60 protein-coding genes, 1 tRNA gene and 2 riboswitches (2 of these 63 running past the window's edge) are annotated in these 55,250 nt (G+C 59.6%); of the genes, 28 read left to right on the forward strand and 33 right to left on the reverse strand.

The features are described 5' to 3' along the window. From PMI03_RS18355 to PMI03_RS18370, 4 genes are all read right to left on the reverse strand, one after another. Positions 1–367, reverse strand: the 5' portion of a protein-coding gene (locus PMI03_RS18355) for a CHASE2 domain-containing protein (RefSeq protein WP_007696112.1). 1,508 nt of this gene lie to the left of the window's left edge; 367 of the gene's 1,875 nt are visible here — the first part of the coding sequence; the start codon lies at positions 365–367; its stop codon lies off the left edge, out of view. A 13-nt stretch (positions 368–380) separates the two neighbouring features. Further along, on the reverse strand, positions 381–914 hold the full coding sequence (locus PMI03_RS18360; protein WP_007696113.1) for a FecR domain-containing protein: 534 nt from the start codon (positions 912–914) through the stop codon (positions 381–383). Positions 915–1,000: 86 nt separating this feature from the next. Continuing rightward, positions 1,001–2,050, reverse strand: coding sequence for a HoxN/HupN/NixA family nickel/cobalt transporter (locus PMI03_RS18365; RefSeq protein ID WP_007696114.1), 1,050 nt, complete (start codon positions 2,048–2,050; stop codon positions 1,001–1,003). A gap of 138 nt (positions 2,051–2,188) precedes the next feature. Beyond that, positions 2,189–2,584, reverse strand: a complete 396-nt coding sequence (locus tag PMI03_RS18370; protein WP_007696115.1) for a rhodanese-like domain-containing protein — start codon at positions 2,582–2,584, stop codon at positions 2,189–2,191. 90 nt (positions 2,585–2,674) lie between these two features. Between PMI03_RS18370 and ftrA the strand changes: the two genes are divergently transcribed. Next, positions 2,675–3,691 (forward strand): transcriptional regulator FtrA, encoded by a 1,017-nt coding sequence (gene ftrA / locus PMI03_RS18375; RefSeq protein ID WP_007696116.1) that lies wholly within the window; start codon positions 2,675–2,677, stop codon positions 3,689–3,691. Here ftrA and PMI03_RS18380 read toward each other — a convergent pair. The 4 genes from PMI03_RS18380 to PMI03_RS18395 all read right to left on the reverse strand — a co-directional run bounded on the left by PMI03_RS18380 (position 3,654) and on the right by PMI03_RS18395 (position 7,860). Next, on the reverse strand, positions 3,654–5,282 hold the full coding sequence (locus PMI03_RS18380; protein ID WP_007696117.1) for a CTP synthase: 1,629 nt from the start codon (positions 5,280–5,282) through the stop codon (positions 3,654–3,656). The genes ftrA and PMI03_RS18380 overlap by 38 nt on opposite strands. A gap of 141 nt (positions 5,283–5,423) precedes the next feature. Beyond that, the gene (gene secG, locus PMI03_RS18385) at positions 5,424–5,933 is read right to left on the reverse strand and encodes a preprotein translocase subunit SecG (RefSeq protein WP_007696119.1); all 510 of its coding nucleotides are present in this window, start codon (positions 5,931–5,933) and stop codon (positions 5,424–5,426) included. A gap of 119 nt (positions 5,934–6,052) precedes the next feature. Continuing rightward, positions 6,053–6,823 (reverse strand): triose-phosphate isomerase, encoded by a 771-nt coding sequence (gene tpiA / locus PMI03_RS18390; protein WP_007696121.1) that lies wholly within the window; start codon positions 6,821–6,823, stop codon positions 6,053–6,055. A gap of 140 nt (positions 6,824–6,963) precedes the next feature. Further along, complete coding sequence (locus PMI03_RS18395; protein ID WP_007696123.1) at positions 6,964–7,860, reverse strand: dienelactone hydrolase family protein; 897 nt, start codon at positions 7,858–7,860, stop codon at positions 6,964–6,966. A 199-nt stretch (positions 7,861–8,059) separates the two neighbouring features. Between PMI03_RS18395 and parE the strand changes: the two genes are divergently transcribed. From parE to PMI03_RS18410, 3 genes are all read left to right on the forward strand, one after another. Continuing rightward, a complete protein-coding gene (gene parE, locus PMI03_RS18400) occupies positions 8,060–10,129 on the forward strand; it encodes a DNA topoisomerase IV subunit B (RefSeq protein WP_007696126.1) in 2,070 nt (689 codons plus the stop codon). A gap of 143 nt (positions 10,130–10,272) precedes the next feature. Beyond that, a complete protein-coding gene (locus tag PMI03_RS18405) occupies positions 10,273–11,406 on the forward strand; it encodes an esterase-like activity of phytase family protein (RefSeq protein ID WP_007696128.1) in 1,134 nt (377 codons plus the stop codon). Positions 11,407–11,547: 141 nt separating this feature from the next. Next, entirely contained in the window at positions 11,548–12,726 is a 1,179-nt protein-coding gene (locus tag PMI03_RS18410; RefSeq protein WP_012651503.1) for an AI-2E family transporter, read from the forward strand. Between the two features lie 11 nt (positions 12,727–12,737). Here the strand turns inward: PMI03_RS18410 and PMI03_RS18415 are convergent, their stop codons facing one another. The 4 genes from PMI03_RS18415 to PMI03_RS18430 all read right to left on the reverse strand — a co-directional run bounded on the left by PMI03_RS18415 (position 12,738) and on the right by PMI03_RS18430 (position 15,694). Continuing rightward, complete coding sequence (locus PMI03_RS18415) at positions 12,738–13,139, reverse strand: GNAT family N-acetyltransferase (RefSeq protein ID WP_042470038.1); 402 nt, start codon at positions 13,137–13,139, stop codon at positions 12,738–12,740. Between the two features lie 93 nt (positions 13,140–13,232). Continuing rightward, entirely contained in the window at positions 13,233–14,387 is a 1,155-nt protein-coding gene (locus PMI03_RS18420) for a DUF2336 domain-containing protein (RefSeq protein WP_039974317.1), read from the reverse strand. Positions 14,388–14,501: 114 nt separating this feature from the next. Next, positions 14,502–15,107, reverse strand: coding sequence for a flavin reductase family protein (locus tag PMI03_RS18425; protein WP_007696136.1), 606 nt, complete (start codon positions 15,105–15,107; stop codon positions 14,502–14,504). Beyond that, positions 15,107–15,694, reverse strand: coding sequence for a nitroreductase (locus tag PMI03_RS18430; RefSeq protein WP_007696138.1), 588 nt, complete (start codon positions 15,692–15,694; stop codon positions 15,107–15,109). The genes PMI03_RS18425 and PMI03_RS18430 overlap by 1 nt, the downstream gene beginning before the upstream one ends. Before the next feature lie 110 nt (positions 15,695–15,804). On the opposite strand from PMI03_RS18430, the gene PMI03_RS18435 reads away from it, so the two are divergent. Then, on the forward strand, positions 15,805–16,935 hold the full coding sequence (locus PMI03_RS18435) for a hypothetical protein (RefSeq protein ID WP_039974319.1): 1,131 nt from the start codon (positions 15,805–15,807) through the stop codon (positions 16,933–16,935). Between the two features lie 19 nt (positions 16,936–16,954). Here PMI03_RS18435 and PMI03_RS18440 read toward each other — a convergent pair whose 3' ends face one another. The 5 genes from PMI03_RS18440 to PMI03_RS18460 all read right to left on the reverse strand — a co-directional run bounded on the left by PMI03_RS18440 (position 16,955) and on the right by PMI03_RS18460 (position 21,451). Next, complete coding sequence (locus tag PMI03_RS18440; RefSeq protein WP_012651508.1) at positions 16,955–17,794, reverse strand: lysophospholipid acyltransferase family protein; 840 nt, start codon at positions 17,792–17,794, stop codon at positions 16,955–16,957. Between the two features lie 109 nt (positions 17,795–17,903). Next, positions 17,904–19,892 carry a threonine--tRNA ligase gene (gene thrS, locus PMI03_RS18445; protein WP_007696141.1) on the reverse strand — a complete coding sequence of 663 codons (1,989 nt, stop codon included), beginning with the start codon at positions 19,890–19,892 and terminating at the stop codon, positions 17,904–17,906. A 123-nt stretch (positions 19,893–20,015) separates the two neighbouring features. Further along, positions 20,016–20,546, reverse strand: coding sequence for a DUF1697 domain-containing protein (locus tag PMI03_RS18450; RefSeq protein WP_007696142.1), 531 nt, complete (start codon positions 20,544–20,546; stop codon positions 20,016–20,018). Between the two features lie 5 nt (positions 20,547–20,551). Then, on the reverse strand, positions 20,552–20,980 hold the full coding sequence (yidD, locus tag PMI03_RS18455) for a membrane protein insertion efficiency factor YidD (RefSeq protein ID WP_007696143.1): 429 nt from the start codon (positions 20,978–20,980) through the stop codon (positions 20,552–20,554). Positions 20,981–20,992: 12 nt separating this feature from the next. After that, positions 20,993–21,451, reverse strand: a complete 459-nt coding sequence (locus PMI03_RS18460) for an iron-sulfur cluster assembly scaffold protein (RefSeq protein ID WP_034519355.1) — start codon at positions 21,449–21,451, stop codon at positions 20,993–20,995. 293 nt (positions 21,452–21,744) lie between these two features. Between PMI03_RS18460 and folE the strand changes: the two genes are divergently transcribed. The 3 genes from folE (at position 21,745) to PMI03_RS18475 (ending at position 23,899) form a co-directional block, all read left to right on the forward strand. Further along, a complete protein-coding gene (gene folE, locus PMI03_RS18465; protein WP_007696145.1) occupies positions 21,745–22,368 on the forward strand; it encodes a GTP cyclohydrolase I FolE in 624 nt (207 codons plus the stop codon). A 25-nt stretch (positions 22,369–22,393) separates the two neighbouring features. Then, the gene (gene hisI / locus PMI03_RS18470) at positions 22,394–22,843 is read left to right on the forward strand and encodes a phosphoribosyl-AMP cyclohydrolase (RefSeq protein WP_007696146.1); all 450 of its coding nucleotides are present in this window, start codon (positions 22,394–22,396) and stop codon (positions 22,841–22,843) included. Between the two features lie 90 nt (positions 22,844–22,933). After that, positions 22,934–23,899, forward strand: coding sequence for a patatin-like phospholipase family protein (locus PMI03_RS18475; protein ID WP_007696147.1), 966 nt, complete (start codon positions 22,934–22,936; stop codon positions 23,897–23,899). 176 nt (positions 23,900–24,075) lie between these two features. Here the strand turns inward: PMI03_RS18475 and PMI03_RS18480 are convergent, their stop codons facing one another. Together PMI03_RS18480 and PMI03_RS18485 are read right to left on the reverse strand one after the other, a co-directional pair. Further along, on the reverse strand, positions 24,076–24,510 hold the full coding sequence (locus PMI03_RS18480) for a CBS domain-containing protein (RefSeq protein ID WP_012651513.1): 435 nt from the start codon (positions 24,508–24,510) through the stop codon (positions 24,076–24,078). 167 nt (positions 24,511–24,677) lie between these two features. Continuing rightward, positions 24,678–25,448, reverse strand: a complete 771-nt coding sequence (locus PMI03_RS18485) for a rhomboid family intramembrane serine protease (protein WP_007696151.1) — start codon at positions 25,446–25,448, stop codon at positions 24,678–24,680. A gap of 309 nt (positions 25,449–25,757) precedes the next feature. On the opposite strand from PMI03_RS18485, the gene PMI03_RS18490 reads away from it, so the two are divergent. The 7 genes from PMI03_RS18490 to PMI03_RS18520 all read left to right on the forward strand — a co-directional run bounded on the left by PMI03_RS18490 (position 25,758) and on the right by PMI03_RS18520 (position 32,329). Beyond that, positions 25,758–26,387: a PAS domain-containing protein gene (locus tag PMI03_RS18490; protein ID WP_007696153.1), complete on the forward strand. Its 630-nt coding sequence runs from the start codon at positions 25,758–25,760 to the stop codon at positions 26,385–26,387. A 118-nt stretch (positions 26,388–26,505) separates the two neighbouring features. Further along, positions 26,506–27,135, forward strand: a complete 630-nt coding sequence (locus PMI03_RS18495) for a PilZ domain-containing protein (protein ID WP_007696155.1) — start codon at positions 26,506–26,508, stop codon at positions 27,133–27,135. A 71-nt stretch (positions 27,136–27,206) separates the two neighbouring features. Continuing rightward, a complete protein-coding gene (gene pip / locus PMI03_RS18500; RefSeq protein WP_007696157.1) occupies positions 27,207–28,169 on the forward strand; it encodes a prolyl aminopeptidase in 963 nt (320 codons plus the stop codon). 401 nt (positions 28,170–28,570) lie between these two features. Beyond that, entirely contained in the window at positions 28,571–29,176 is a 606-nt protein-coding gene (locus tag PMI03_RS18505) for a transglutaminase-like cysteine peptidase (protein WP_007696159.1), read from the forward strand. A gap of 336 nt (positions 29,177–29,512) precedes the next feature. Continuing rightward, positions 29,513–30,283: a hypothetical protein gene (locus tag PMI03_RS18510; RefSeq protein ID WP_007696161.1), complete on the forward strand. Its 771-nt coding sequence runs from the start codon at positions 29,513–29,515 to the stop codon at positions 30,281–30,283. Positions 30,284–30,400: 117 nt separating this feature from the next. Continuing rightward, complete coding sequence (locus PMI03_RS18515) at positions 30,401–31,924, forward strand: SPOR domain-containing protein (protein WP_007696162.1); 1,524 nt, start codon at positions 30,401–30,403, stop codon at positions 31,922–31,924. A 129-nt stretch (positions 31,925–32,053) separates the two neighbouring features. Continuing rightward, positions 32,054–32,329 (forward strand): hypothetical protein, encoded by a 276-nt coding sequence (locus PMI03_RS18520; protein WP_007696163.1) that lies wholly within the window; start codon positions 32,054–32,056, stop codon positions 32,327–32,329. Positions 32,330–32,338: 9 nt separating this feature from the next. Here the strand turns inward: PMI03_RS18520 and PMI03_RS18525 are convergent, their stop codons facing one another. Then, positions 32,339–32,773 (reverse strand): DUF1489 family protein, encoded by a 435-nt coding sequence (locus tag PMI03_RS18525; RefSeq protein WP_007696164.1) that lies wholly within the window; start codon positions 32,771–32,773, stop codon positions 32,339–32,341. Between the two features lie 149 nt (positions 32,774–32,922). Between PMI03_RS18525 and PMI03_RS18530 the strand changes: the two genes are divergently transcribed. After that, positions 32,923–33,396: a hypothetical protein gene (locus PMI03_RS18530; RefSeq protein WP_007696167.1), complete on the forward strand. Its 474-nt coding sequence runs from the start codon at positions 32,923–32,925 to the stop codon at positions 33,394–33,396. Positions 33,397–33,509: 113 nt separating this feature from the next. Here the strand turns inward: PMI03_RS18530 and PMI03_RS18535 are convergent, their stop codons facing one another. Continuing rightward, positions 33,510–34,916 carry an L-serine ammonia-lyase gene (locus tag PMI03_RS18535; RefSeq protein WP_007696170.1) on the reverse strand — a complete coding sequence of 469 codons (1,407 nt, stop codon included), beginning with the start codon at positions 34,914–34,916 and terminating at the stop codon, positions 33,510–33,512. A gap of 199 nt (positions 34,917–35,115) precedes the next feature. Here PMI03_RS18535 and PMI03_RS18540 point away from each other — a divergent pair, with 199 nt between their 5' ends. The 3 genes from PMI03_RS18540 to PMI03_RS18550 all read left to right on the forward strand — a co-directional run bounded on the left by PMI03_RS18540 (position 35,116) and on the right by PMI03_RS18550 (position 37,352). Next, complete coding sequence (locus PMI03_RS18540; RefSeq protein ID WP_007696172.1) at positions 35,116–35,808, forward strand: DUF599 domain-containing protein; 693 nt, start codon at positions 35,116–35,118, stop codon at positions 35,806–35,808. Between the two features lie 68 nt (positions 35,809–35,876). Next, positions 35,877–36,866 carry a DUF1624 domain-containing protein gene (locus PMI03_RS18545; protein ID WP_007696174.1) on the forward strand — a complete coding sequence of 330 codons (990 nt, stop codon included), beginning with the start codon at positions 35,877–35,879 and terminating at the stop codon, positions 36,864–36,866. A gap of 12 nt (positions 36,867–36,878) precedes the next feature. Next, positions 36,879–37,352, forward strand: a complete 474-nt coding sequence (locus tag PMI03_RS18550; RefSeq protein ID WP_007696175.1) for an isoprenylcysteine carboxylmethyltransferase family protein — start codon at positions 36,879–36,881, stop codon at positions 37,350–37,352. A 4-nt stretch (positions 37,353–37,356) separates the two neighbouring features. Here PMI03_RS18550 and PMI03_RS18555 read toward each other — a convergent pair whose 3' ends face one another. Both PMI03_RS18555 and mgtE read right to left on the reverse strand, forming a co-directional pair. Then, positions 37,357–37,743, reverse strand: coding sequence for a MerR family DNA-binding transcriptional regulator (locus tag PMI03_RS18555; protein WP_007696178.1), 387 nt, complete (start codon positions 37,741–37,743; stop codon positions 37,357–37,359). A gap of 92 nt (positions 37,744–37,835) precedes the next feature. Beyond that, positions 37,836–39,254 (reverse strand): magnesium transporter, encoded by a 1,419-nt coding sequence (gene mgtE, locus PMI03_RS18560; RefSeq protein WP_007696180.1) that lies wholly within the window; start codon positions 39,252–39,254, stop codon positions 37,836–37,838. A gap of 196 nt (positions 39,255–39,450) precedes the next feature. Here mgtE and PMI03_RS18565 point away from each other — a divergent pair, with 196 nt between their 5' ends. After that, entirely contained in the window at positions 39,451–39,945 is a 495-nt protein-coding gene (locus PMI03_RS18565; protein WP_007696183.1) for a peptide deformylase, read from the forward strand. 63 nt (positions 39,946–40,008) lie between these two features. Here the strand turns inward: PMI03_RS18565 and PMI03_RS18570 are convergent, their stop codons facing one another. Together PMI03_RS18570 and PMI03_RS18575 are read right to left on the reverse strand one after the other, a co-directional pair. Continuing rightward, positions 40,009–40,521, reverse strand: a complete 513-nt coding sequence (locus tag PMI03_RS18570) for a hypothetical protein (protein ID WP_007696185.1) — start codon at positions 40,519–40,521, stop codon at positions 40,009–40,011. 239 nt (positions 40,522–40,760) lie between these two features. Then, a tRNA-Leu gene (locus PMI03_RS18575) sits at positions 40,761–40,845 on the reverse strand. A 202-nt stretch (positions 40,846–41,047) separates the two neighbouring features. On the opposite strand from PMI03_RS18575, the gene lipB reads away from it, so the two are divergent. Then, on the forward strand, positions 41,048–41,764 hold the full coding sequence (gene lipB, locus PMI03_RS18580) for a lipoyl(octanoyl) transferase LipB (protein WP_007696187.1): 717 nt from the start codon (positions 41,048–41,050) through the stop codon (positions 41,762–41,764). Here the strand turns inward: lipB and PMI03_RS18585 are convergent. Continuing rightward, positions 41,761–42,183 carry a helix-turn-helix domain-containing protein gene (locus PMI03_RS18585; protein WP_007696189.1) on the reverse strand — a complete coding sequence of 141 codons (423 nt, stop codon included), beginning with the start codon at positions 42,181–42,183 and terminating at the stop codon, positions 41,761–41,763. The genes lipB and PMI03_RS18585 overlap by 4 nt on opposite strands. A 226-nt stretch (positions 42,184–42,409) precedes the next feature. On the opposite strand from PMI03_RS18585, the gene PMI03_RS18590 reads away from it, so the two are divergent. The 6 genes from PMI03_RS18590 to sugE all read left to right on the forward strand — a co-directional run bounded on the left by PMI03_RS18590 (position 42,410) and on the right by sugE (position 48,497). Beyond that, positions 42,410–43,345, forward strand: coding sequence for a DMT family transporter (locus PMI03_RS18590; RefSeq protein WP_007696190.1), 936 nt, complete (start codon positions 42,410–42,412; stop codon positions 43,343–43,345). A gap of 81 nt (positions 43,346–43,426) precedes the next feature. Further along, positions 43,427–45,436, forward strand: a complete 2,010-nt coding sequence (locus PMI03_RS18595) for an acetyl/propionyl/methylcrotonyl-CoA carboxylase subunit alpha (RefSeq protein ID WP_007696193.1) — start codon at positions 43,427–43,429, stop codon at positions 45,434–45,436. Between the two features lie 100 nt (positions 45,437–45,536). Beyond that, complete coding sequence (locus tag PMI03_RS18600; RefSeq protein WP_007696195.1) at positions 45,537–46,664, forward strand: S-(hydroxymethyl)glutathione dehydrogenase/class III alcohol dehydrogenase; 1,128 nt, start codon at positions 45,537–45,539, stop codon at positions 46,662–46,664. A gap of 70 nt (positions 46,665–46,734) precedes the next feature. Beyond that, entirely contained in the window at positions 46,735–47,199 is a 465-nt protein-coding gene (locus PMI03_RS18605) for a YaiI/YqxD family protein (RefSeq protein ID WP_007696205.1), read from the forward strand. Beyond that, the gene (fghA, locus tag PMI03_RS18610) at positions 47,196–48,029 is read left to right on the forward strand and encodes an S-formylglutathione hydrolase (RefSeq protein ID WP_007696209.1); all 834 of its coding nucleotides are present in this window, start codon (positions 47,196–47,198) and stop codon (positions 48,027–48,029) included. The genes PMI03_RS18605 and fghA overlap by 4 nt, the downstream gene beginning before the upstream one ends. A gap of 153 nt (positions 48,030–48,182) precedes the next feature. Further along, positions 48,183–48,497 carry a quaternary ammonium compound efflux SMR transporter SugE gene (gene sugE / locus PMI03_RS18615; RefSeq protein WP_007696212.1) on the forward strand — a complete coding sequence of 105 codons (315 nt, stop codon included), beginning with the start codon at positions 48,183–48,185 and terminating at the stop codon, positions 48,495–48,497. A gap of 160 nt (positions 48,498–48,657) precedes the next feature. On the opposite strand, the gene PMI03_RS18620 is transcribed toward sugE, so the two are convergent. The 7 genes from PMI03_RS18620 to PMI03_RS18650 form a co-directional block, all read right to left on the reverse strand. After that, positions 48,658–49,050 (reverse strand): DoxX family protein, encoded by a 393-nt coding sequence (locus PMI03_RS18620; RefSeq protein ID WP_007696214.1) that lies wholly within the window; start codon positions 49,048–49,050, stop codon positions 48,658–48,660. Positions 49,051–49,173: 123 nt separating this feature from the next. Beyond that, positions 49,174–50,706 (reverse strand): acyl-CoA carboxylase subunit beta, encoded by a 1,533-nt coding sequence (locus PMI03_RS18625; RefSeq protein WP_007696215.1) that lies wholly within the window; start codon positions 50,704–50,706, stop codon positions 49,174–49,176. Between the two features lie 62 nt (positions 50,707–50,768). Beyond that, positions 50,769–51,245 (reverse strand): hypothetical protein, encoded by a 477-nt coding sequence (locus PMI03_RS18630; RefSeq protein ID WP_007696216.1) that lies wholly within the window; start codon positions 51,243–51,245, stop codon positions 50,769–50,771. A 70-nt stretch (positions 51,246–51,315) separates the two neighbouring features. Beyond that, complete coding sequence (locus PMI03_RS18635) at positions 51,316–52,101, reverse strand: ATP12 family chaperone protein (protein WP_007696218.1); 786 nt, start codon at positions 52,099–52,101, stop codon at positions 51,316–51,318. Between the two features lie 9 nt (positions 52,102–52,110). Then, a complete protein-coding gene (locus tag PMI03_RS18640; RefSeq protein WP_007696220.1) occupies positions 52,111–52,764 on the reverse strand; it encodes an HAD-IA family hydrolase in 654 nt (217 codons plus the stop codon). Beyond that, the gene (locus tag PMI03_RS18645; RefSeq protein ID WP_039974327.1) at positions 52,761–53,759 is read right to left on the reverse strand and encodes an RluA family pseudouridine synthase; all 999 of its coding nucleotides are present in this window, start codon (positions 53,757–53,759) and stop codon (positions 52,761–52,763) included. The genes PMI03_RS18640 and PMI03_RS18645 overlap by 4 nt, the downstream gene beginning before the upstream one ends. A gap of 218 nt (positions 53,760–53,977) precedes the next feature. Continuing rightward, positions 53,978–54,499 (reverse strand): copper chaperone PCu(A)C, encoded by a 522-nt coding sequence (locus PMI03_RS18650; protein WP_007696224.1) that lies wholly within the window; start codon positions 54,497–54,499, stop codon positions 53,978–53,980. 183 nt (positions 54,500–54,682) lie between these two features. Next, positions 54,683–54,766: riboswitch (glycine riboswitch) on the forward strand. A gap of 3 nt (positions 54,767–54,769) precedes the next feature. Further along, positions 54,770–54,847, forward strand: a riboswitch (glycine riboswitch). 71 nt (positions 54,848–54,918) lie between these two features. Here PMI03_RS18650 and gcvT point away from each other — a divergent pair. Next, on the forward strand, positions 54,919–55,250 hold the 5' portion of the coding sequence (gene gcvT, locus PMI03_RS18655) for a glycine cleavage system aminomethyltransferase GcvT (protein ID WP_007696226.1). Its footprint extends 805 nt past the window's final position; 332 of the gene's 1,137 nt are visible here — the first part of the coding sequence; the start codon lies at positions 54,919–54,921; the stop codon falls past the right edge of the window.

Raw genomic sequence — 55,250 nt, forward strand, 5'->3', positions numbered from 1 at the left:
TATTGGCCCGCCTGAGCGATTGCTCCAGCGCCGCATCGCCGGCTTCATCGCCGGGATCAAGCAGCAGCATATCGAGCGCGATTGCTTTTGGTCCCAACGCGGCGATCGCATCTATGATCGTGGCGAGAGTAGCGCGGGGCAGCGGGTAGCGTCCTGCCGCCCGCGAGGCGTCGTCATCGATGGCAAGAATGGTGACGATATCGGGCGGGTGGCGGCTGCCGCCGACCGCATTCCTGAGGTTCGCCAGCGTCGCCTCGGCGCCGTCGATGAAGGGAATATCACCGCGCAAATGCGTGATGCCGAGGCCGAGACCCCAGACGGCGGTCAAGACAAGCGCGATCATCGTCTGGAGCGGCGGTCTGCGCATGGGCGTCAGGATCTCACTGGCCGAGGCGGGCCATCAACGCGTTCATGCGTGGTTGTCCCCAGGCTGTGACATGTAGTGGGGAGCGGCCGCGATCGGCATCGACGCCCTGCCCTTGCCCGAGCGTAACGCCTTGGCCCGTCGAAACCTTGTTGACGGCGACGCGGCCGCGCAGCACCAACACGGATGTCTTGCCACGCTGCGCATCGACTGCCCATCGCGTGCCCCGGACGGCAGCAATCGCCTGCGGCGTCACCACTTCGAACCCGCCTTGAACGCGGCTGCTATCGACATCGACCAGCGCCGCCTTGCTGTTGAGCACGATAGCATCCACCTGACCGTCGCGATTCCGGTCTGCAAGCCGGTAGCGTGCCCCGCGTTCGACGGTGATGCTAAGCCCTGGTTCGCAATTCAGGGTTTGGCGCTCGGCGCTGATCGCCGGCCGCAGCGAGCAGTTTGCGGCGGCCTGCGCAGAGGCCGAGCCAGCGCTGATGGCACAGAGAAAGCCCGCTGCCAGCGCAGCGCCGAGAATATCGCTTGTCTGGATCATGATTGTGCCCCCTCATCGCATGTAACTGGTGCCACGGATGACCATTTCCAGTTACGGCATTCTCGATCCTTGGAGCCGATGATGCGTCAGGAGCGGTTGATCTGCAAGTTGTCGTAACCTCCGGCCTTGTAGAGGACAGTCGAAACCAGCCAGCTCAACAGGAAGATACCGACGATTGCGAAGCCGAAATTGGCAAGATTGTCGTTGAGATCGCCGATAAAGCTCCAGATACCGCCTTCAAGACCGAGTTTGTCGGAGATCAGCCCTATCGCCTCGATGCCGCCGATGAAGATGGCAACGACAACCGACGCGGCGGTGATCGTCAGATTGTACCAGAGTTTGCGCACCGGCTTGACGAAGGCCCAGCCATAGGCGCCGGTCATCAGCGTGCTGTCGATGGTATCCATCAGCGACATGCCGGCGGTAAAGAGCGCGGGAAAGACGAGAATCGTCCAGAAGGACATGCCTTGTGCTGCCTGCGCCGCCGAAATGCCGAGCAGGCCGATCTCCGTCGCCGTGTCGAAACCGAGGCCGAAGAGGAAGCCGATCGGATACATATGCCAGGAGCGCGTCACCACCTTGAACATTGGCCGGAAGATGCGCGCAAGAAAGCCGCCGCCGGCCAGCAGCGCGTCCAGATCCTCGTCAGCGATCTTCTCGCCCCGCCTTGCTCGGCTGAAAGCCGACCAGACGCCCTTGAGCACGAACAGGTTGGCTACACCGATGAGAAGCAGGAAGACGGCCGATACCGTCGTGCCGATGACCCCGCCGACATCGTGAAAGGATTCGAACTGTCCCTGCATCGCAGCCGCCGTCGCGGCAATGAAGATCGAGGCGAGCACGACGATGCTGGAATGGCCGAGCGAAAAGAAGAAGCCGACGGCATAGGGCTGCTTCTTCTCCTGCATCAGCTTGCGCACCACATTGTCGATCGCAGCGATGTGGTCGGCGTCAAACGCATGCCTGAGGCCGAACATGTAGGCGAGAAACGCGGTACCCAGCAGCGATGGCCTGTCGGCGAAGGCGATCCATGCCCAAACCCAGGCGGCTACGTTGAACGCAATCAGCAAAATATAGGTGACGGCAATCTTGGTCTTCGACCGCTCGATCCGGTCATCAAATGGATTGAGTATCATACTTTTGTTCCCAATGTGCTTACCGGCAAATTGCCATGGAAACGGGAACAGCGCGACAGTCAAATGACGTAGGGGCAGATTTTTTTGCGGTGCAAAAACAGAAGCCCGGTGAGAGCCGGGCTCCTTTTCGCTGACGCTCTAACGTCTCTCGAAAACAAATCCCTCGTCTGCCCAGCCTGTCACGCCGCCAATCATGACCTTGACGCGCTTACCAAGTGTGCCGAGACGCCAGGCCGCCTTATCGGTTCCGTTGCAATGTGGGCCGGCGCAGTAGACGACGAAGAGCGTATCATCCGGCCATTCCGCCATTCTTCTCGCCGTCATCTTGCCGTGTGGCAGGTTGATCGCGCCGGGTATGTGTTGCTGTTCGAACAGCGATGGTCCGCGAACGTCGAGCAGGACAAAATCGGCATTTCCCGAGGTCATGGATAGCTGGACATCGGAGCAATCCGTTTCGAAGGCAAGCTTCTGGCTGTAATATTCGGCGATCGCACTGGGAGAAGCAGTTGGTATTTCACTGACGCGGCTGGACATGAGAGGCTCCTGCATTGGTGTTGCGGGAGCATTTATGCCGCGAGCATCTCCCTGTTGAAATTGGCTGAAAGGCCATATATCGTTGAGATCATGCCAAACACCTCCACTCCCGTTCTTCACGGTCCGCATGTCGTCGCTCTTGTCTATGACGAGCTCTGCACCTTCGAATTCGGCGTCGCCTGCGAGATATTCGGTCTGCCGCGACCTGAGATGGGAGAGGATTGGTATCGCTTCTCCGTTTGCGGCATAGAGGACGGTCCTCTGCGCGCCGCCGGCGGCCTGCTGGTCCAGGTCGATCGCGGTCTCGATATTCTGCAGGAGGCCGATCTGATCATCGCCCCCGGTTGGCGCGGAATAGCCTCTCCCGTCCCCGCGCCATTGATTGCCGCGTTGCAGGCTGCCAGCGATCGCGGCGCTCGCGTCATGTCGCTGTGCTCGGGCGTTGCCGTTCTTGCCGCTGCTGGATTGCTGGCGGGACGAAAGGCGACGACGCATTGGCGCTATGTCGATGCCATTGTAGCCCGCTATCCCGATGTCACCGTCGATGCGGATGTACTGTATGTCGATGAGGGTGCTGTTTTGACAGCAGCCGGAAGTGCTGCGGCGATCGATCTTTGTCTTCACGTTGTGCGTAGGGACTTTGGGCCAGAAGCGGCAAACAGCGTAGCGCGCCGGCTCGTGGTGCCTCCCCATCGCGAGGGCGGTCAGGCGCAATATATCGAAACGCCAGTGTTGCGTCAGCGCGAAGGGGCCAGACTAGGTCCGCTGCTCGATTGGATGCGCCAGAGGCTGCATGAAGAGCAGCCGATCGCCACGCTGGCAGAGCGGGCCGGCATGAGCGTGCGGACTTTTCAGCGCCGATTCGAAGCGACGACCGGCATGGCGCCGGGTGAATGGCTTCTGGCTGAGAGATTGAGATATGCGCGCGATCTTCTTGAAAAAGAGACGGCGAGATCGCTGGACGATGTTGCCGTCGCGAGCGGTTTTGGATCGCTCGCCACGATGCGCCATCATTTCCGGGAGAAGCTTGCGGTCAGTCCCAGTGACTACCGCAAGCGATTTTCAGTTCTTAAACCAGCCGGCTCTGTTCCGTCGCGGCTTCGATGAAGCTCGAGAACAGCGGATGCGGTTCGAGCGGGCGGGACTTCAGTTCCGGATGGTACTGAACGCCGATGAACCAGGGATGGTCGGGATATTCGACCGTTTCCGGCAGGATGCCGTCCGGCGACATACCGGAGAAGACAATGCCGCAATCTTCCAGCCGATCCTTGTAGTCGATGTTGACTTCGTAGCGGTGGCGATGGCGCTCGGAAATATCGGTCGAGCCGTAGATTTCGGAAATCTTGGTGCCCTTTTTCAGGGTAGCTTTATAGGCGCCGAGGCGCATCGTGCCGCCGAGATCGCCGGATTTCGTGCGCTTCTGCAGCTCATTGCCCTTCAGCCATTCCGTCATCAGGCCAACCACCGGCTCATCGGTCGGGCCGAATTCGGTGGATGACGCATGCTCGACGCCGGCAAGGTTGCGCGCCGCTTCGATGACGGCCATCTGCATGCCGAAGCAGATGCCGAAATACGGTACCTTGCGTTCGCGGGCAAAGCGCGCAGCAAGGATCTTGCCTTCAGAGCCGCGTTCGCCAAAGCCGCCGGGCACGAGAATGCCGTGGACCTTTTCGAGATACGGTGCCGGATCTTCCTTTTCGAAGACCTCGGATTCGATCCATTCGAGGTTGACCTTGACGCGGTTGGCGATCCCGCCGTGATGCAGCGCTTCGATCAGCGACTTATAGGCATCCTTCAGGCCGGTATATTTACCGACGATGGCGATGGTCACCTCGCCTTCCGGCGTGCGGATGCGATTGCAAACCTCTTCCCACTGATCGAGGCGAGGCTTCGGCGCCGGCTCAATGCCGAACGCGGCCAGCACTTCGTTGTCGAGGCCTTCCCTGTGATAGGCCATCGGCACGTCGTAGATATTCGCGACGTCGAGCGCCTGGATGACGGCGGACTGGCGGACATTGCAGAACAGCGAGAGCTTGCGACGCTCTGCCTCGGGGATTTCCCGATCGGCACGCACCAGCAGGATGTCGGGATGAATGCCGAGTGCCTGCAGCTCCTTGACGGAATGCTGCGTCGGCTTGGTCTTCAGCTCTCCAGCCGCCGGGATATAAGGCATCAGCGTCAGGTGAACGTAGATCGCGGTGCCGCGTGGCAAATCGTTGCCGAGCTGGCGGATCGCTTCCATGAACGGCATCGCCTCGATGTCACCGACCGTGCCGCCGATCTCGCAGATGACGAAATCATACTCGTCATTGCCTTCGATGACGAAGTCCTTGATCTCGTTGGTCACATGCGGAATGACCTGAACGGTGGCGCCGAGATAGTCGCCGCGCCGTTCCTTGTCGATGATGTTCTTGTAGATGCGACCGGTGGTGATGTTGTCGGTCTTGGTGGCCGAGCGACCGGTAAAGCGCTCGTAATGACCGAGATCGAGGTCGGTTTCCGCGCCGTCGTCGGTCACGAAGACCTCGCCGTGCTGGGTCGGGCTCATCGTGCCCGGATCCACGTTCAGATAGGGGTCAAGTTTGCGCAGGCGGACCCGATAGCCACGGGCCTGCAACAACGCTCCGAGAGCCGCGGCCGCAATTCCTTTTCCGAGGGAAGAAACCACGCCGCCAGTGATGAATACATATCGCGCCATGGGAGTCACCGGATACCTTTTAACAAACGATTCTGCCAGCCCTAAAATTCGTTTCCGGAATTTTGGACACAGAACACGGAATTTCGACAAAACAAAACCGGCAGATCCGAAGACCTGCCGGAGGATGATATGCGACCGGGCTTAGTTGCCGGTCGGAACGCCATTGCCGCTTTGGGCAGGCGTCGTCGTAGCTGGCGCCGTCTGCTGACCGGTAGCGGCCGGAGCCTGCTGGGTGGTCGTTGCCGGAGCAGGCTGCGTCGTTGTCTGAGACTGCGGAGCAACCGCGCCGCTGTTCGGAACGCCGCTGTTGTTGGCCGGCTGCGTTTGGCTGCCTGCCGGGGCTGCGCCCTTCTGGCCGCCAAGCGAATCAAGAATGCCGTTGCCCTGTCCCGACGTGCTCGGAATACGGTTGAGAATATCCGTCGGACGTCCCTCAAAGCGCGACAGCACGTTCATGCCGAGCGCCAGTGCGAAGAACAGAGCCGCCAGGATTGCCGTGGTGCGCGTCAGCGCATTGGCCGTGCCGCGCGCCGACATGAAGCCCGATCCACCGCCAATGCCCAGGCCACCGCCCTCCGAGCGCTGAATCAGCACCACGCCGATAAGGGCGACAACAATCATGAGATAGATGACAAGCAATACGGTTTGCATAGGTCCAGTCCTGCCCACGGGCGCGGGCATCAATCAAAAAGAAAAGCTCGCGGCTCTTTACATGAGGCTATCGCCTATTCCAAGCCCTTTTAAGATTGGAATTCAGGCAAGTGAGGCCTTCAGGCGAACTGCCGTTCGAATGCGCCATAGATGGCGAGGAAGTCGACGGCTTTCAAGCTTTGTCCACCGACGAGCAAACCGTTGACATTTGCGACCGAAAGCAGGTCCGCCGCATTCGCGCCGCTGACCGAACCGCCGTAGAGAAGACGGAACTTTTTGCCGTCCTCGCCGAAGCGTTCCACGAGTTCTCCGCGGATGAAGGCGTGGGCTTCTTCAACATCGGCGCGCGTTGGAACCTTACCGGTGCCGATTGCCCAAACGGGTTCATAGGCTATGACGGTCGTTTCCGAGACGGAACCGTCTGGAACCGAACTGGCGAGTTGGCGCTTGAGCACGTCAAGTGTCTGAGCATTGTCGCGCTCTTCCGCCGTCTCGCCGATGCAGACGATCGCGATCAGATCGGCGTTGAGCGCCGCTTCCGCCTTGGCGCGCACCAATGCGTCGTTTTCCGCATGATTTCTGCGGCGTTCGGAATGGCCGACGATAACGTGGGTGCCGAAGCAATCGGCAATCATTTCGGCGGAAATATCGCCCGTATGCGCGCCGCTGACCAGCTGATGGCAGTCCTGCGCGCCGATCGCCAGCGGGCTATCGTCGCAGAGAGCCGTCGCGACATAGAGGAGTGTTGCCGGTGGGCAGAGTAGCGTGTCGATCCTCTCCGACAACGGCGCCTTCACCCCTTCCGCGATCGCCTTGATCTGGTCGAGGCTGGCACGCGTGCCGTTCATCTTCCAGTTTCCCGCCAAAAGCGGCCGTATTTGCTTCGTCATTCCTCATCTCCCCTTCATTCATGTGCTGCCGCACTAACAAAAGTGAGAGGGAAAGAAAAGTTAACGGTGGTCCTCGGAACGGCTTAAAATCGTTTAAAAATCGCTTTTGCGAAAATAAACCGAAATTTTTTCGAAAAGACCTATGAAGGCTGTGGATCAAGGATCCAGTTCAGAACTTTCCGCCAGTCGGTCATACGAACCGGCGTGCCGTGATTGCCGGTCGCAAACAGCGTGAACCGCGTCGGGTAATGCGCCTTGTAAAGCTTTTCGAACAGCGCCTCCTGGTCGGCGGCGGCATAGACCGGATCCTTGCTGCCATGGGTGAACCAGACCGGCAGTTTCGCCTTGTAGAAGGCGCTCTTGGCAAAGTCAGGATCGGTTACGCCGCTTAAGATCGCCATACCCTTCAGGCGCTTGACGCTCTCGGCATCGCGGGTGATGCCCCAGCAGACGAAGCTACCCATAGAGGCACAGGTTAGGATCACCGGCTTGCCACCCGACTTCTCGTAGGAATAGCGGATCAGGGCCGCGATGTCGGCGACGCCGTTGCTGTCGAAGCTTTTGACGCTCGGGGCATAATAGGTGCCGCCATTGTTGTAGGCGAGGTTCTTCAGCCGGTTGAAGTTGCCGCCGAAGGTGTAGTCGTTCGACCCCAGCCGACGGTCGCCGCCGCGGCCATGGATGAAGATCACCGTGAAAGCCTGTCCGGATATCGGGCCGATGCGGGTGACGTCGAGCTTGCGATCGCCAAGCGGCAAGGTCTCGTCTTCCTGCGCTTTCCAGCGTACGCCGGTTTCGACATAGGCCGGCTTGACCCGCTTTTCCGGAATCTGGTCGCGGCCGTTTATGTCGCGCATTTCCTGGTAGTCGATCGTCTGGAACGCGCCATTGTCATGGCTTTCGATGACCGTCTGGTTGGAAAACAGCTCGTCCTTGAATGGCTTCAGCGCTTCGGCGGCGGCACCCGAAGCGTTGGCTAGCGGCAAAAAGGCCGCAATTGCGGCTAGTATCGACAAATGAGCTGTGGACATTCGCATGCGGACACTTTCCTCGATAGGCTCACGGGCTTGCCATTCGTTGCCCGGCAACGCAAATCTTTTTTCGAATTTGTCCCGTCACTGGGGCGCCATCGCGTTAGAACGTCATTTCTGGCAGAATCAAGGTGATTCGCGGCATCGACGGCAAATGTGATGATTCTGGGGTGTGACCCCTTCAAGGATAAATCTGAACAGCTCCATGGATAACAGCAACGATCTCTTCTCCGGACTGCCGGTTTCGCCGAAGCCCGAAACGGCGGAAAAGCCGGCCCCAAAGGCTGAAAGCCCTGTGGCCGCTCCCGCCCCTGCCCCGCGCGCAGCTCCGACAACGTCGTCCGCCGAGGAATACGGTGCGAATTCGATCCGCGTCCTCGAAGGGCTCGAACCGGTACGTATGCGCCCCGGCATGTATATCGGCGGCACCGACGAGAAGGCGCTGCATCACCTTTTCGCCGAAGTCATCGACAACTCCATGGACGAGGCCGTCGCCGGCCATGCCGATTTCATCGAAGTGCATCTCGACCAGCGCGGCTACCTGACCGTCACCGACAACGGCCGCGGTATTCCGGTCGAAAACCATCCGCAGGTCCCGGGCAAGTCGACGCTCGAGGTCATCATGACCAAGCTGCATGCCGGCGGTAAGTTTGACGGCAAGGCCTATGAGACCTCCGGCGGTCTGCATGGCGTCGGCGTCTCCGTCGTCAATGCGCTCTCCGACGATCTCGAAGTCGAGGTGGCGCGCAACCGTAAGCTCTATCGCCAGCGCTTTTCGCGCGGCGTGCCGCAGGGCGGCCTGGAAGAGCTCGGCGATGTTCATAACCGCCGCGGCACCCGCGTCCGCTTTCATCCCGATCCGCAGATTTTCGGCGACCACGCCAAGTTCGATCCGGCCCGCGTCTTCCGCATGGCCCGCTCCAAGGCCTATCTCTTCGGTGGCGTCGAGATCCGCTGGAGCTGCGATCCGGAATTGGCGCCGGCGGGTTCGGATGTTCCCGACAAGGCCGTCTTCCATTTCCCCGGCGGCCTGAAGGATTATCTCAAGGCGACGATGGGCAACGAGTTCACCGTCACCCGCGAAATCTTCGCCGGCAAGTCGGAGAAGGGAACTGGCCATGGCTCGCTGGAGTGGGCGATCACCTGGTATGGCGGCGACCCGCAGGTCCATTCCTACTGCAACACCATTCCTACCCCCGAAGGCGGCACTCACGAGGCCGGTCTGCGCATCGCGCTGACCAAGGGGTTGAAGAACTATGCCGAGCTGACGCAGAACAAGCGCGCGGCCGGCATCACCACCGATGACGTGATGATTTCCGGCGTCGGAATGCTCTCCATTTTCATCCGCGAACCGGAATTCGTCGGCCAGACCAAGGACAGGCTTGCGACCGTCGAGGCACAACGCATCGTCGAAAACGCGCTGCGTGACCCCTTCGATCACTATCTTACCGACAATCCGACCGAGGCCGAAAAGCTGCTGGAATGGGTGATCGAGCGCTCGGAGGAGCGCCTCCGCCGCCGCAAGGAAAAGGAAGTCAACCGCAAGACGGCCGTGCGCAAGCTGCGCCTACCAGGCAAGCTTGCCGATTGTTCGCAGAACACAGCCGAAGGCGCCGAACTCTTTCTCGTCGAAGGTGATTCGGCTGGCGGCTCGGCCAAGCAGGCGCGCAACCGCATGAACCAGGCGATCCTGCCGCTGCGCGGCAAGATCCTCAACGTCGCCAGCGCCGGCCGCGAGAAGCTTTCCGCCAACCAGCAGATCGCCGATCTGGTGCAGGCGCTGGGCTGCGGCACGCGCTCGAAATATCGTGAGGAAGATCTTCGTTATCAGCGCATCGTCGTCATGACCGATGCCGACGTCGACGGCGCACACATCGCCTCGCTGCTGATCACCTTCTTCTATCAGGAGATGCCCGAGCTGGTTCGTGGCGGCCACCTGTTCCTGGCCGTGCCGCCGCTTTACAAGATCACGCAAGGGTCGAAATCCATCTATGCCCGTGACGACGCCCACCGGCTGGAGCTGATGGAGAGCGATTTCAAGGGCAAGGGCAAGATCGAAATCAGCCGATTCAAAGGCTTGGGTGAAATGCTTCCCGCCCAGCTGAAGGAAACGACGATGGATCCGTCGAAACGCACGCTGCTGCGCGTCGTGATCGACGAGGTGGATTTCGAAGGCACGCGTGACGCCGTCGACAACCTCATGGGCACCAAACCCGAGGCCCGCTTCCGCTTCATTCAGGAACGCGCGGCATTTGCGGAGAATCTGGATATCTGACAGCCGCGCTTCAGCGGCTGCGGCAAAATCGATTTCCCGATATTTTTAGGCGATGGAGCGCGATCCGTAACGAAAGCGTCATGGGCGGATGCATAGATGCGGCGCAAACCCGCAGCTCATGATCCGGATGTAACGATATCGCCATGATGAAGCCCTTCCTGACGACCGCCGCTCTTGCCCTTCTTCTTAGCGCCACCGCCCGCGCCGCCGATATCGGTGCGGTTGTCGACGTGCCCTGCCCCTTCGGTGACTGCAAGGCCGGCATCAGTCTCTCCTATCTCGGCGAATACGACATTCCGACGGGCTTCAGGGAAAACGGCGTTGAGGTCGGTGGTCTCTCGGGCATCGATTTCGACCCCTCAACCGGTCGCTATATCTCGATCAGCGATGACCGTTCCGAAAGGGCACCGGCTCGCTTTTACGATCTCGACATCGATGTCGGCGCCGACGGACTCAAGGGCGTGACGGTGCTCGATCATGTGACGCTGAAGGACAAAAACGGCCAGCCTTTCGCATTTCGCACGGTCGATTCCGAGTCGATCCGTATCGGCAAGGACGGCATCTACTGGAGCAGCGAAGGCGACGGCAAGGCGCTGTTGCCGCCATTCGTGCGCGTTGCCAATCGCGACGGCAGCTTCGTGCGTGAATTGCCCTTGCCGGATGGTTTTGCCCCCACTGCCGACAAGAGCACGGGTATCCGTGACAACCTCGCCTTCGAGGGGCTGACGTTCCTATCCGGCGGCGATCTCCTCGTTGGCATGGAGTCCGCGCTCTATCAGGATGGACCGATGACGACGCTGACCAATGGCGCACTTGCTCGTCTCATCCGCTACGATGCGGCCACGGGCGGACAGAAAGCGCAATATGTCTATCCGATCTCGCCGATTCCGCAGGCGCCGACCAAGTCTGGCGGCTGGAACGATTTCGGCATGTCGGAAATCCTGGCGCTGGATGATCGACATGGGCTGTCGGTCGAGCGCGGCTATGCGCAGGATATCGGCAACTCCGTAGTCATCAACATGTTCGATCTCGACGGGGCGACCGATGTTTCCGCCATCCCGTCGCTTGCCAAGACCGATCAGCGCATCGTTCCGGTACGCAAGTCCCAGGTGATGGATTTGCGCGCGCTGGGCCTCGCACCCGACAATATTGAAGGCGTCACCTTCGGCAAGGCGAAGGACGGCACGGATGTGCTGATCTTCGTTGCCGACAACAATTTCAATCCGACGCAGAAGACCCAGTTCTTCGCTTTCAAGGTTCTTCGTCGGCCATCCTAGACAAGTCGTCTCTTGCCCGCATTGGTAGTCGTCTGGCCGTCATGACAACGGATTATATAGGCTTTCGGGTTGCGGCCCTTGAATCGGCCTAGATCATGGCCCATAACCGGTTGATCGAATAAAAAAGGTAAAACAAGTCCGGTGGGTGTATTCGAACGTCAAAAGCAGAGGGAACCACGGTGGCTGGGGCCTACCGCACCTTCACGCATGGCCCTTATTCCGTCCATTTCGGCGGCACGCTGGCTGCTGATCCTGATTGCCGCGGCCGGCATTTATTTCTTCTACGGCTTTCTGATCCCGGTGCTGGCAGCCGCCGTGATCGGTTTTGCCACCTGGCCGCTCTATAGCGACCTTCTGCGCCGCACCGGCGGCAACACGACGCTCGCCGCCGCCATTGCCATTGCCTTTATCGTCACCTTCCTGGTGCTGCCGATCGTGCTTTCCGCCATCTATATGGCTGGCGAGGTGCGCGAATGGTTTGGCTGGGCGGTGCATGTCAACCGCGACGGCGCTCCGCCGCCGCAGTGGATTCTGGCGCTGCCGATGGTCGGGGCTTGGCTTGGCGATCAGTGGACGCAGTATATCGGTAGCCCCGGTTCCATCGGCGAGTTGGCGCAACTCATCAGCGGCGCGCATATCGGCAATATCTACCGCGCGGTGCTTGCCGCCGGCGGTGGCGCCTTTCATGTCATCCTGACCTTGCTTTTCATGCTGATCGCGCTGTTCTTCATATACCGCGACGGCTCGATGTTCGTCCGCCAGGTCGACCTTTTGGGCGAACGCATCCTGCCGAATCGCTGGGAGCGGATCTCCCGCGTGGTACCGGCGACGATCAGTTCCACGGTCATGGGCATGACGCTGATCGCCATCGGCGAAGGCATCGTCCTTGGCGTTGCCTATTGGATCGCGGGAGCACCATCGGCGATCACGCTCGGCGTTCTCACTGGCGTCATGGCACTGGTACCGGGCGGCGCGCCGCTTTCCATGTCGCTCGTCTCCATCTATCTGATCGCCAGCGGTTCGCTATGGGCGGGCATCGCCCTCTTCGTCTGGGGCACGGTCGAACTCTTCATCGTCGACAAGACGTTACGGCCGAAGCTCGTCGGCGGACCGATCAAGCTACCCTTCCTGCCGACCTTTTTCGGCCTTGTCGGCGGCGTCAAGACTATGGGGTTCCTTGGCCTGTTCATCGGCCCGGTGCTGATGGCCATCATCGTCGCTATCTGGCGCGAATGGATTCGCGAAGCCGAACTCACTGAGGAACAGCATGCCCAGGAGCCGGAACTGCAGTTGAAAATCCGGGATGGTTCTGAAGTCTGATCAGATCCTGCCTACGGGGACAGGGTCTTTTCCATGAACAGACTGAGCGGATCTGGCGTGTAGTCGCCGAATGGTTCGATCTCGACGTAGCCGGACTTGCGGTAGAGAGCGATGGCCTCCGGCTGGTATATGCCGGTTTCCAGCCTCACCGCCGTCAGCTTCCGTTCCGCCGCCATCCCTTCGAGGACTTCCATCAGCCTCAGGGCGACCTTTTGTCCCCTGGCGATCGGATCGACGAACATGCGCTTGATCTCGGCTGTGCCATCGCCGGCCTCGACCAGCGAGCAACAGCCGACAATATTGCCATCCAGCCGCGCAACCCAGAAGGTCACTTCAGGCTTTTCCAATGAGCTCAGATCAAGCAGGTGGTTGCTCTCCGCAGGATAGAGCGATTCGGCATAGGCGCTCGACATGTCGAGAAGGCGGATAACACCGTCCTGGCGCGGCGGTTCAACGGCAATGGTCAGCAAACGTCATATCCTGAAAGCTTTGATGGTCGATCAGTATCACGCCGCCGCGAGAGCCGCCAGCGCTGCAAAGCTCCGCGCCGTCTGCCGTCGTTCGGCATTGGCGAGCTTCTCCACCATATCCAGCAATTGTATCGCCGCGGCAGGCGACCGCTCGGCAACGTGGAACTTGCGCATCAGCCGGACCGAGACATTTTCCAACATGCCGCCGCCTGATGTTTGTGATGCCTCGCGCCAGATCAGGGTCGCCTCGACGAAGACGACACTAATATCGCGCGGCAGGCCGGCGGACTCATAAAGCGCGCGTACGGCATAGACACGTCCGGTCGACAGGATCGAACGGACCCGCCGCTCGTCGCAGCCGGAAAGATTTGTGATCGCGCCGGCGAAGAAATCGACCTTGCCGGAACAAAGCGCGTGCATCAGGAACGCCGGCGTCAACCAGCCGGACTGGCGCAGATGCTCGGCCAGATCCGGAATATCGTCATGCTGAACCGATCCAGCGATGGAGACCGTCGCCGTCTCGCTGGCCTCGCGGGTAATATGCTGCAACCGGCCGGCACCGATCGTGGCCTGGATGAGGTTCGAGCCCGACAATGCGGCGCAAACATGCCGCATCAGCAGGTGGCGAACATCGGAAGGCAGTGCGTCGCGGGCAAGAAGCAGGCCGCGAATCTCGGCGTGATCGCCAAGTCGCTCAGCAATGCGTTTCAGCGAGGCGCGCGACAATGAGGCTGCGTCGTTTTCCAGCAGGCAGAGAATCTCGGTTTCGCCACCGATCTCGGCCAGTGCCGCGGAAACCGGTCGAGACACCTGTCCGCGCGAGGCAATCAGGACACGGGTCACATCGCTGCCACGCAGTGCGAGATCGACGAGATCGGCATCGGTGAAGACCGGCGACAAGAGAATGACCTGCCCGGCAATTTCCGGCTGGTCCTCCGCCAGGGAAAGGATGATGCCGCGCGGTGCATTCGGTGCACGCGCCACGGCTTCGGCCAGCGACAGGCGGACGCGGGGCGAAGGATCATCAAGCAGATAGGTCATCGCCATTTCGGCGGCCTCGCGCTCTCCCGCCGGCATTGCCGATTGCAGATAGGCACGACCGAGGGCATTGGCCGCCCTTGCCCTGCCCTCTGCCTTGGCGGTCTCAGCCCAGCGAAGAAATGCTTCTATGATCACGTAATGCCCCGATATCGTCGGGACGATTCTTGCCCCGCAAACTCATGAGGGACACGCTAACGGCGAAAGGTTTACGGGCCGTTTACCTTATTTATTAACCACTAATGCGCGAACCGGCGCCCGCTAGCGTCACGGCGTCTTTGGCCGCACCAGTTCGAAGACATCGCTGCCTTCGCTGTAGTCCATATAGCCCATGCGCGCGACGGGCCGGGCAAGCGCCATGTCGAGCCGGCCGTCGCGAATGATCGCTTCATCGATATGGATGCCGACGACCTGGCCGAAAACCATGACGTTGTCCGTCGGCTCTCCGTTGAGGTCCTTGGGTCGCATGATCTCCGTTACCCGGCATTCGAGGACGGCAAAGGCTTCGCCGACATAGGGCGCATCCACCAGTCGGCCCGGCTCGGCCGTCAGGCCGGCCAGCGCGAACTCATTGGTGCCGTAAGGCACGGAAATGGATGAATGGTTCATTTTTTCCACAAGGTTGCGGCTGACCAGATTGGCGGTGAAGACACCGGTTTCCTCGACATTGCGGGCGCTGTCCTTGCGGCCCGTCGAGGAAAACATCACCAGCTTCGGTCGATCGCTGACAGCGTTGAAGAAGGAGTAGGGTGACAGGTTGATAGAACCATCCCTGCCCTTGCTGCCGATCCAGCCGATCGGGCGCGGCGTGACGATCGCCTTGAAGGGATCGTGAGCCAGACCATGCTGATTGGTGTCGGTCGTGTAGAACATTACGCCCCCTCGCCGCCAACCCAGGTCACGGTTTCCGTCAGTTCCGGGCGTGGCCGTTCTATCGGCGGGAAGTCGGAGGAGCCGATATGGATGAAGCCGGCGACCTTTTCGCCCGGCTGGACGCCGAGGAGCGGATAGGCGCGCTCGTCATAGGCGAACCATTCGGTCAGCCAGTTCGACACCCAGCCATGTGCATTGGCCGAGATCAGCAGATTGAGGCAAAGCGCGCCCGCTGACATCAACTGTTCCCATTCCGGGATCTTGAAATGTGGGCCTGCCTTGCTGACGACGGCGATAACGACCGGCGCGCGGGTGAAGCGCGTGCGCTCGACCTGAATCATTTCCCCGGACAGATCCGGCTTGGCTTCCAGCGCGAGCTTCAGCAACTCTTCGCCGATCCGCGCCCGCTCTTCGCCACGATAGACGATGAAGCGCCAAGGAGCGAGCTTGCCGTGATCCGGCACACGGGAGGCTAGCCGCAGGATCTCTTCGATTTCGGCCTTATTCGGGCCTGGTTCCGCCATCTGAAATGCGGGAATGGATCGGCGAACCGCCAGATAATCGACCAGCTTGATATCGGTTTTCATGGAATGATTGCTTTCATTTTCATGCGCGGGAGGAAGTGGGTCTTGAATTTGCCACCGCATTGGTTTTGAAGTGGCCTGTGTTTTATCGGAAGTCAATCGGTTGGGAACGCATGTCAGGTATTTCATCCGCTCACCGATTGGGCGCGGCTTTCGCCATGCTCGCAAGCCTGAGCACGGCTGCCTCGGCGCAGGATGCCTTTCAGGAGTTCAAGCAGCTCGACGGCAGCATGAAAATGCCGAAGCTCAATGCCTTCGTAGCGCCGGGCGGCGAAAATTCGCCGGCACGAACATTGCGCGACGTTTCGCTGGAAGCCAAGCTTGCACCCGACAGCGGCCCGCAGCAGCAGGGCCTCTCCTGGTATGTCTTCAGCCCCTTTGCCGGCGCTGACGGCAAGTTGCCGCTGGTGGCGAGCTCCAAGGGCGGCTCGGCCTCCTTCCACCTCCTGCCCGGCGATTATTTCGTCAATGTCTCCTTCGGCCGCGCCGGCGTCACCAAGAAGCTGACCGTGCCCGAAAGCGGCATGTCGCAGAAGCAGACCATGGTGCTGGACGCCGGCGGCATGGTGCTGAACGCCGTTTCCGGTTCCGACGTACGCATCCCGCCGGCCGAACTGAGTTTTTCGATCTATGCCGGCGACGCCAAGGAAGATGGCGAGCGCGGCCTGGTCATGTCCGATGTCAAGCCGAACACCTTGGTGGGTCTCAGCACCGGCACTTATCACATCGTCTCGGAATACGGCGCCGTCAATGCCGTCATTCGAGCCGATATCCAGGTCGAGGCCGGCAAGGTGACCGAGGCGACGATCCAGCACAGGGCGGCCAAGATCACCTTCAAGCTGGTCTCGGATGCCGGTGGCGAGGCGATCGCCGATACCGCATGGTCGATCCTCACCTCTGCCGGCGATATCGTTGGTGAAAGCCTCAGCGCCTTCCCGGTGATGGTGCTGGCCGAAGGCCAATATACCGCCGTCGCCCGCAACAAGGACAAGATCTACCAGCGCGATTTCACTGTCGTCGCCGGCAGAAACACCGATGTCGAAGTGCTGATGAAGGAACAGCAGCCGCAGGACGCTGACGATCAGCAGCCCGCGCAGCAGATTCCCGTCCAGTCGCCGCAGGCACAGCAGAACCAGGGGCCGTCGGGCCAACCAGGCGTGTCAAGCCAGCAGCGTCCGTTGCCGACCTACGAGCAATTGGCGCCGTCCGCCGGCGGCGATGATGGCGGCGATAGTATGGATTGATGGTGAGGCAGCCTTTGCCTCAGCCGGCTTTTTTCCGTAGCGCCCGCTTTGGCGGCGCCATGGAAAACACCGCGCCGTAGAGTTTAGACAGCAGATCCTTGCGGTCGTTGCCTTCGCTCAACGCTTCCCACGTCATCAGCTTGCCGACATGGGCGGTGATCGTGCTGCCGGAAAGGCGGCGGAACTCGCGGATCAGCAGCGAGATGCGCAGCGTCATCGATACGCGGCTGGCGAGATGAAACAGCCGGCCGTTCTGGCCTTCGAAATAGATGGGAATGACGCTGGCGTGGGCCGCCTGGATGAGCTTTGCCGGAAAGATCTTCCATGGCAGGTCCTCGGCGCGGCCAAAACCCTTCTTGGCCGTCGCGACGCCGCCGGCCGGAAAGACGATGATGGTGGTGCCTTCCTTGAGCAGCCGAACGGCCTCATGGCGCGTCTTCATGTTGATCGCCATCGCCTCCTTGGTCTCCTCGAAGGAAACCGGCAGCGAATAGTCGTTCATCTCGGGTACTTTCAGCAGCTCGTTGTTGATCAACACCTTGAATGGGCGACCGAGCTCCTCGGCGAGCGCCAGCACGGCGATGCCGTCGCCGATACCGAAGGGATGGTTGGCGACGATGACGATCGGCGCGTCGGGAACCTCAAGCGGCGGCCATTCGCCCTTGGTCACGAGGCGCACGTCTATGAGATCGAGCATCTTGCCGAAGACACGCTCGCTTTTGCCGACGATATCGCTGCGCCAGATATCGTAGAGCCGGGTATAGCGATCGCGGCCGGATAGGCCCTCTATGGAGCGGATGAACCAGCGCTTGATGCGCGTATCCCGTTCGTTGGCATAGGATAATTCTTTGAAATCCAAATCCGCGACGGGCTGCCCCGCTCCTTGTGCATCCAGGCGCATATATTTGCAGATCTATGTCAGTTATCTGACGGCGCACTGAAGGCGCCGTCAGACGACATCTGTTATCTCAAGCGACCTTGGCCCGCTTGGCTTCGCGCTTGCGCAGAACATCCGGCGGAGTGGCTTCGAGCGAGAGCGAAGCGATCGCCTCGTCGAGCGACATTGCCGTCTGTGCCTGGCTACCGAGACGGCGGATATTGACCGAGCGCTCCTCGGCCTCCTTCTTGCCGCAGACGATGATCACCGGAACCTTCGTTACCGAATGCTCGCGGATCTTGTAGTTGATCTTCTCGTTGCGGAAGTCGGTCTCGACGGTGAGCCCGGCATCGCGCAGCGCTTCCGCTACCTCTTCGCCGTAACCATCGGCTTCCGAGGTAATGGTCGCGACAACCACCTGCAGCGGCGAAACCCAGAGCGGCATGTGGCCGGCGAAGTTCTCGATCAGGATACCGAGGAAGCGCTCCATCGAACCGCAGATGGCGCGATGGATCATCACCGGCTGCGTCTTTTCGGAATGCTGGTCGATATAGAAGGCGCCGAAGCGTTCCGGCAGGTTGAAATCGACCTGCGTCGTGCCGCACTGCCATTCACGGCCGATGGCATCCTTCAGCGTATATTCGAACTTCGGTCCGTAGAACGCGCCTTCGCCCGGCAGGATGCCGGTCTTGATGCGGCCGCCGGACTGTGCCTCGATGGTTTTCAGGACCTCCATCATCACGCTTTCAGCGCGATCCCAGAGCGCATCGTCGCCGACGCGCTTTTCAGGACGGGTCGAAAGCTTGACGACGACTTCCTCGAAACCGAAGTCTTCATAGACCGAGAGGATCAGGTCGTTGATCTTCAGGCATTCGGCCGCCATCTGCTCGTCGGTGCAGAAGATATGCGCATCGTCCTGCGTAAAGCCGCGCACGCGCATCAGACCGTGAAGCGCGCCCGAAGGTTCATAACGATGCACATTGCCGAATTCCGCAAGCCGGATCGGCAGTTCTCGGTAAGACTTCAAGCCATGCTTGAAGATCTGGATGTGGCCGGGGCAGTTCATCGGCTTCAGCGCGAAGACGCGATCGTCGTCGGTGTCATCGCCGGCAACCGTCACCTTGAACATGTTGTCGCGATACCAGCCCCAGTGACCGGAGGTTTCCCAGAGCGACTTGTCGAGCACCTGCGGCGCGTTGACTTCCTGGTAGTCGCCCTCCAGACGGCGGCGCATGTAGGAGACCAGCGTCTGGAAGATGCGCCAGCCCTTGCCATGCCAGAAGACGACGCCCGGACCCTCTTCCTGGAAATGGAACAGGTCCATTTCGCGGCCGAGACGGCGGTGATCGCGCTTCTCGGCCTCGGCGAGGATATGCAGATAGTTGTCGAGATCGGCCTGCTCGGCAAAGGCCGTGCCATAGATGCGGGTCAGCATCGGATTGTTGCTGTCGCCACGCCAGTAGGCGCCGGCCACCTTCATCAGCTTGAAGGCCGTGCCGATCTGGCCGGTGGAGGCCATATGCGGCCCACGGCAGAGGTCGAACCAATCGCCCTGATAGTAGATCTTCAGGTCCTGTCCCTCGGGAATGGCGTCGACAAGCTCGACCTTGTAGCGCTCGCCCTTGTCGGCAAAGACCTGTTTCGCCTTTTCGCGCGACCAGATCTGCCTGGTGAAGGGCTTATTGCGCTGGATGATCTCGCGCATTTTCTTCTCGATGACCGGCAGGTCGTCGGGCGTGAAGGGCTCGTTCTTGGCAAAGTCGTAGTAGAAGCCGTTTTCGATCACCGGGCCGATGGTTACCTGCGTGCCGGGCCAAAGCTCCTGCACGGCTTCCGCCATCACATGCGCCGCGTCATGCCGGATCAGTTCCAGCGCGCGGTCGTCGTTGCGGGTGATGATCTCGATCTTGCCGTCGGCTACCGGCTCGGAAAGGTCGCGCACGGTGCCGTCAATCGCAATGGCGACGGCCTTCTTGGCAAGCGACTTCGAAATGGATTCGGCGACATCCCGGCCGGTTGCGCCAGCATCGTAGCTGCGCACGGAACCATCGGGAAATGTCAGGGAAACGGATTGGGACATCGAAATTCTCCTTGTCCAGTCCCGCCAACGAATGCGGGTGGTTTCAACAGATGCGGTCAATCAATGTTGTTGAACGCGGTCGCCTGATAGCGATATTTCGCCGTTTAGTAAAGGAAAAGAGGCTTACGAGCCGATCATCCGGGCCACTCCGAGTACCGTATTCCAGTTGCGCAATGTGCCAACGCCGAGGCGTTTGGTGGTGAGGGAGGACAACAGGCGCGTTTCGCTCGCTTTGCCGCCGAAATCGATCCATAGATCGCCGTCGACCACGGCCAGTCGCTCCGGGTCGCTTCTGCGCTTTTCCAATACTTCGATCACCGACGGATCGAGCGGTTTGCGCATGACGCGGACGGCCACCTCGCTGCCCTCGCCATCTGCGAACGGACTGCCGGCGACAAGCTTCATCCATGTCGCAGCATCGCGGGCGATGATGTCGACGCGCTTGCTGAAAGTCTTCGCAAAGCCTGCTTCGAGTTGAGTTTCGATTGCTGCAATCGGTTGCTCGCCAGCCTCGAAGACCAGATTGCCGGTCGCGACCAGTGTTTTGACGTTGGTGAATCCGAGATCCTCGGCCATCTCCCGCAGATCGCTCATGACCACGCGACGGCCGGCTGTTAGGACAATGCTGTGAAGCAGTGCGACATACGTCGTCATGCCGCTCAGGCTGCCTTTCGGCCGATGACAAAATACCGCCAGGGTGTCCACCAATGATAGCGGTTTTCCAGAGCCTCCGGCACGGGGTCCAGCCCGCTGGTGCCGCCGGGTCCGCATCGCGCCACCCGAAACAGCGTCATCCAGCCACCGGCCCACAGGCCATGACGAGCGACGGATTCATAGCCATATTCCGAGCACGTCGGAATATGGCGGCAGGAATTGCCGATGAAGCTGGAAAGGGTCAGTTGATAGAGGCGGATAAGGCCCATGCCAAAGAGCCGATCGGGTGTCTTGCGGAAGGGGCCGGAATAGTTGCGGGAATGCAGGGGTTTAGCATTGTCGCGAAATGCTGTCTCGCCGCGCCTCAAGCCGCTGGAGCCTGCAGCGGCGCCTCCCTCATCATCGTCTTCTTGAATGGAACAGAGATAGCACATGGCTCGCCGTCTTTATGAAACGGCTGCGGCAGTCGCATGATTTCCGCGCGCCGCCTCGACCTGCCCGATCGCATCCACCACCGCATCGAATGTCAGCATTGTCGATGCGTGGCGCGCCTTGTAATCCTTGACCGGCTTCAGATAACGCATGTCTTCGAAACGGCCCGATGGCCCCTCGCCGTCAGCCTTGAGCATTGCAAGCATATCTTCGCGGGCCTTGCGCAATTCCTCGGCGGTCGCACCTACTATGTGGCGGGCCATGACCGAAGAAGATGCCTGACCGAGCGCACAGGCCTTGACGTCGTGCGCAAAATCGGTAACGACACCGTCGTCCATTTTCAGCCAGATCTTGACGCGGGAGCCGCATAGTCTGGAATGGGCCTGAGCGCTTGCATCGGCGTCTGAAAGGCTGCCAATGCGTTCGATATTGCCGGCGAATTCCAGGATCTTGCTGTTATAGATCTCGTCCATCATCGATTTCGCTCCGATGTACCTGTCTTGTGTTTCGAAACAAAAAACACACTGTATCTCGTTCGGACACTTTCACAGGGACAATGCCATACTATATGTATGTCGTTCGAAGACCACAAAATTGCAATGGTCTTCTGTAAGTTTGATGGGAAACCGTGCAGGACGGCAGGCTTGTCCGCCAGCCAGAACGCCCCGGAGCCCGCCAAAGGTGCACATTTTCCCATGTCATGGGGAATACCAGTGGCGAGTCCGACAAAACAAGATCCGCGATGCGGATCAGGAGACCACAGGTAATGGACGCCATTGTAAAGAACTTTCCGCAAGCCGTTGAATCCGATCGTATATTGGACCGCCCTTCGCAGAAGGAAGCCGAAGACGCCGTCCGCGTTCTGCTTCGCTGGGCAGGCGATGATCCGCAGCGCGAGGGCTTGCTCGATACGCCGGCGCGCGTCGCCAAGGCCTATCGCGAGCTTTTCGCCGGCTATGACATGAACCCCGAGGACGTGCTCGGCCGCACCTTCGAAGAGGTTTCCGGCTACGATGACATCGTCCTCGTGCGCGATATTCCGTTCTATTCGCATTGCGAACACCATATGGTACCGATTATCGGCAAGGCGCATGTGGGTTATCTGCCGAATGGCCGCGTGCTCGGCCTGTCGAAGATCGGCCGCGTCGTGGAGATTTTCGGCCGCCGCCTGCAGACGCAGGAGGCCATGACCGCCCAGATCGCCAATGCCATCGACGATTCCCTGCGTCCGCGCGGCGTCGCCGTCATGATCGAGGCAGAGCATATGTGCATGGCGATGCGCGGTGTGCAGCAGCAAGGCTCGTCGACGTTGACGACGACTTTCACGGGCGCCTTCAAGGCCGATCCGGCCGAGCAGGTCCGCTTCATGACGATGGTCCGGAGCCGTTGATAGGGCTCCAGGGAAAGAGCCTGAGATGAATTTGGTATTCAATGCCCCTTCCACGGACAAATCCGAGCTTGAGGATGCGGGTGATTTCACGCCTCGTTTCGACGATCGCGGCCTGATCACCGCGATCGTAACCGATGCCCATGACGGCGCGCTGTTGATGGTCGCGCATATGAATGCCGAGGCGCTGGCGCTGACGATCAAGACTAAGACGGCGCACTACTACAGCCGTTCGCGCGGCAAGCTCTGGAAGAAGGGGGAAACCTCCGGAAACCTGCAAACGGTGACGGAGATACGCACCGATTGCGACCAGGACGCCATCTGGCTGAAAGTTGTAGTCGCAGGTCACGATGCAACGTGCCATACTGGTCGCCGTTCCTGTTTCTACCGCACGGTGGAGCTCGAGGATGGAAAGCCTGTGCTGAACGTGGTCGACGATCACTTGCATTTCGATCCCGGCGAAATCTACCGAAAGTAGATGGGGCGATAGCCAAATATACGATTTGGAAACAAAAAAGGGACAGTATTTTAGCAAGGGGCACATAAAGGCCTCGGAGGAAGATATGTCATGCTGAATTGGGGGTTGAATCGTCAGGGCGCCGGACAGACTTCGGCAAGTTCAGATCCGACGACTTCGCACGACATCCTCGCTCCCCCGATTGCTCCTGCTCCCCCAAAGAAAGTGAAGATTGCGCTGGCACTCGGCGGAGGTGCAGCTCGCGGCTGGGCTCATATCGGCGTGCTGCGTGCTCTGGACGAAGCGGGTATCGAGGTCGGCATGGTTGCCGGCACCTCCATCGGGGCTCTGGTTGGCGGCTGTTATCTTGCCGGCAAGCTTGACGAGCTGGAGGCTTTTTCCCGCTCCTTGACCATGCGCCGCATCGCCAGCCTGCTCGATCTCACCATAGGCGGCAGCGGCCTGTTTGGCGGTATGCGGCTCACCAAGCGCATGCAGGAACACCTCGAAGGCCTGTCGATCGAGGATCTCGATCGCACATTCGTCGCCGTCGCCTCGGAATTGAACACCGGTCACGAGGTCTGGATCGCCAATGGCTCCCTGATCACGGCGCTGCGGGCGTCCTATGCCCTGCCCGGCATTTTCGAGCCGGTTCGCACCAACAGCCGAACGCTGGTCGACGGCGCTCTGGTCAATCCCGTGCCCGTTTCCGTCTGCCGCGCCTACGAGCAGCCGCTCGTGGTTGCCGTCAACCTAAACTACGATCTTTATGGTCGCTCGGCCGTCGTCAAGCACAATGCCGGGCCGCCGACCAGCGACCAGCAACGCCGCGACGAGGCACCCTATACCAAGCTCGGCATGACCGGCGTGATGGTGCAGGCCTTCAACATCATCCAGGATCGGATCTCACGCGCCCGCCTTGCCGGCGATCCGCCGGATCTGTCGCTGCACCCGCGCCTCAGCGATATCGGTCTCTCGGAGTTTCATCGCGCTGGCGAGGCAATCGAACGCGGATATGAGGAGACATTGGCTCGCCTCACCGAAATCCGGCGCATGCAGGAAGCCTACGCGCGCTAGGGCCTCGATAAACGTGAAAATCTGAAAAGGCAGGTAGCCACAACCCCATCTCGCTTACTAAGGGCGGGATGGGGTTCGCATGTGATGCACCATCCGGCCCTTCGCTTTAGGCTCAGGGCGTTCGTCGCTGCAATCGACTCACTGGGTCGATTGCTCGGGCTCTGCCCGACCGGTCCTCACCCAGCAATATAAGCCTTGATCTGCTCGGCCTCGAGTTCGATTTCGCGGATGCGCCATTTGACGACGTCGCCGATCGAGATGATGCCGGAGAGCTTGCCTTTGTCTTCAACGGGAACATGACGGAAGCGGCGCAGGGTCATCACTTCCATCAATTCATCGGTGGTGGTCTCTTCCTTGCAGCGATGCACCTTCGCCGTCATCAGCGAGGCGATCGGCTGGTCGAGACATTCGCCACCGTGCTTGGCCACAGCGTTGACTACATCGCGCTCGGTGAATATGCCGGAAATCTTGCCTGCCATGCCGACAACGACAATCGCGCCGATGCGGTTCTCGTTGAGCATTCTGGCGGCTTCCGCAACGGTCGTATTACCCCCGGTGGTAACGACATTGCGGCCTTTGGTATCAAGTATGGCTTTTACGGAAACTGACATTCGATTCTCCCATCTCGAAAGCACAGTGAACATGCGAGCCTCGGATTTGTTCCGAAACCACCCCAAGGTTTCGGACCGCTGCTCCCGTCATCGGCCGCGTTGGTCTCCTCCCACGCGCATCCGATAGAGATGAATGTTGCGCCTGTGGAGTCAAGAAAGCAACAGCTTCATTCCGTTGATGCAGCTGGATTTTCGACTTCAACGCGAGGCTGCCGGTCGAACAGCGAAAACAGCAGGAAACCGAAGAGAAAGCCGCCGATATGCGCGTCCCAGGCGACGGGTTGCGAGCTGTCGCCAACGAGCGTGATGCCGAAAGCGACCAGCGCATTGCCGGCGATCCACATGAGGATATAGACGACGACCGTCCGGCTGCGCAGCGAGGCGAGGATCGACAGCCGCGGGTTGAGGTGGGCTTGCCGTATGCCGGTGCGGCGGCCGTCCATGGCCGGAAAGGCAAAGCGGCATGCCGCACCCATCAACCCTGAAACGACGCCGGATGCACCGATCAACAGGGTCTGGTCACCCCAATAGATGGCCGCGTGCAGGAATGCGGAGGCGGCCGCCGAAAAAATCCAGAACATCACATAGCGCAAGACGCCAATCCGGCGCGCGACGGGTGCGGCAAAGACCATCAGCCACAGCCCGTTGAAAACGATATGCTCGATCCCGCCATGCAGAAGCGAATAGGTAACCGGCGTCCATAGCCACTCCAGCCCCTGCTGCGACAGCGGGAAAGCATAGCGCGCGGGAATGAAGCTGAAGGTGAAATAGAGCCAGTTCAGCGTATCGTCCGACCACCAGGGCAGGTTCTGAACAGCGAAGACTACGGCCAGCAGTACCAGGCTTGCAAGGATGACGGGTGGCAGGTTGAAAACCGGAACGCGCTCCGGCGGCCGCGGGGCTTCTGGCTGTTGGCGCGGCGGCTCTGCATTATCCATGTCTTGCTCTGAGATCCTCAAAAAGGGACTCGAGACATACAGCAGCGACCGTAAAAAAAAAAGCCGCCCAACTGAGGTGGACGGCTTGCTCGGGCGTTCACAGCGATGGCTTGCATCCTACGCCCGAAAGAATTTGTGCTGAAGGTCACCTCGTGAAGTGATGGGATATTTCTCCCATTCAGGCTCGCAAAAGGCAAACGATACCCTTTGTTAACTTTAACGGCTCGGCGTTGGCATGAAATAAGCAAGGCAAGGTGCAAGGGCGATGAGCGCCCCGGTATTTGAACTGAAATGGGACACCGACGCGTCATGCGCCAGAAGACGAGCATCGAGATATTTACCTATTGGGAGCAATTGCGCGGCAACGCGGATGCCCCCTTGCGCAATTTGATACAGCCCTCGGCGGTTCGCCATATCCTGCCGGAGCTCTTCATTCTCGAACTCTTGCCGAATGATACACCACGTTTCCGGCTGGCCGGGACGGCGATTTGCAGTCTCATGGGGCGCGAAATTCGTGGTGAGAGCTTTGCCGCACTTTGGGCGGGCAGCCAGATCGACGACCCAATGCGTATTGCGACGGGCGTTATGACGCATGTGGTTCCCGCCTTGATCAATGCGACCGGCTACAGCATCAGCGGCCGCCATATGGCCTTTGAAATGGTGCTGATGCCGCTGCGTTCGTCGGGCGATGTCTGCGATCGTCTGCTCGGCTGTCTAACGCCGGTGGCCCATACGGCATGGCTCGGCAGCGAGCGTCTGGAGTTCCTGGCGCTTGACCGCAGCCGCCTGCTTTACGACCGTCCTGCCCTTGCTGCCGAACAGCCATCGCATCCGCAACCCACCGATCCGATCGTCCCTCGGGATGGCGCCCGGTTTGGCGGATTAATGCGCCGGGTACTGAACCTGAAACCGGGCATGCACGATTCGCGCGCCGGATGACCCATCGCGGCACAAATTCATCCGTCACTTCTCAGTCATTCCTCGGCAAAGACAACCTTACCTTAAGAAAGTTCGGCTAAAGATTGTAATAAACATAATCGGTTGAAGAAGCCCTTTCATGCATTCATTCCAGCCAGCTCAGACGACGCGGCCCAACCAGATGGTAGGAGGTGCGCCCCGCAATGATCAGCGGACCTTTCAGCGGGTTCCGATCAATATGCAGGGCCGTCTGATGCTGGCCAGTTATGAAGAGTATGAGTGCCTGGTCACAGAGATGTCGCCCGGCGACATGTATGTCACCTGCCTGGGACGTCCGCGCGCCAATGAGCGCATCGTGGCCTATATCGATCATCTTGGCCGGGTCGAGGGCAATGTGGTCGCCGTCGATGGTCGTGGCTTCAGCATGTCGATCAACGCGACCGACCGCAAGCGCGAGAAGCTTGCCGCCCAGCTTACCTGGCTTGCCAACAAGCATGAGCTTGGCCTTCCGGAGGATCGCCGCCATGATCGCTTGACGCCGCGCTCTACCACCAGCGAATTGACCCTGGAAGACGGCACTCTCTATGTCTGCCGCATCATGGATCTGTCGCTGTCGGGTGCCGCCGTCGACGTCGAGGCCCGCCCACCGATCGGAACGCCTGTTCGCCTCGGCAATATGCGTGGCCGCGTCGTGCGTCACTTCATGGAAGGCGTCGCAATCGAGTTTCTCTCGCTGCAATCGCGCGAGACCTTGCGCGAATTCCTCTGATCCCGTCATTCTAATGTCACGTTCTCTCTAGAGACAGAGGCGCTTCACCTCCTCTATCCGCGTGGCCGCCGATGAAGACGCTTTATCCGGAAATCGAGCCCTACGATCAGGGCATGCTCGGTGTTGGCGACGCCAACAGCATTTACTGGATGCAGTCGGGCAATCCGAACGGCGTTCCCGTTGTCATCCTGCATGGTGGTCCCGGATCCGGCAGTTCCGCCGGCGCCCGCCGCTTCTTCGATCCGCAACATTATCGCATCATCCAGTTCGACCAGCGCGGCTGTGGCAACAGTCTGCCGCACGCGTCAGAGCCGGAGATCGATCTTTCTGCCAATATCACATGGCACCTAGTTGTCGATATCGAGCGGCTAAGGCTCTTTCTCGGCATCGAGCGTTGGTTGGTCTACGGCAATTCCTGGGGATGTACCCTGGCTTTGGTCTATGCTCAGGCACATCCGGAGCACGTCGTAGCCCTTATCGTTGCTGGCGTGACCATGACCCGACAATCCGAGATCGATTGGCTTTACAAAGGGCTTGCTCGTTTCTTTCCCGAGGAATGGGAGCGATTTCGCGCAGGTGTTCCAGAGAGCCAGCGCGGTGGCGATCTCGTCGCGGCTTATTATCAACTGCTCCGCGACCCAGATCCTGCCGTCCATCTCAAGGCCGCCAGGGACTGGCACGAATGGGAATCGGCCAATATTCTGGTCGATCCACGGGCGACGCTTTCAGACCGCTGGGCTGATTCACGCTATGTCATCGCAAGAGCCCGTATCATCACCCACTACTTCCACCATCGCGGTTGGGTGGAAGACGAACAGATATTGCGGAATGTCCATCGGCTTGCCGGCATCCCTTGTACGATGATCCAGGGCCGCCTCGATCTGGAGGGACCTGTCGTCACCGCATGGGAATTGTCGCGGGCCTGGCCCGCGGCACGTCTGGTGGTCGTGCCCAACGCGGCTCATTCGCCAGGGACGTCCGAGATGGCGGCAGCCATTGTCGAGGCGACGGATGCATTTCGCGCACTCGCCTGAAGGCAGTAAAAAAATCAAAAATATTTTTCTGCGCACCGTCCCGAAATGGCACAATACGAGGCAATCCCGGGCATTCGGATGGCCTCTGCTATGTGCGGAGACAGGGCGTCGGCCCTGCTTTATTAACGCCTCGGGTGAACAAGCCGTTCGGCCAATTTTAGCACTTAAAAAGAAAGTCATTCAAAAACAATTGGATATGAAAATTCCAATCACGGCGGCAAACGCGGGAGGATTTTGGAATTCCGATGGAAATCACTTCAAATTTGATTCAAATTTTATTCTCATTTTACGACAATTCGACGCGTGTTTGAATAAACTAAGTGCTTAATTTGACTGCGTAATTTTGCGTGAGATAAAAGCCTGCATGTCATTCTGGTCCCAATAAAAAAAGGGACACGGACATGAGCTTTCAATTTCTTCTTCGCGGATATGCCGCAATAGCTCTCTTCACCTTCGGCTGTCTCGGCCTCGCCCATGCGGCGCCTGCCAATATGACGATCACCGGCGATGCTGCGCCGCCGATCGGCCATTACCAGTTCTGCAGGGAAAATCCGACTGAATGCTCCTATGCCGGCGGCGATGCCGGTCCCGCCATCCTTACCGAGGATCGCTGGAAGACGATCGTGAAGATCAACTATGCGGTCAACACGACAATCCGGCCGATGACGGACATGGACCTCTATGGCGTCGAGGAAAAATGGGCGATCCCGACCACTGCGGGCGATTGCGAGGATTTCGCGCTCCTGAAGCGCAAAGACCTGATCGACGCCGGCTTTTCCCCCTCCGACCTGCTGATGACCGTCGTGCTGCAGCCGAATGGTGAAGGTCATGCCGTCCTGACGGTACGCACCGATCGCGGCGACTTCGTCCTCGACAATATGCGCAACAAGGTGAAGCTCTGGTCGGAGACCGAATACACCTTCCTGAAGCGTCAGTCCGCCGATGATCCGGCTCGTTGGGTCAAGATACAAGATGGTCGCGCGGTCGCTGTCGGTAGCTTGAAGTAAGTCACTCCCCTCCTTGCGACCGCCGGCGGCCTAGCGTTGGCGGCGTGAGTAAGGGCCCGGTCCGTCCCCAGATTTCTGTCCCGACCGGCGCCTCGGAGCCGTTCCCACTGTCCCGGGAACGGCTCTTTTCGTTTCCGGGCACATCACATCGAAAAATCATCCAGACAATCGCGAGAGCATATCCGCGATTAAATATGCAAGCCGACACACTTTTAATCACTCATTAACCATGAAGGCGGCAATCATTCCACATCGGGACTCATCAGGGGTCTCTTGCCGCAGCGGATATGTCACCGACGTTGATGACCGATGCGGGTTGGAACCGAAGGCAAGAGCATGGCCCCTCCTCTGTCGTCCACCTCCATGATCGACGAACAGCCGCTGATTTCGAGCGGCCTGGTTTATCGTCTGACCGCTGGTGTTGCCGTGCTCGCAGCACTGACCGTGGCAATCACCATCGGAGGCCGCTGGCTCGGCGAGAAGATTTCGCTTGCGGGCCACACCGACAGCATCAGGCCGATCACCGTGACGATCGGCGAAGACACGTTGCGCCTTGGTGCCAATACGATCCGCTTTCCGAGCGAACGCGCAAACGGCATCGCCGAACGCGTCGATCTCTATCTGACCTGGCCGCAGATGCAGGGCTACAGTGATGTCGACCGGCTGCGTTTCGACGATACTTCCCAATCCTCCTCCTTGATCTTCCTCCAGATCAGCCAGAGCACCATGTCGCGCGACATGTCGGGCCGGCTGGAGCCGATCTATTCGCATTTGATGGAGGGGCAGGCCTTTGCCGGTCCGCATGGCCTGACAGCGCATCCGCTCCGCGCCGATGCCGGCTATAGCGGCGAAGTGCTTCTGACCGCGCCACGCGCCGGCGAGCCTGATTATGTTGTTCGCTGCATCCTGCCCCCCTCGCCTGACCTTGCGACCAGCGGCGACTGCCAGAGAGACGTTAAGGTCGGCAAGGATCTGAGCGTCCTCTACCGTTTTTCCGCCAATGAGCTTGGCGACTGGCAGGCAATGGACGCGGCTGTCCAAGACTTCGTCAAATCCCGCCTCATCGACGTACCAGACGCCGGCGGTATTTCCGCGAGCGGCGGCTAAAATGGTGCCAAAATTTGAAACCAACTGTTCATCATAAACCGATTGGTAACGCTAAGCCCCTAGGTTGGAACGCAACGGACGTTCTTGGAGGCGGCGGCCGGATAATCGAGACCGTAAATGCAAGCAGAGAGTGAAGTAGTGTCCAGATCAAAATTTTCCGCATCCTCATCGCACTCCGGCAAGTTTCTGGCGAAGATGCTGTTTGGTCTCGCAGTTTCGACGGCGACGATAACCATGACCGTTGATGCATCGTACGCAGCCGGTGGCTCGAAATATGCGGGCATCGTCATCGATGCGAATACCGGCAATGTCCTCTACAGCGAGAATGCCGACACACTTCACTACCCCGCATCGCTGACCAAGATGATGACGGTATACCTGACCTTCGAGGCGCTCGAATCCGGTCGGATCACTCTCGATACGCCGGTGGTCTTTTCGAAGAATGCGGCCATGCAGGCGCCGACGAAGCTTGGCATCGGCACCGGCCGGTCGGTTACCGTTCGCGAAGCGATCCTGGGCATCGTTACCAAGTCGGCCAACGATGCGGCCATGGCGCTCGGCGAAATGCTCGGCGGCTCGGAAGACAATTTCGCCCGCATGATGAATGACAAGGCCCGCATGCTCGGCATGACGCGCACGACCTATCGCAACCCGAACGGCCTGCCGAACACCGCGCAGATGACCACGGCGCGCGACCAGGCCCGCCTCGGCATCGCCCTGCGCGAGCACTTTCCGCAATATTACGGCCTCTTCTCCACGACGAGTTTTCGTCTCGGCAACAGAGTAATCCCCGGACATAACCATCTGCTCGGCTCGGTCCGTGGCGTCGACGGCATCAAGACCGGTTATACGCGCGCTGCTGGCTACAATCTTGCGACTTCCGTGAAGGTCGATGGCCGCTCGATCGTCGGCGTCGTGCTCGGTGGCGCTTCGACGCCCGCCCGCGACAACCAGATGCGCAAGCTGATCGCGACCTATCTGCCGGTCGCATCGACCAAGCATATTTCGTCCAACGTGATTGCCCAGACCGTGGCGGAAACACCAAATATCCAGGCTGCGAGCGCCCGCATGGCGGCGGCTGGCAGTGTGAAGGCGAGCAAGGTCGAAAGCGCCGAGGTAGAAGACGATCAGCAGCCATCCAGCGCCGCCGCTTTTGCCGCGGTCACGCCGAAATCCAGCAATCCGCTGCTTGCGAGCAAGCAGAAGCACCGCGCCGCATCCGACGAAGTCGCCTCCATAGCGCCGACCGCCTCGGACGAGACCAGCGAGGATGATGTCGATACGCTGACGACCGCTTCGACTTCCAAGTCCGATACGAAGATCATCAAGCCGCAGAAGGTCGAAAAGGCCGAGAAGGCGGACAAGCCTGAAAAGCTTGCCAAGGCGAGCAAGGCTGAGAAGGGCCCGACCGGCTGGGTCGTTCAGATCGGTGTTTCCTCCAGCAAGGACGGCGCCGACGATCTGCTCGACAGAGCCAAGAGCAAGGGCGGCAAGGCATTGCGCTCGGCAAAGGCTTACGCAGTTGCCTATGACAACGGCTATCGCGCCCGTTTCGGCGGCTTCGGCGACCAGAATGCGGCGGTCAACGCCTGCAAGGCGCTCAAGAAGGCCGGCGTGAAGTGCTGGGCAAGTTTGGAATAGGAATGTGGACACGGTTTTCGTGCCGCATTGTCAAGAGATTGCCGGGTTGCGCGTGGCGACGCCCGGCTTTCCGGTCCCGGATATGTATCGGGCCGGCCCTGAGTTTGTAATGTGTTGCGGGGATATAAGATGGCGATGAACGAGAACTTTCCAGGTTTCTCGCTCGATGGCGCGGGAAAGACCAAACAGAAGGGCTTTGCCCTTCATCCGCTGCATGAAGCAGCATTGCGGCTGGCCGATCTGGGCCTCAACCGTTCGCGTTCGCGCAGTAAGACGAAAGACCTGATCGGCATCCTGCTTTGCCACGGTGCACGCGCCTGGCGTTATTCGCAGCCGGAAGCCAGTATTCGACTGCATATCACCTCGCCGAACGGCCAGGCACCGGTGCAGCTGCGGGTGCGCTGAGCGCCCGCTTTACAGCAATCCCAATTCGGAAAGCTCGCGTCTCAAATCCGCGGGCAACTCGGCAACGCCGCCGAGACTGTCGAGGTCGCGCGGCACGTCATCCTGCGGCAGGTAACGCCAACCCTGAAAAGCCCTGCGGGGCTGTCCGGCGGTTTCGACGACGCTCGGATCGAGAATCAGCCGGCAGCGATGAATGCCGTCGACATCGGTGAAGGTTTCGATACCGAGCAGCTTTTGCCGCGCCTGCACCTGCCCCTTGATCACCCAATAGAGCGAGCCGCCATCCAGCAGCTCATCCATGCGCTTCGGCACCATGCGGGTTGTATGGGTCGTATGTGGCTCCAGGCCAGCGGCAATAGCGCTCATCGCCCGTTCGGAAACCCATTCACGCAGATCCTCGAGCGAGTCGGCGCCCACGCATAATTTGATCAGATGCAAAGCCATAACGTCGTTGAAATCCTTTTGACCGGCAGCGTCAAGCTTTTCACGTCACGCGTCCACAAACTCGATATCATTCTGTCCGGGCCGTGCGTGGTGCGATTGATCGAGGAATATGATTTGGTATCCAGTTGGAGCTTATAGGGGGCGTAACCATGGTGGACCATCGAAAACAGCCGTCGAAAAAACACCGCCCGGATGCCTTGTCGGATAATGCCTTCACGCCACATGAAATTGCATCGGATACGTCATGGGCGGATCTGCCGGAAATGGAACAACCACCCGTCAGCGCAGACGCCTATGTTCAAGCTTATCTCGCTGATCCCGAAACGTATTGGTGGTCAACGAACGATTATTCGTCACGCGAGGCGGACGTCGTCTTGAAACGGGTCCTTGCCATTATCGCGCAAGCCCGCCTGCCCGATCACAAGCAAGCACTCGGTCAATTGGGTGTCGGGCCGCTGGAGAATATGATGTCCGATGCTCTGCTTGATCTATTGGGACCTTGGATGCCGTTCACGGCGGCAATGTGCTACGCTCTTGGCTCCGTGCGGATGGAGTTCGAACCGCCCGCTTTACAACGGCGTTTAGCCACGATGATCCTGCATTCGCAGGGTAAAGACCGTTGATGCTAAAGAACTACAGGAAAAGAACTCGGTTGGGCGGTTTGAAAGCTAACCGTTAGCCGGCCCTCATTGCCCACCTCACCTGTTGCGTGAAGCAATGCCTCTAATATTCTGATTCAACATTCGACGACATTCACCGCGAGACCGCCTGTCGACGTCTCCTTGTACTTCTCGCTCATGTCGTAGCCGGTCTGGCGCATGGTTTCGATACAGGCGTCAAGCGGCACGAAATGCTGGCCATCGCCCTTGAGGGCCAATGATGCGGCGGTCACGGCCTTGACGGCACCAAGCGCGTTGCGCTCGATGCAGGGCACCTGCACGAGACCCGCGACGGGGTCGCAGGTCATGCCGAGATGGTGTTCGAGGGCGATTTCGGCGGCATTTTCGATCTGCTCCGGAGACGCGCCCATGACGGCGGCAAGTCCTGCAGCCGCCATTGCAGCCGCCGAACCCACCTCGCCCTGACAGCCGACTTCGGCGCCGGAGATCGAGGCATTGTGCTTGATGATGCCGCCGACGGCGGCGGCCGTCAGCAGGTAATTGCGGATGCCGTCCTGGTCCCAGTCCTCATGGAAGTGCTGGTAATAGCGGATCGTCGCCGGGATGACACCAGCGGCCCCATTGGTTGGCGCGGTGACGACGCGACCACCGGCCGCGTTCTCCTCATTGACGGCCATGGCGTAGACGCTCAGCCAGTCGTTGGCGAGCAGCGGATTGATGCGGTTGCTGCGCCATTCCTCCTGCAGCTTGTCATGGATGGAGCGGGCGCGACGGCGCACCTTCAGGCCGCCCGGCATGATGCCATCGACCTTCAAGCCGCGATCGATGCAGCTGCTCATCGCCGTCCAGATACGATCGAGCCCGGCATCGAGTTCATCGCTGCTCATACGCGTCTCTTCATTGGCGCGCTTCATCTGTGCTATCGAGAGACCGGAACGCTCGGCCATATCAAGCATCTGCTTGGCAGTGGAAAAGGGGAACGGAATGCGTTCGCCGGAAGACGCCTTCTTCTTGTCGGCCCGCATCTGTTCAAGCTCGGTATCGGTGACAACGAAGCCGCCGCCAACGGAGTAGTAGATGCGTTTGACAAGCAACCGCTCGTCCTTGTCGAAGGCGGAAAAGCTCATGCCGTTGGCATGGCCCGGCAGCGGCACCTTCTTGTCGAAGATCAAGTCGGTTTTCGGCTGAAACTGGTAGGTCGGATGCCCCGGCGGCGTGATGCGGCCGCTACGCTCGACCTCGTCGATAACAGCATCCATCCGGTCGGGATCGACCTGATCCGGGCGTTCGCCCATCAGGCCGAGAATCACTGCCCTGCCCGTGCCGTGACCAATGCCCGTATGGGCGAGCGAGCCATGCAGGCTCACCTTGATCGAGGCAACATGCACATTCGAGGACGGCCGCGGCCATTCGCTCGACAGCACCAGGTCAAGAAACCGATTCGCGGCCGACATAGGTCCCATCGTGTGCGAACTGGACGGTCCGACGCCGATCTTGAAAACATCGAAAACTGAAAGAAACATGGACCTTTGGTGCCTCCTCGGCAAATCAAGCAATGACAAGGCTACGCTATCAGGGCAGCCCTGCACGGCGATCGACCGACATCGGATTTCATGCCTGCGACATAACATATAGGCTTGAGGCGGCGCAAACATAAGGCCATTGCGCCCGAACAGGCGTGCGTTACAGTCTGGAACAGAAAGACTGGGAGAATCTGCCTTCATGACGACCGTCGACTATGTCGCCCTCGCCCTCTTCATTTTTCTCTGGATTGCCCTGAACTGGATCACCAGCAGCGCCAGCTTCTTCAATCGCACCAGCCTGACGCTGGCGATGAACGAGCGCCGGCGCGAATGGATCCACAATTCGCTGCGCCGCGACCTGAAGATGATCGATACGCAAATCCTGGCCGGCCTGCAGAACGGCACCGGTTTCTTTGCCTCGACATCGATCTTCGCCATCGGCAGCTGCTTCGCCCTGCTCGGTGCCACCGACAAGGTCAATGCCTTCTTCGCCGACCTGCCCTTCATCCTCAATGGCGGCCGCGCCGCCTTCGAGCTCAAGGTGGCGGGGCTTGCCTGCCTGTTCGGTTACGCCTTCTTCAAATTCGGCTGGGCCTATCGCCTGTTCAACTATTGCACCATTCTCTTCGGCGCCCTGCCGATGCGGCAGGATGCCGAGCTCGACCCCGCGCGGGCAGAGCGGGCCGCAGAGCGCGTCATCCGCATGAACATCATAGCCGCGCGCAATTTCAACGCGGGTCTGCGAACCATCTTCCTGTCGATCGGCTATCTCGGCTGGTTTCTGAGCCCTTACGTCTTCATGGTCACGACAATGTTCATCATCATCGTTCTGGTCCGCCGGCAGTTTTTTTCCGACGCCCGTCTGGCCATCATGGATATCGATGTGCCATGACATCGCCGCGTTGGCGATGATTAGGCTGGTGCCGACGATCTGAATTCATGCCTGGAAGGATCCGCCAAATGGCCGTTATCGCCGAGAGTATCGATGCGCCGCAGAAAACGCCCCGCATCGGCATTCTGGACACGGCCCGCGGGATCGCGCTGCTGGCGATGGCGAGCTATCATTGCACCTGGGATTTCGAGTTCTTCGGCTATCTCGAGCCGGGTACGGCAGAGACCGGCTGGCTGAAATTCTATGCTCGCGCCATCGCCAGTACCTTCCTGTTCCTCGCCGGCGTCAGCCTGGTGCTTGCCAACACGCCCGAAATCCGCTGGCAGTCCTATTTCAAGCGCCTCGGCATGATCGTAGCCGCTGCTGTGGCGATTTCCATCGTGACCTTCATCGGCATGCGCGACGAGTGGATCTTCTTCGGCATCCTGCACAGCATTGCGGCCGCCAGCATCATCGGCCTGCTCTTCCTGCGCCTGCCGGCCTTCGCGACCTTGCTGATAGCCGTGCTGCTCTTGGCCGGTATCGTCGTCGACAATGTCATCGCGCCGTTTTCGCTGCATTCCTCTTTCTTCGACGTGCCCTGGCTCTATTGGGTCGGCTTGTCCGAAAGCCTGCCGCGATCGAACGACTACGTGCCGGTTTTCCCATGGCTGACGCCGTTCCTTTTCGGTCTTGGCATCGCGCAGCTTGCGATTTCGCTCGGCTGGCTCCGGTCCCTGGCAAAACTTGGCCCCGGCCGCAACCTGATCGCCTGCGCCGGCCGCCACAGCCTGATTTTCTACCTCGTGCACCAGCCGCTACTCTTCGGCCTTGTCTATCTTCTGTCGTTGGTAGCGCCTGCGCCGGCGCCGGACCCAACGGTCGGCTATATCAGGCAGTGCGAGGTGTCCTGCACACAGTCCGGCAGCGAAGCCATGTGCCGCAGCTTCTGCAAGTGCACGCTCGATCAATTGCAGGCGCAGAACCTCTTCGCCCCCCTGAATTCCGGAGCAATTAAGGCAGATAGCGATGAACGGATCAGCCGAATCGCGCTACAGTGCACGGAACAAGCGCAATGACAGGGTTATTCGATGAATGCCTATCGTTTGAAGTCGCTGAGTTTCCCGTGGCCGCCTTTATTATATAGTCTCGCAGTCATAACAGCGCTGTATCTGAACCAGGATTATCCGGTGCGACTGCCTTATCTCTGGGCCATCATCGGCTGGGGCATCGGGGCTCTTTTGACCATCGTCGCGGTGACGTTGAATGTCTGGGCAGTGAAGACACTGATGGAAAGCCGCACGACTGTGCTGACGCAACGCTGCACCGCGCATCTGGTGACCAAAGGCCCGTTCCGCTTTACCCGCAACCCGACCTATCTCGGCTATACGCTGCTGACGGCAAGTCTTGGCCTGATGATCGGCAACGTCTGGTTCGTCGCCATGGCGGCCGTGGCGGCGGCGCTGACCACCCTATTGGTCATCCGCTGCGAGGAGATGCACCTGCTTTCCCGCTTCGGCTGCGAATTCGAGTTTTATTGCAGGCATACGCGCCGTTGGATTTAAGGGTTCACGTCCCCACGCCAATTTCGGCCAGGCGGCCAAGGCAGGCTTCCTCGACATTGTCGAGTTCGGTCAGCGTGTCTTCGATATCCTTGCGCTTCTGGCGCAACTCGTTGCGTTTCTCGTCGACGCGCTTCATCAGCAATTTCAGCTGACCCATCTCGCCCGGCGGTTCCTTGTAGACCTGAATGATCTCGCGGATTTCGGCGATGGTGAAGCCGATACGGCGGCCGCGCAGGATTTCCATGATCAGACGGCGGTCGGCCGTGCGGAACAAACGTGTGCGGCCCCGGCGTTCGGGGTGGATAAGACCTTCGTCCTCGTAGAAACGCAATGTTCGGGTCGAAACCCCGAATTCCCGCGTCAGCTCTGTTATGCTATAGTATCTATCCACCAGTCGCGCGCCCCTGTCTTGCAGGGGGCATAATATTGACTTTTACGTAATAGTCAATTTGTGCACGATGGCACTCCCCCGCTCATTTCAGCCTAGTGAATCGCGAACCACCACGTCGCAATGCCCAGGAATGCGAAATAGCCCGTGCAATCCGTGACCGTGGTGACGAAGGCCGACGAAGCAATGGCCGGGTCGGCGCCGAAGCGATGCAGAATCAGCGGCAGAAGGATGCCGCCAAGAGCCGCCGCGACCAGATTGATGATCATCGCCGCGCCAACGACGATACCGAGCTGAAAATCATGGAACCAGAATGTGGCGACGGCACCCATGATGACGGCGAAAAGGATGCCATTGATCAGACCGACGCTCGCCTCCCTGCGGATGACGCGGAAAGCGTTGTAGATGTCGAGGTCGCCTGTGGCGAGCGCCCGCACCGTGACAGTCATCGTCTGGGTGCCGGCATTGCCGCCCATCGAGGCGACGATAGGCATCAACACGGCAAGCGCCACCATCTTCGCGATGGCGCCGTCGAAGACATCGATGATGCTGGAGGCGAGGATCGCCGTGATCAGGTTGACGGCCAGCCAGACGAAGCGTGAGCGCACGGTCGAGGTGACGTTATCCGACAGTTCTTCGTCGCCGACACCGCCGAGACGCTTGATGTCCTCGTCGGCCTCTTCGTTGATGACGTCGACCACGTCGTCGATGGTCAGCACGCCGACGAGCCGTTGATTCTCGTCGACGACGGCGGCGGACAGCAAGTCGTATTGCTCGAAGAGCTGCGCCGCCTCCTCCTGGTCCATTTCGGCCGGGATCGGGTGCGAGGTCTCGCGCATGATGCCCTCGACCTTCGCCTGCCGCTTGGCTCTCAGGATGCGGTCGAGATCGATGCTGCCGAGCAGCTTAAAGGTGGGGTCGATGACAAAGATCTGCGTGAAGGCTTCAGGCAGCCCCTCTTCGTCGCGCATGTAGTCGATCGTCTGGCCGACCGTCCAGAATGGCGGCACGGCGACGAATTCCGTCTGCATGCGGCGGCCGGCTGACCGCTCCGGGTAATCGAGCGCTCGCCGTAGGCGGACCCGCTCGGTAAACGGCAGTTGCGACAGGATTTCGTCGCGGTCTTCCTGGTCGAGATCCTCGAGAATGTAGACGGCGTCGTCCGAATCAAGCTCGCCGATGCCGGCGGCGATCTGGTCGTTCGGCATCTGGTCGACGATCTCCATACGGATCGCCTCGTCCACCTGCGTCAGCGCCGTCATGTCGAAGTCGTTGCCGAGCAATCGCACCAGTGCCAGACGTTCATGCGGCGGCAGCGATTCGAGAAGATCGCCGAGTTCGGAATCATGGAGCCGCACGACATTCTGCTGCAGGAACGGAACGTCCTGCCGCTCGATCGCGTCGCTGATCTTGGTCAGAAAATCGGAGCGGACGACGCCGTCCTCATTATAGATGTCGGGATCTGTCTCCGTGGAGGTCCTGCGTACGCGCTCGTCTTCGTCGGTCGTGGTCATTACCACCTCCCAGCCCGGTTCAGTCTATGGAGACGCAGGATTTCACCATGCAGAATGACGGTGAAAAGATCATTGTCAACAATTGGATAGACGGAAAAGCTAACATTTTGTGTCGGATCCGAAAGACGATGGCATCAGCCTCGTATTGTCCCTATTCTTAGATGGAGAACATATCGTCCCGACAATAGAGAGAGCCGTGTCAGTCCGTTCCATCATTCGCTTCCCTGATCCATTGTTGAAAACCACTTGCGCGCCGGTGACCGTCTTCGATGACGGTCTGCGCAGTCTAGCCATCGATCTGGTGGACACCATGCGTGCCGCGCCCGGCGTTGGCATCACCGCTGCCCATATCGGCGTTCTCCGGCGCGTCACGGTAATTGAGCTCAGCCGCGAAGACGGCATCCGCACCTATATCAATCCGGAGATCACATGGTTTTCCGAGGAGACGATGCGGCATATGGAGGGCAGCGTCTCCATGCCGGGCATCACGGACGAGGTTGTCAGGCCGAGGGCTATCCGTTTCCGCTATCAGGATATTGACGGCGAAGCTCACGAAGCCGAGGCGGAGGATTTCCTGGCGATTTGCATCCAGCATGAGGTCGATCAGCTTGACGGCCTGTTCTGGCTGCAGCGGCTTTCAAAATTGAAGCGCGATCGGCTGGTGAAAAAATGGGAAAAGGCGAAGACCTGATCTGGCGCACAAAAAAACGGGCGCCTGTGGGGCGCCCGCTCGGCTATCCGATAAAGAAGCAGATTAGCTCTTCAGCTTGGTGTTGCAGAGGCTGTAGTAGCCGCCGCCCTTCTGGATCCACTTAAGACCACCGAGGCTGTTCTTGGCCTTGTTGGCATTATAGGCATCGACGCAAGTGTGGAAGCGGCCCTTGCCGGGCGTTTCGCTCGAATACTTGGTATCGACGGCAGTCGGGAAGGTCACGCCCGACGGTGCGACGGTCGTCGGCTTCGCTGGCTCCTTAGCCGGCGGCTTGGTGACATCCGGCTCATTGGGATCGACCTTGGCGGTCGTGGTCGTCTTTGCAGGCGTCGTTGCGGCCGGTGCGGTGGTGGTGGTTGCAGAAGAATCGGCACCGCACTGAGCAGCGCGGAAATCATTCCACTTCTGGCCGTTCAGAGTACCCGCATCCTTGGCAGCTTGATATTTGGTGCTGCACTCTTTCATCGTTAGCGCAGAGGCCGGCGATGAGAGGGCCATCGAGCCCAAAACTGCAAAAGACGCAAAAGACATCAACAGGATGGCACGACTAGTCATTGGCAAATCCTCCGCTCTATGACGAATGTCGAAACTATTAATCATCTCACCCCTTTGATTTGTCAATTGACGCAGCATCAGGGTTCGATGAGCGACACCATATGATGACGAACATGAACGGTAACTGTACAGAACAGCGACCAGCGCGAGTATATCACATATCGCGCAACTTAAAAGGATGTGAAAAACTCAAGCGGAGCACAAAAACAAAAAAACCCGCCGAAGCGGGTCTTTTGTTTTGGTGCGGTCGAGAAGACTCGAACTTCCACGGGTTGCCCCACAGCGACCTCAACGCTGCGCGTCTACCAATTCCGCCACGACCGCATCGTGGTAGGCGCCGAATTGCTCCGGCGCGGCTGCATGTAGCAAAAGCATTCGGGGGGCACAAGAGATATGTGTCAGTTTTTTTGAAGAGTTTCACAACTGTTTGAATTCCCCTGTGAAAGCCTCCATATAGGCGGTGCCTGCCGGCTCGTTCATTTTATAAGAGATACGCGCAGCCGCAGGCATGCAAAGGACTGGCAGGATGCTACGCACCGATCTCGAACACCAAATGTTTCCGCTTATTGATTCACCGCCGGTGCGTTGGCGCATCGCAGACTGTCCTGTGCCCTATGACGAGGCGGTGGCGACCATGGAGGCGGAAGTCGCTGCTATTGCCGATGGTCAGGCGCCGGAACTCGTCTGGCTGGTCGAACATCCTCCTTTATATACGGCAGGCACCAGCGCCAACGCGGCCGATCTCATCGAGCCCGATCGTTTTCCGGTTTTCGCCACCGGGCGCGGCGGCGAATACACCTATCACGGTCCCGGCCAACGCGTGGCCTATGTCATGCTGGATCTGAAACGTCGGCGTCAGGATATCCGCGCTTTCGTTGCCGCGCTGGAGGAAGTCATTATCCGCACGCTCGATTCGATGAATGTCCGCGGTGAACGTCGCGAGGATCGCGTCGGCGTCTGGGTGCGCCGTCCGGAAAAGCCGTTGCTGCCGGATGGGACCATGACGGAAGACAAGATCGCGGCGCTCGGCATCCGCGTGCGCAAGTGGGTGACGTTTCATGGCCTGTCGCTGAACGTCGACCCTGATCTCAGCCATTTCTCAGGCATCGTTCCCTGTGGAATCTCAGCCTATGGCGTCACCAGCCTCGTCGATCTTGGTCTGCCGGTAATGATGACGGACGTGGATATCCGCCTGCGCGAGGCTTTCGAGCAGGTCTTCGGCGAAACAGCCAATGAGGTCTAATGCGCGACGTCCTTGCTGACGTTGCGCAAGCGAATCTGATGGTCGAGCCTTTCGATCTGGCGCGTCGTCGTCTCGATCAGCCGGCCGATGTCCTGATGGGCGGAACGTAGTCGGGACAGTTCGCTCCTGACGGCTTCCAGCGCCCGTTCTTCACTATCCTCGCGCGGCCCATCTCCCGTGCCGGTCATCAGCCAGGCCGGCGAAACACCGAACAGACCGGCCATTGTGGCCAGAACGGCCGATTTCGGTTCCGAACGGTCCGATTCCCAGGCCAGCATCGTCTCCTGGTTAACGCCCAACTGGCCTGCCAGTGATTCGAGGCTGATGCCGGCGGCATCGCGGGCCATGGAGATGCGCCCACCCAGGGTGTCGTCGCTTTCATCCGAAAAAACGGTCGTTTCCTGTTCCGTCTTCAACATCGGTGCGATCCTCCGTTTTGGTCGCGCCGGTTAAATTCTGAGCGGCGCGCTTAAATTTTTAGCGGATTAACCAGGCGGATATAGGTCTAGAGGCGTCATGTAGCGACCTCGATGTGTCCGATTTGGGAAAGTCCGGCACTTTACGTCAAATGGTGCAACCAATTGAAAAGGACAGGTTGCATCCAATGCCTTGATCGAATGATGTTCCTGTGATTGATGTCCGGTCATGTCCGCTATCGTCACCGCTCCCGCCCAGCAAAACCCTCTGCAAGGCATGGCCATCATGGCCGGTGCCATGATCGTGTTGCCGGTGATGGATGCCATCGCCAAGTATATGGCGACCTTCGAGGCGATGTCGCCGGGACAGGTGACCTTCTACCGGTTTTTCTTTCAGCTCGTCTGCACCCTGCCGCTGCTCTTCTTTGCGTTCGGCTGGGGAGCGCTTTCGGCCAAGCGGCCATGGATGAACCTGTTGCGCGGCGCATTGCATGGCGCGGCCAGCCTGCTGTTCTTTGCAGCGGTCAAATACATGCCGCTTGCCGACGTCTTTGCCATCTATTTCGTCGAGCCCTTCATTCTCACCGCCCTTTCGGCGCTGTTTCTCGGCGATAAGGTCGGCTGGCGGCGCTGGCTGGCGATCGTCGTTGGCTTTGGCGGCGCCATGATCGTCATTCAGCCGAGCTTCGAGATTTTCGGCTTGAAGGCGCTGCTGCCGGTCGCCTGCGCCTTTCTCTTTGCGCTCTATCTCTTCATGAATCGCGCCGTCGGCGACGCCGATTCACCTTTGACCATGCAGACCATGGCCGGTATCGGCGGCACGATCTTCATGACAGGCGCGTTGTGGATAGGCGCCTCGGCCGGCGCTACCGATTTCGCACCGTCCCTGCCTGCTTCATGGCTCGGTCTCATACTGCTGCTGATTCTCGGCGCGGTGTCCGGCTATGCCCATCTGCTGGTCGTCCGTGCTTTTCGGCTGGCACCGCTGTCGCTGCTTGCGCCCTTTCAATATTTCGAGATCATCTCCGCTACCGTTCTCGGCTATGCGCTGTTCGGTGATTTTCCCAATTTTTCCAAATGGATCGGCATCCTGATCATCGTCGCATCGGGCCTGTTCATCATCTGGCGCGAGCGGGTGCAGTCGCGATCCGCAGCGTCGGCCTGAGCACTCATATCTTCCGCATGGACCGCCGGGGCGATTTGTGGCTAAAACGCTAGCAGGGCATATGCATTGGGCGGAGTTTCCATGTTCAAGAAAATCCTGATCGCCAACCGCGGCGAGATCGCTTGCCGTGTGATCAAGACCGCGCGCCGGATGGGGATCCTGACTGTCGCGGTTTATTCCGACGCCGATCGTGATGCCCTGCATGTCGAGATGGCCGACGAGGCCGTGCATATCGGCGCAGCCCCTGCCGCCGAAAGCTATCTCGTTGCCGATAAGATCATCACCGCCTGCAAGGAAACCGGGGCCGAAGCTGTGCACCCCGGCTATGGCTTCCTTTCGGAACGCGCCTCTTTCTGTGAGGCACTGGAGAAGGAAGGCATCATCTTCATCGGCCCGAAGCCGAAGGCCATCAAGGCGATGGGCGACAAGATCGAGTCGAAGAAATTCGCCAACGCCGCCAAGGTCTCCACCGTGCCCGGCTATCTCGGCGTCATCGACGATGCCGATCACGCCGAAAAGATTGCCGGCGAGATCGGCTATCCCGTGATGATCAAGGCATCGGCGGGCGGCGGCGGCAAGGGCATGCGTATCGCCTGGAGCAAGGATGAAGTGCGCGATGGTTTTGATCGCGCCCGTTCCGAAGCGAAAAGCTCCTTTGGCGACGACCGCGTCTTCATCGAGAAATTCGTGGTCGATCCCAGGCATATCGAAATCCAGGTGTTGGCCGACGGCCACGGCAATGTCGTCTATCTCGGCGAACGCGAATGCTCGATCCAGCGTCGTAACCAGAAAGTCGCCGAGGAGGCACCCTCGCCTTTCCTTGATGAGGCCACGCGCAAGGCGATGGGCGAGCAGTCCGTCGCGCTCGCCAAGGCGGTCGATTACCAGAGCGCCGGCACAGTCGAGTTCATCGTTGATCGCGACCGCAATTTCTATTTCCTCGAGATGAACACCCGCCTGCAGGTCGAGCATCCGGTGACTGAACTCGTGACCGGCATCGATCTGGTCGAGCAGATGATTCGCGTTGCCGCTGGCGAAGCGCTGCCGTTCAAGCAGGACGACATCAAGCTGAATGGCTGGGCGATCGAAAGCCGTCTCTATGCCGAGGATCCCTACCGCAACTTCCTGCCGTCGATCGGCCGCTTGACGCGTTATCGCCCGCCACGTGAAGGCAAGAACGGCAAGACGATCGTCCGCAACGATACCGGTGTCTTCGAGGGCGCTGAAATCTCGATGTATTACGACCCGATGATCGCCAAGCTCTGCACCTGGGCACCGACACGGCTTGAAGCAATCGACGCCATGGGCGAGGCGTTGGATGGTTTCGTCGTCGATGGTATCGAACACAATATGCCATTCCTCTCCGCGCTGATGAAGCATCCGCGCTGGCGTGAAGGCCGCCTGTCGACCGGCTTCATCGCGGAGGAATATCCCGACGGCTTTGCACCGATGACGCCGGATAGCGACGAAGGCGCCCTGCTGGCGGCCATAGCCCTCTCCTGCGGCCTGGTCGATGCCAACCGCCGCGAACGCTATGCCGATAGACTGCGGCCGGCCACGGGGCCGCTGCGCGAGGAATGGGTAGTCAAGCTTGGCGCGGATTATATTCCGATCACGCTGCTCGATGGCCTCGTCACCATCCCCCTCGAAATGGACATGCAGATCGCCGGCGAGAACCTGACGGTTGCGACTGAATGGCGTCCGGGCTATGCCGTCTGGGCCGGCTCGGTCGGCGGGCGCAAGGTCACTGCGCAGATCCGTCCCCTCCTCAATGGCCTGCGCATCGATTGGCAGGGGCTTTCCGTCCGGACCAGGGTCTTCACCCCGCGCCAGGCCGAACTCGACAAGCTCATGCCGGTGAAATTGCCACCGGATACGTCGAAGCTGCTGCTCTGCCCTATGCCGGGCCTCGTCGTTGCCATCGCGGTTGCCGAAGGCCAGGAGGTCAAGGCTGGGGAGACGCTGGCGATCGTCGAGGCGATGAAGATGGAGAATGTCCTGCGCGCCGAGCGCGACCTGACCGTCGGCAAGATCAACGCAAAGCCCGGCGAAAGCCTCGCCGTCGATGCGGTGATCATGGAGTTCGACTGATCAAAATACGGCATTAAGTGTCCGATTTTTAGCTTGAGCCGTACTGCGCGCCCATGCGAATGTCGCGCCGACCAAATCATTATTAGAAGGGAATGAAACGATGGACGTACGCGCCGCCGTAGCCGTTCAGGCAGGTAAACCGCTCGAAGTCATGACCGTACAGCTCGAAGGCCCGAAGGCCGGAGAAGTGCTGATCGAGGTCAAGGCCACCGGCATTTGCCACACCGACGACTTCACGCTGTCGGGCGCCGATCCGGAAGGGCTGTTTCCCGCGATCCTCGGCCACGAGGGTGCCGGCATCGTCGTCGACGTCGGTCCGGGCGTTACCTCGGTCAAGAAAGGCGATCACGTCATTCCGCTTTACACGCCGGAGTGCCGCGAGTGCTATTCCTGCCTGTCGCGCAAGACCAACCTCTGCACCTCAATCCGCGCCACCCAGGGCCAGGGCCTGATGCCCGATGGCACCTCGCGCTTCTCGATCGGTAAGGACAAGATCCATCACTATATGGGCTGCTCGACCTTCGCCAACTACACGGTCCTGCCGGAGATCGCGCTCGCCAAGGTCAATCCCGACGCACCCTTCGACAAGATCTGCTATATCGGCTGCGGCGTTACCACCGGCATCGGCGCGGTCATCAACACCGCCAAGGTCGAAATCGGCTCGACCGCGATTGTCTTCGGTCTCGGCGGCATCGGTCTCAATGTCCTTCAGGGCCTGCGCCTTGCTGGTGCCGACATGATCATCGGCGTCGATATCAACAATGATCGCAAGGCCTGGGGCGAAAAATTCGGCATGACCCACTTCGTCAATCCGAAGGATGTCGGTGACGATATCGTGCCCTACCTCGTCAACCTGACGAAGCGCAATGGCGACCTGATCGGCGGCGCCGACTACACCTTCGACTGCACGGGCAACACCAAGGTCATGCGTCAGGCGCTCGAATCCTCGCATCGCGGCTGGGGCAAGTCCGTTATCATCGGCGTTGCTGGCGCCGGCCAGGAAATCTCCACCCGTCCGTTTCAGCTGGTCACCGGCCGCAACTGGATGGGGACGGCCTTCGGTGGCGCACGCGGTCGCACCGATGTGCCGAAGATCGTCGACTGGTACATGCAAGGCAAGATCCAGATCGATCCGATGATCACCCACACCATGCCGCTCGAAGACATCAACAAGGGCTTCGAGCTGATGCATTCCGGCGAAAGCATCCGGGGCGTGGTAGTCTACTGATCTCTGCCAGCAAGTAGCATGCGGCGCATGAATTAACCGCCGCATGCCATTGTAAATATTGAAGTATAAAATGATCTATGTTGATGCCGATGCCTGTCCGGTCAAGCCGGAGATTTTGAAAGTTGCCGAGCGTCACGGCATAGAGGTGACGCTTGTCGCCAATTCCGGATTGAGGCCGTCGCGCGATCCGATGGTGAAGAACGTCATCGTCTCCAGTGCTTTCGATGCCGCCGACAACTGGATTGCCGAGCATGCCGGACCCGGTGATATCGTCGTCACCGCCGACGTGCCGCTTGCCGGGCGCTGTGTCGCCACCGGCGCGCTGGTGACCGGGCCGACCGGCCGCATCTTCGATGTCGCCAATATCGGCATGGCCACTGCCATGCGCGATCTCGGCGCGCATCTGCGCGAGACCGGCGAGAGCAAGGGCTACAATGCCGCCTTTTCGCCGCGCGACCGCTCGGCCTTTCTTGAAACATTCGACCGGCTCTGCCGGCGGGCGAAAGCCCACAATTCGTCTGGAGATCAATCTTGAACATCATTTCCCAGAACACCGCCTTCGGCGGCATGCAGGGCGTATTTTCGCATGAGTCCGAGGCCTGTCAGGGCGAGATGACCTTCGCGGTCTTCGTGCCGCCGCAGGCGATCAAGGAGCCGCGCCCCGTCCTCTGGTATCTCTCTGGCCTCACTTGCACCCACGCCAACGTCATGGAAAAAGGCGAATATCGCCGCATGGCGGCTGAACTCGGCCTGATTATCGTCTGCCCGGATACCAGCCCACGCGGCAACGATGTGCCGGACGAACTGACCAACTGGCAGATGGGCAAAGGCGCCGGCTTCTATCTCGACGCCACCGAGGAGCCGTGGTCCGAGAACTACAAGATGTACACCTATATCACCGAGGAACTGCCCGCGCTGGTCAGCCAGCAGTTTCGCCTGGATATGAGCAGGCAGGGCATTTTCGGCCATTCCATGGGCGGCCATGGCGCGATGACCATCGCGCTGAAGAATCCGGATCGCTTCAAAAGCTGCTCAGCTTTCGCGCCGATCGTTCAGCCCTCGACCGCCGATTGGTCGGCACCGGCCCTGGAGAAATATCTCGGAGCCGACAAGGCCGCCTGGCGGAAATACGACGCCTGCGCGCTGGTCGAGGACGGCGCCCGATTCCCCGAATTCCTGATCGATCAGGGCAAGGCCGACAGTTTCCTGGAAACCGGCCTGCGGCCCTGGCTCTTCGAAGAGGCGATCAAGGGCACCGGCATCGATCTGACGCTACGCATGCATGAGCGCTACGACCACTCCTACTATTTCATCTCCAGCTTCATGGACGACCATCTGAAGTGGCATGCCGAACGGCTGGCATAAGAGGCGTGGCATAGCAGCCATGCAATCGCCAGGTTGAATAATAGATGCAACTGAGGCATATATCCACCCGCGCAGACGACTGCGGCGGCCGGTATTGCGTTACCGACCGTAAGATACCGCGGGGACGGCCTCGCTCTCATAAAGGAGCGTAAAATGGCTTGGTTCCTGCTTTTTCTCGCAGGTCTGTTTGAAATCGGTTGGGCCGTCGGCCTGAAATACACGGATGGTTTCACCAGACCGATGCCGACAATCCTCACCATCATCTCGATGGTTATCAGCATTGTATTGCTAGGTCTGGCGGTGAAGACTTTGCCGATGGGCACGGCCTATGCCGTCTGGACCGGCATCGGTACGGTCGGCACCGTCCTGCTTGGCATCTGGTTGCTGGGCGATCCCGCAACCCTTGTTCGTTTGTTCTGCATCGGCCTGATTGTTGCGGGCATTGCCGGGCTCAAGCTCGCTGCCTAGGGCGTTCGAGTTCCAATCACCCTGACAGCAAGAGCAATATCGCAATTGCAAAGGGCGCGGGCGAAAAGCTGAAGAGCTTTTGCGCGCCGCGCCCGATGCAGATGGGGGTTATGATGATATGTCGGACGCGGCGATTGGCCGAGCCAGAGGTTGAGATCGATTACTTCTTGCGATTGTCGATGGCCAGGAGGCCGGGACCCGCGAAGATCAGGAACAGGAAGACGAAGCAGTAAAGGATAGCTGCGTCACCGCCATTGTTGGCGGGGTAAAAATCCTTCGGATAGTGCGCCATGAAATAGGCGACCGCCATGTTGCCGCAAAGGATGAATGCAACGGGACGGGTAAAGAAGCCGACGACTATTGCCAGTCCGCCAATCACCTCAAGAAGACCCTGAACCAAAAGCAAGGTCGGCAGCGGGCTTGGGAATTGACCACCGGCCGGAAAGCCGAAAAGCTTCTGCGTGCCATGTTCAATGAACAAGACGCCGGTAACGATACGCAGGACAGCAAGTGCATAAGGCTGATATTGATTCAGCCGATCGGAAAGCGCCATTTTAAACTCCAGTTCTAAGTCCCCCAAATGAAAACATTAGAGAGGTCGGTTGCGAACGTGAAAACACGGCTTCTAACGTCCAATCAATTTACCGTGTAAAATCCGTGACTTGTTGTCACATGCCTAAAGTGGGATGTTGTCGTGCTTCTTCCACGGATTGGTCAGATCCTTGTTGCGCAGCATTCTAAGCCCCTGCGCCAGCCGGCGTCGCGTCGAGTGTGGCTTGATCACCTCGTCGATATAGCCGCGCTCGGCGGCGACGAAGGGTGACAGGAAACGGTCTTCATACATCTTCGTATGTGCCGCAATCTTTTCCGGATCGGCGATATCCTTGCGGAAGATGATCTCGACCGCACCCTTGGCGCCCATGACGGCGATTTGCGCGGTCGGCCAGGCATAATTGAGATCGCCGCGCAGATGTTTCGACGCCATGACGTCATAGGCGCCGCCATAGGCCTTGCGGGTGATGACGGTAAGCTTTGGCACGGTGGCCTCGGCATAGGCGAAGAGCAGCTTGGCGCCATGCTTGATCAGCCCGCCATATTCCTGCGCGGTGCCTGGCAGAAAGCCGGGGACGTCGACAAAGGTGACGATCGGAATATTGAAGCAATCGCAGAAGCGGACGAAACGCGCTGCCTTTCGCGAGGCGTCGCTGTCCAGCACACCGGCAAGCACCATGGGCTGGTTGGCGACGAAACCGACAGTCGCGCCCTCGATCCGGCCGAAGCCGCAGACGATGTTCTTGGCGAAGCTAGCCTGGATCTCGAAGAAATCCCCCTCGTCCGCCACCTTCTGGATCAATTCCTTGACGTCATAGGGCTTGTTGGCATTGGCGGGAATGATCGTGTCGAGCGACATGTCCGGGTCGGTGACCGATTGGTAGCACTCGATTTCCGGGAGGGCGGCGGTATTCGACTGCGGCAGGAAATCGATGAGTCGTCGCACCTGCATCAGAGTGTCGATATCGTTGTCGTATGCGGCGTCGGCAATCGAGGATTTCGTCGTGTGCACGGAGGCGCCGCCGAGCTGCTCCGACGTCACGGTCTCGTTGGTCACCGTCTTCACCACATCCGGGCCGGTGACGAACATATAGGAGGTGTCGCGCACCATGAAGATGAAGTCGGTCATGGCAGGCGAATAGACGTCGCCGCCGGCGCAAGGACCCATGATGATGGAAATCTGTGGGATGACGCCGGAGGCGAGCACATTGCGCTGGAACACCTCGGCATAGCCGCCGAGTGCGGCCACGCCCTCCTGGATGCGCGCGCCGCCGGCATCGTAGATACCGATGATCGGCGCTCGGTTCTTCAGCGCCATATCCTGGACCTTCATGATCTTCTCGGCATGCGCCTGTGAAAGCGAGCCGCCGAAGACAGTGAAATCCTTGGCGAACAGGAAAACGGTGCGACCGTTGACCGTGCCCCAGCCGGTGACGACGCCATCGCCGGCGATCTTGGTCTTGTCCATACCGAAATCGGTCGACCGGTGCTCGACGAACATGTCGAACTCCTCGAAGGAGCCTTCATCGAGAAAGATGTCGATCCGCTCGCGTGCCGTCAGCTTGCCGCGCGCATGCTGCGCATCGATACGTGCCTGCCCACCTCCGAGTCTCGCAATCTCCCGGCGACGTTCCAGTTCCTGCAGGATCTCTTTCATGATGGCCCTCTTCTGCGTTTATCCGGCTTAGCATGACGCAGGAATAGTTTGAAGCCGTACGCTCAGTTCACCAGCGGCGGCGCCTTCAGCACGAAAATCGACCGGATACGAGCGGCAACATCCTCGGCCATCAGATCGTTGGCCGCGGTCGGATCCTGTGTGTAATTCACGATATCGAAGGAGGCGATTGCAAGCACCGCGCCGTTGTCGACCGACGCAGCATCGACATTGATCTTTGCCGAATTGCGATCGTGGTTGAAGCTGCGCCCCTTGCGGAGATCTGTTACACGAATGGTCAATGCCACCTTCGGCAATGGCGTATCGCGGGTCGTCACTGCGATGGCGGCGTTGACGTGATCGTTGATGGCTGACAGCAACGTCGGCGGAACAGGTGGAACAGCCTGATCGGCAACGACCGTGGCGCTACGCACATCATAGGCCGGCGGTGCAGGCGGTTCCGTCAGCGACCAGCTCGAGCATGCAGCCAACGCCAAGCATCCCACGAGCGCCGATACCGCCCGCGACCTCAATTTCAGCATGATTCGCGTCCCGAACTCCCAATCCCATGATATGTAGAGTTCGATATAACGGACTGGAAATCAACAACATTCAACTGCGAAGCGCAGAAAATACATCCGTTGCCGCCTGAAACTCTTCGAAGCGCTGGGCGCGGCGGTCATCGGCCTCTTCGTCATGCCCCCATTGCTCGATCGTCCAGTCTTCATCGAGATGAGCGAGCGACCAGACCTCGGCGAGAGGTAGTTGTCCCTCGGCGAAGGCAAGCGCCAGGATCGCCGACCCCGTCAGCGTGGTGATCGTATGCAGGCTGGCGAGTTCCAGCGGCGTATCATATTTGCGCAGCGTCACGGCAAAGGCTGCGATCGCCTCGCGCGGCTGTTCCTGATGCATGACGCCTTCCGCCAGGATGAAGCGAGCGCCAAGCTCATTGGCCGCCCAGTCGATCAGCGGATCCCAACGTTCCGATTGCCGCTCCACCAGCCGTTCCGGCTGATCGGCGCGATAGCAGAGCAAGTCGCTGGAGGAAAAGCGCAGGATATCCTCGAAGACCGCTTGCGGATCGGTTGCCACGCCATCGAGCGCAGTATTGACCAGGCGTGTTACCGGCATGACGGTGGGGTCGATGATCTCTACCTGCCGTGCCCATTCGGCCGCCACAAGTTTCGCCAGCGCCTCGGTCGGCACGGCGAGCGATCGGCGGGCTGGCGTCTTCACCACCTTGCCGTCAAGCTCGATCACATGGCCGTCTTCGCCTTCGCGGATGCCGACGTCCTTGTAGAAGCGCTTCGGCAAAGGCTTCTTCATCTGGATCTGCGCACGGCGGATCGGGTCGGGATGGCTCAGGCCTTCGGAAAGGTCGTTCAACAGGTCGCGCATGGCGTCACCTCAGAGAATATGGCTCAACAGATCGTTCGGATGATGGGCAATAGTGTCAGCGCCGGCCGCCAGCAGCTCTTCCACCGAGGCATAGCCCCAGGCGACGCCGATCGCGGTCGCACCCGCTGCCTTCGCCATCTGCATGTCATAGATGGCATCGCCAATGACGATAGTATCATGCGGATCCATGCCCGTCTCGCTGCAGCATTCGGTCACCATCGCCGGATGCGGCTTCGAGGGGCAATCGTCCGCGGTGCGCGAGACGACGAAATAAGGCGTAAAGCCGTTAACCTCGAGAATATGCGTCAAGCCGCGGCGCGACTTGCCGGTGACCGCACCCAGCAGCAACCCTTCACGGGCGGCCAGCGTCTCGATCAACGGCTTGATGCCGTCGAAGAGCGGCGTCTGCATGTCCGCCTCATCGCGTACGCCGGGATAGATTGCTTTGTAATGTGCCGTCATGGCGATCGCTTCGTCATCGACATGCGGCTTGCCCTGCATGCGGGCAATCGCGATATCGAGCGTCAGGCCGATGATCGACTTGGTGGAGGCAACGTCAGGGCGCTTATGACCGAAGTCTACGAAGGTGCGGGCCATGACCTCGTGGATCAGCCGCGCGCTGTCGACCAGCGTCCCGTCGCAATCAAAAAGAACGAGTTTCATTCGTCGTCCGGCTCCCCCGCCGAAGCCATGTCAAGGCCGAGAAGGTTCCACGTCTGCACCATATGCGGCGGCAATGGCGCGGTGATGCGCAGGCGGCCACCATTGGGATGCGGAATATCGATGTGGCGGGCATGCAGATGCAGCCGGTTCTGAACACCACCTGGGAAATCCCAGTTATGATCGTCGTCGAAATATTTGGGATCGCCGATGATCGGATGCCCCATATGCAGCGCATGGACACGCAACTGATGCGTGCGGCCGGTATAGGGCTCCATCTCCAGCCAGGCGAGGCTCTGTGCCGCCGTTTCAAGTACGCGATAATAGGTGATGGCGTGATCGGCGCCGTCTTCTCCATGCTTGGCGATACGCATGCGGTCGCCGTCGGCGGTCGCTTCCTTCACCAGCCAGGTCGAAATCTTGTCCTCATGCTTGCGCGGCACGCCCTTTACCAGCGACCAATAGGTCTTCTTGGTATCGCGTTCGCGGAAGGCGGCGGTCAGCTTCTGAGCCGCACCGCGGGTGCGGGCGACGACGAGGACGCCGGAGGTGTCGCGGTCGAGACGATGCACCAGACGCGGCTTCTCGCCCTTCTTGCTCGTCCATGCCTCAAGCATCTTGTCGAGATGGCGAGTGAGGCCGGAGCCGCCCTGCACGGCAAGGCCGGCCGGCTTGTTCAGCACGAAGACTTTCTCGTCCTCATGCAGCAACATGCGCGCCAGAAGATCGGCATCGCTTGAATGCTTCATATCCTTGTTGCCGATCGGGCCACTCTTCGGTCCCTTGGCGTCAACATCCAGCGGCGGCACCCGCACGACCTGTCCCGGCTGCACACGCGCATCGGTCTTGACGCGACCGCCATCGACACGCACCTGACCGGAACGCATGAGCTTCTGCAATTGCCCAAAGCCCAGCCCAGGGAAATGCACCTTGAACCAGCGGTCGAGGCGCATGCCGGCCTCGTCAGGCTCGACCTCTATATGCTCAATCCCGGCCATTCTTCTTCTTTCAAAAGTCGCGGCGTGGTCCCGAAAGGTGCGAAACGGTTTCGGGCAACATCATGCCAAATCAGGGAACTGGGGACGATCCCGCCCCAGGGCCGGTCCATCCCGGCCTTTTGACGTGGCTTTAGAGCATTTCGAGGGAAAGTGGAAACCGGAATTGACTATGGGAGGGAATTTTATGACCGCGTTGCTCGTCAGCGGTCGCGCAAACCTCAGTTTGCGTTTGGCGCGACGACAGGCAAGGTGATGTCGACCATCCCCGCCTTCTCGAACATCAGCATGACCGGCACCGTGCCGCCCTGCTTGAATGGCGTCTTCACCTGCTTGAACATCATGTGCATGCTGCTCGGCGAAAGCGTCACGGTGGCGCCGGCAGGAATGGCGATGCCTTCCTTGACTTCGCGCATCTTCATAACCTCGCCCTCCATCTTCATCTGATGCAGTTCGACCTTGCCGGCTTGCGAAGACGTGACGGAGGTAAGCTTGTCGTCGCTCTTGCCGCCATTATGGATGGTGATGTAGCCGCCGCCGACCGGCTGGCCTGGCAGCATGGCGCGGACGTAGCCGCCGCTAATATCGAGATCGCCGAGCTTTGCCGTTGCCGATCCGGCTGGCGCCTTACCCGCATCCATATGCATGCCTGGCATGCTGCTCTGCTGCGCCATGACGGCTGTAGCCGAAAACCAAAGCACGCTCGCCGATATCAGCAATGCCACGGCATAATTGCTGTTCATCATTGTCTCCTACCCTGCTCCTCAATTGGCTTCATGGGATAGCCTCTCGAAGCGCCGTTGCAAAGTCCCTCGCATCCGCCGGCTGCGCACTTCCGCGTGTGCTCGAACAAGCCACGCGACAAAAATTTGTTCAAGGGCGACATTTGCCCCTTGCCATCTCTGGCGACTACCAGATAATGGCACTCAACCTTGTTGGGAGAATCCGGTGCAAGCCGGTGCCGAAGGAGCAACCGCCCCGGAAACTCTCAGGCCAAAGGACCAGCAAGGGGCAGACGGAACTCTGGAGAGAAACGCGCAAGCGTTCGCCGAAGGGATAACAATCTCAGGCAAAGGGACAGAGGGGGCTCATCGTAAGGCGCAGTTGCGCCGAAATTTTGAGCCCTGCGCTTTTAACCGAGCGCAAACCCCGGAGACGTCATTTGGACGAGACCGCTGCCCTGAACAAGACACCCCTTCACACGCTGCATCTGTCGCTTGGTGCCCGCATGGTGCCGTTCGCCGGCTATGACATGCCGGTACAATACCCCGCCGGCGTGATGAAGGAACATCTTTGGACCCGCGCATCCGCCGGCCTGTTCGACGTTTCGCATATGGGCCAGGTGACGATCCGCGCCCGTTCCGGCACCTATGAGGATGCGGCACTGGCGCTGGAAAGCCTTGTGCCGATCGATATTCTCGGCCTCGCCGAGGGACGTCAACGCTACGGCTTCTTCACCGACGACAATGGCGGCATCCTCGACGATCTGATGAT

Origin of the sequence: Rhizobium sp. AP16 (genome assembly GCF_000281735.1) — a bacterium.
GTDB lineage: Bacteria > Pseudomonadota > Alphaproteobacteria > Rhizobiales > Rhizobiaceae > Rhizobium > Rhizobium rhizogenes.

Bases quoted from the DNA above. Each gene is read 5' to 3' on its own strand.
- PMI03_RS18360 (WP_007696113.1), bottom strand. From the start codon at position 914: ATGATCCAGACAAGCGATATTCTCGGCGCTGCGCTGGCAGCGGGCTTT.
- PMI03_RS18365 (WP_007696114.1), bottom strand. From the start codon at position 2,050: ATGATACTCAATCCATTTGATGACCGGATCGAGCGGTCGAAGACCAAG.
- PMI03_RS18370 (WP_007696115.1), bottom strand. From the start codon at position 2,584: ATGTCCAGCCGCGTCAGTGAAATACCAACTGCTTCTCCCAGTGCGATC.
- ftrA (WP_007696116.1), top strand. From the start codon at position 2,675: ATGCCAAACACCTCCACTCCCGTTCTTCACGGTCCGCATGTCGTCGCT.
- PMI03_RS18380 (WP_007696117.1), bottom strand. From the start codon at position 5,282: ATGGCGCGATATGTATTCATCACTGGCGGCGTGGTTTCTTCCCTCGGA.
- secG (WP_007696119.1), bottom strand. From the start codon at position 5,933: ATGCAAACCGTATTGCTTGTCATCTATCTCATGATTGTTGTCGCCCTT.
- tpiA (WP_007696121.1), bottom strand. From the start codon at position 6,823: ATGACGAAGCAAATACGGCCGCTTTTGGCGGGAAACTGGAAGATGAAC.
- PMI03_RS18395 (WP_007696123.1), bottom strand. From the start codon at position 7,860: ATGCGAATGTCCACAGCTCATTTGTCGATACTAGCCGCAATTGCGGCC.
- parE (WP_007696126.1), top strand. From the start codon at position 8,060: ATGGATAACAGCAACGATCTCTTCTCCGGACTGCCGGTTTCGCCGAAG.
- PMI03_RS18405 (WP_007696128.1), top strand. From the start codon at position 10,273: ATGATGAAGCCCTTCCTGACGACCGCCGCTCTTGCCCTTCTTCTTAGC.
- PMI03_RS18415 (WP_042470038.1), bottom strand. From the start codon at position 13,139: ATGTCGAGCGCCTATGCCGAATCGCTCTATCCTGCGGAGAGCAACCAC.
- PMI03_RS18425 (WP_007696136.1), bottom strand. From the start codon at position 15,107: ATGTTCTACACGACCGACACCAATCAGCATGGTCTGGCTCACGATCCC.
- PMI03_RS18430 (WP_007696138.1), bottom strand. From the start codon at position 15,694: ATGAAAACCGATATCAAGCTGGTCGATTATCTGGCGGTTCGCCGATCC.
- PMI03_RS18435 (WP_039974319.1), top strand. From the start codon at position 15,805: ATGTCAGGTATTTCATCCGCTCACCGATTGGGCGCGGCTTTCGCCATG.
- thrS (WP_007696141.1), bottom strand. From the start codon at position 19,892: ATGTCCCAATCCGTTTCCCTGACATTTCCCGATGGTTCCGTGCGCAGC.
- PMI03_RS18450 (WP_007696142.1), bottom strand. From the start codon at position 20,546: ATGACGACGTATGTCGCACTGCTTCACAGCATTGTCCTAACAGCCGGC.
- yidD (WP_007696143.1), bottom strand. From the start codon at position 20,980: ATGTGCTATCTCTGTTCCATTCAAGAAGACGATGATGAGGGAGGCGCC.
- PMI03_RS18460 (WP_034519355.1), bottom strand. From the start codon at position 21,451: ATGGACGAGATCTATAACAGCAAGATCCTGGAATTCGCCGGCAATATC.
- folE (WP_007696145.1), top strand. From the start codon at position 21,745: ATGGACGCCATTGTAAAGAACTTTCCGCAAGCCGTTGAATCCGATCGT.
- hisI (WP_007696146.1), top strand. From the start codon at position 22,394: ATGAATTTGGTATTCAATGCCCCTTCCACGGACAAATCCGAGCTTGAG.
- PMI03_RS18475 (WP_007696147.1), top strand. From the start codon at position 22,934: ATGCTGAATTGGGGGTTGAATCGTCAGGGCGCCGGACAGACTTCGGCA.
- PMI03_RS18480 (WP_012651513.1), bottom strand. From the start codon at position 24,510: ATGTCAGTTTCCGTAAAAGCCATACTTGATACCAAAGGCCGCAATGTC.
- PMI03_RS18485 (WP_007696151.1), bottom strand. From the start codon at position 25,448: ATGGATAATGCAGAGCCGCCGCGCCAACAGCCAGAAGCCCCGCGGCCG.
- PMI03_RS18490 (WP_007696153.1), top strand. From the start codon at position 25,758: ATGCGCCAGAAGACGAGCATCGAGATATTTACCTATTGGGAGCAATTG.
- PMI03_RS18495 (WP_007696155.1), top strand. From the start codon at position 26,506: ATGCATTCATTCCAGCCAGCTCAGACGACGCGGCCCAACCAGATGGTA.
- pip (WP_007696157.1), top strand. From the start codon at position 27,207: ATGAAGACGCTTTATCCGGAAATCGAGCCCTACGATCAGGGCATGCTC.
- PMI03_RS18505 (WP_007696159.1), top strand. From the start codon at position 28,571: ATGAGCTTTCAATTTCTTCTTCGCGGATATGCCGCAATAGCTCTCTTC.
- PMI03_RS18510 (WP_007696161.1), top strand. From the start codon at position 29,513: ATGGCCCCTCCTCTGTCGTCCACCTCCATGATCGACGAACAGCCGCTG.
- PMI03_RS18515 (WP_007696162.1), top strand. From the start codon at position 30,401: ATGCAAGCAGAGAGTGAAGTAGTGTCCAGATCAAAATTTTCCGCATCC.
- PMI03_RS18520 (WP_007696163.1), top strand. From the start codon at position 32,054: ATGGCGATGAACGAGAACTTTCCAGGTTTCTCGCTCGATGGCGCGGGA.
- PMI03_RS18525 (WP_007696164.1), bottom strand. From the start codon at position 32,773: ATGGCTTTGCATCTGATCAAATTATGCGTGGGCGCCGACTCGCTCGAG.
- PMI03_RS18530 (WP_007696167.1), top strand. From the start codon at position 32,923: ATGGTGGACCATCGAAAACAGCCGTCGAAAAAACACCGCCCGGATGCC.
- PMI03_RS18535 (WP_007696170.1), bottom strand. From the start codon at position 34,916: ATGTTTCTTTCAGTTTTCGATGTTTTCAAGATCGGCGTCGGACCGTCC.
- PMI03_RS18540 (WP_007696172.1), top strand. From the start codon at position 35,116: ATGACGACCGTCGACTATGTCGCCCTCGCCCTCTTCATTTTTCTCTGG.
- PMI03_RS18545 (WP_007696174.1), top strand. From the start codon at position 35,877: ATGGCCGTTATCGCCGAGAGTATCGATGCGCCGCAGAAAACGCCCCGC.
- PMI03_RS18550 (WP_007696175.1), top strand. From the start codon at position 36,879: ATGAATGCCTATCGTTTGAAGTCGCTGAGTTTCCCGTGGCCGCCTTTA.
- mgtE (WP_007696180.1), bottom strand. From the start codon at position 39,254: ATGACCACGACCGACGAAGACGAGCGCGTACGCAGGACCTCCACGGAG.
- PMI03_RS18570 (WP_007696185.1), bottom strand. From the start codon at position 40,521: ATGACTAGTCGTGCCATCCTGTTGATGTCTTTTGCGTCTTTTGCAGTT.
- lipB (WP_007696187.1), top strand. From the start codon at position 41,048: ATGCTACGCACCGATCTCGAACACCAAATGTTTCCGCTTATTGATTCA.
- PMI03_RS18585 (WP_007696189.1), bottom strand. From the start codon at position 42,183: ATGTTGAAGACGGAACAGGAAACGACCGTTTTTTCGGATGAAAGCGAC.
- PMI03_RS18590 (WP_007696190.1), top strand. From the start codon at position 42,410: ATGTCCGCTATCGTCACCGCTCCCGCCCAGCAAAACCCTCTGCAAGGC.
- PMI03_RS18595 (WP_007696193.1), top strand. From the start codon at position 43,427: ATGTTCAAGAAAATCCTGATCGCCAACCGCGGCGAGATCGCTTGCCGT.
- PMI03_RS18600 (WP_007696195.1), top strand. From the start codon at position 45,537: ATGGACGTACGCGCCGCCGTAGCCGTTCAGGCAGGTAAACCGCTCGAA.
- PMI03_RS18605 (WP_007696205.1), top strand. From the start codon at position 46,735: ATGATCTATGTTGATGCCGATGCCTGTCCGGTCAAGCCGGAGATTTTG.
- sugE (WP_007696212.1), top strand. From the start codon at position 48,183: ATGGCTTGGTTCCTGCTTTTTCTCGCAGGTCTGTTTGAAATCGGTTGG.
- PMI03_RS18620 (WP_007696214.1), bottom strand. From the start codon at position 49,050: ATGGCGCTTTCCGATCGGCTGAATCAATATCAGCCTTATGCACTTGCT.
- PMI03_RS18625 (WP_007696215.1), bottom strand. From the start codon at position 50,706: ATGAAAGAGATCCTGCAGGAACTGGAACGTCGCCGGGAGATTGCGAGA.
- PMI03_RS18630 (WP_007696216.1), bottom strand. From the start codon at position 51,245: ATGCTGAAATTGAGGTCGCGGGCGGTATCGGCGCTCGTGGGATGCTTG.
- PMI03_RS18635 (WP_007696218.1), bottom strand. From the start codon at position 52,101: ATGCGCGACCTGTTGAACGACCTTTCCGAAGGCCTGAGCCATCCCGAC.
- PMI03_RS18640 (WP_007696220.1), bottom strand. From the start codon at position 52,764: ATGAAACTCGTTCTTTTTGATTGCGACGGGACGCTGGTCGACAGCGCG.
- PMI03_RS18645 (WP_039974327.1), bottom strand. From the start codon at position 53,759: ATGGCCGGGATTGAGCATATAGAGGTCGAGCCTGACGAGGCCGGCATG.
- PMI03_RS18650 (WP_007696224.1), bottom strand. From the start codon at position 54,499: ATGAACAGCAATTATGCCGTGGCATTGCTGATATCGGCGAGCGTGCTT.